The sequence below is a fragment of the Halobacillus sp. ABA4_118 genome (genome assembly GCF_056160205.1).
On the sequence record NZ_JBSWWS010000001.1, the window covers coordinates 3,756,613 to 3,812,438 of the forward strand.

Here is a 55,826-nt window from a genome sequence, read left to right on the forward strand (position 1 = left end):
CCTACTTGGACAGGCGGCTTTATTAAAACGAAAACGGCAAGGCTCACAATGCATTTGGATTCCCCTGGTTTTCTTCCCTTTTGTATAAGGTGCGTCCTTCCTTAATTGTTTCTTCAATCTGTATTTCTTTGATCTGCATGGGGTCTACTTGGAAGGGGCTCTGATCAAGAATGACCAAATCAGCTAGCTTCCCTGCATGAAGGCTTCCTTTTGTCTCTTCTTCTCCATATTGATAGGCGGCATGAATCGTAACGGCTTGAAGAGCTTCATACACGGTCGTACGCTGTTCTGCTCCAATCGTTACTCCTGTTCTCGTTTTTCTATTCACAGCACTCCAGATCGTTTGAAGCATATTCGGCTTGATAACAGGAGCGTCCTGATGGAAATTGACAGGAAGACCTTTTTTTATGGCTGATTTAGCCGGACTGATCCGGTTTCCCCGCTCTTCACCGAGGTTTTTCAAGTGGACATCTCCCCAGTAATACGTATGATCAACAAACATAGAAGGGATCATTCCAATCTTCTTCATTTCATCCAGCTGATCATCACGGACGGTCTGGCAGTGAATCATGACCGGTCTGAGCACATCTTTCTCCGGATCTTCCGTTTCTTCTACAGAAGCTTTATAGCTTCTCAGCAGCTGATCGGCTGCTGCATCTCCATTGCAGTGAGTTAACAATTGAACATTGTCTTGAACCGCCTGTTTTGTAAACTGCTTCACATGCTCATCGCTGTACCAGGCACTGCCTCTATACGTTTCCTCTCCTTCATAAGGTTCCGTAAGCCAGGCTGTTTTCCCCTGCGGAGAGCCATCTAAGAACATTTTGTATCCACCAAGCTTCAAGCGTTTATGGTATTGCTTCGCATAAAGAGGGTTGGATGCAAAGATCTCATTCGGATTGGTGTCCATAAGAGGGTAGGATACGACATCAATAAGCAGTCGGTCCTCTTCAGCTAAGGATTTACACAACTCGACGAACTGCTGAGAGGCGGCTCCATCCTGCACAGTTGTTATCCCATTCTGTATATAAACGTTCTGTCCTTCTTCCACCATCTTCAAAGCATCCATTTCCATCCCTTGTTGCAGATACGGTTGAATTAATGAAAGACTTGTTTCCTCAAAATATCCGTTTGGTTCCATACTTTCTGCCATCCGGCCAATGGTTCCACCTTCGACTTCCTCCGTTTCGGAATCAACGCCTGCCATTTGCAGAAGAGCGTCGTTAGCACAACCCATGTGAGCGGAAGCGTGAAAAACAAAGAGAGGTCGATCTGTGATCTCGTTCAGGATATCCTTGGCAGGGTGGTGTCCCTCATCCAATATCGTGTGATCATAGCCAAACCCAATAATCACTCCGTCTTGTTCGTCTTCCTGCTGCTCTATGTATTGACGAAGCGTGCGCTTGACGTCTTCAAAGTTTTCGCAGCCGCTCAGATCTGCCATCCGGGAAACCGGACCTACAAAAGAGATGTGCCCGTGGGGGTCAATAAACGAAGGCATTAACGTTTTCCCTTTCAAGTCCACTTTTTCCACCTCTGATGGATGTGCTTCCTTCTCGATTTCCTGAAGCGCGCCCTTACGTTTAATCCATCCATCTTCGATTAATATCGATTCGACAAGCGTATTTTCCTCTTCCATAGTAAGAATATTTCCTCCGTAGTAAATCGTCTGCATGGTCATGTCTCCTCTTGTAATCGTCTGGGTCATGGGGGAAAGGTTCTATTAGTTTGATGTCCACTTTTCCCCTTAAGTAATGAAGAGGATAGTATAACATGAGGAAAAAATGACCAAAAAGAGACTTTACACCGGGTTCCTTGCTCCTACTCTTTTGTGTCACCCTATTCATCCATCATGCACACATTTCTCCTTCCAAACCTCCCCTGTATGTTCATAATTCGTCTACTCTGCTCCGTTCTTCTTTTTAAACACCCGGGTCCTTTATACAGAAAAACGGCTGATCCAGTTACGGGTCAGCCGGTGCAGGTCTCGGCAATCATTACATCATCGTCCATGCAGACGCCGTTTTTTTAGAAAAGAAAGAACAGAATCTATCCAATCCTTGCAGATTCTGATAGCATTCCATATATCAAATCGGATGGAGGAAGTCACAATGAGTCAAAAGTCTGCTCTTTTTTCAATCGGTACAGGTGCCGCTTTATGGGGGATCATCGGTTTTTACGTCACTTACTTGTACAATATCGGATTCACCCCTGGACAAGTCGTGTCGCTGAGGGTTTTATCAGCCAGCCTGCTTCTGGGGGTTTACCTATTATCAAAAGACCGCCGTTTCTTTAAAATAAAAGCAGGTGACAGCCGATACTTTATCGGGACGGGGATCATCAGTATCGTCCTCTTTAACTGGTGCTTGTTCAGTGCGATTGAGGAAACGTCTATTTCTGTAGCATCCATCCTTCTCTACACAGCTCCGGCGTTTGTCACAATGCTTTCACGGCTGATTTTCAAAGAATCATTGACGTTGCGGAAAGTCTCTGCTCTTTTGATTACCTTTCTTGGCTGCTCACTTGTCGTCGGCATCGTTCCACATTCGGAACAATCCATTTCCATGTATGGACTGATTCTTGGACTTGGATCAGGATTCTTTTATGCGTTATACAGCATTTTCGGGAAGTTTGCCCTTGTGCACTATGATTCACTGACGGTTACCTTTTATACGTTTGTATTCGCATCGCTCGCTATCGTACCATTCAGCGGCCTTTGGAATGAGGCTTCTTTATTTTCAACCGTATCCACATGGCTCTATGTACTGGGACTGGGGCTCTTATCTACGATGCTTCCGTTTATTCTATACACGAAAGGTTTGAGTTTCGTAGAATCGAGCAAGGCCTCCATTATCGCTACCATTGAACCAGTGGTCGCCACACTCATGGGTTTTCTCGTCTTTCAGGAGCAGTTGACCTTTTGGCAGTACGCAGGGGTCGGCCTCGTCATTACGGCTGTCATCGTCGTACAGGAATCAAAGAAAAACAGCAGCGCCACCCACCGGGAAACGGGAAGATCAGCCGTAAACCAGCTTCGGGGCTGATGGACCCTTCATTTCACACCCGTCTATTTCTACATAAAAAGGAACCGTTCATTTTATTCAATGAACGGTTCCTTTTATATGTTATCAATCATTTTCGTTTACTTACTGAGCTGTATATCCACCATCAATAAGGACGGTTTGGCCTGTTACACTTTTCGCTTTGTCACTGGCAAGGAACATAGAGTAGTCTGCAATTTCTTCTACTTGAAGCAGGCGTTTTTGAGGAACTAGTGGATAAATAACTTCCTCCAACACCTTTTCCAGTTCCACGCCGCGGGATTTGGCAAGATCCTTCAATTGACCACGTACAAGTGGTGTATCTACATACCCAGGGGCTACAGCGTTAACTGTGATGCCATGTTCTGCACCTTCAAGGGCACTCACTTTCGTCAAGCCGATGACTCCGTGCTTGGCACTGTTGTATGCGGCTTTACCAGAGAAGCCGATGACACCGTTAATGGAAGCCATGTTCAGGATACGTCCCTGCCCCTGCTCCTTCATGATCGGGAAGACCGCTTTCGTTGCGATGAATGGTGCTGTCAGCATGATGTCCTGCATCAACTTGAATTTTTCTGTTGGGAATTCTTCAAGAGGAGATACGTGCTGAAGCCCTGCGTTATTGATAAGTACGTCAATGCGGCCATAGGTTTCAACCGTCTGGTTAATAGCGGCATTGATTTCATCTTCGCTCGTAACATCCGCTTTTACCCCCATAGCCGTTAAGTTCTGCTCGGTCAGCGACTTTGCGGCTTCTTGTACACCGTCTTCATTAATATCAGACAAGACGACTTTTGCACCATTTTCTGCAAAGACTTTTCCGATTTGGTACCCGATTCCCTGGGCTGCTCCTGTAATAAATACAACTTTGTTTTCAACCATGTCTATCAACCTCTCTCATGTATGTTCTTGATGAGCTGCTGCTTTTAACTCGTATTCGATTGTACCCAAAAACAATTTCCATTTCATGCATTACGAATTATGCGGAATATTCGTTTTTCCCCGAAAAATGCATGAATTCTCTATCTTTCTATTTCTATTGATTACTGTAAAGCGTGAGAGTAAGATATTTCTTGTTGCAAAATATTGTCGAGTTTTGTCAAACGCAATTTTACTTATAATAATTACCAAAAGGAGGTAATACCATGTTTGCTATTATCATAGGACTTGTCTCTTTAATGATCATGGCTTACTTAGGCTGGTCCATTCTATGGATTGCCCCAATTGCTGCTTCGATCGTAGCGATTCTATCAGGCATGAATATTCTGGATGCATTCACATCTGACTTCATGAGTGGGTTTGCTTCATTTGCGAGAGACTTCTTCCCAATCTTCCTGTTTGGGGCGGTCTTCGGAAAACTGATGGAAGTAACAGGGAGTGCCCGGAAAGTAGCCAGCTTTTTATCCAGAATTGTCGGAAAAGAGCGGGCGATTTTAGGGGTCCTTTTAGGTGCTGCCATCCTAACTTATGGCGGTGTGAGTCTATTTGTTGTCGTCTTTGTTATGTATCCTCTGGCTATTAACTTGTTCAGAGAAGCCGATATCAGTCGGAAAGTAATTCCAGGAACAATTGTGCTTGGTGCGTTCACCTTTACAATGACTGCTCTACCCGGTACAGCTCAGGTCCAGAACTATATTCCTACCGAATACTTTGATACAACGATGATGGCCGCGCCGATCATCGGTATTGTCACCGGATTGATTATGGCTGTCGGCGGATACTTTTATCTTTCCTACCGGGCGAATAAACTGACGAAAGCCGGAGAAGGCTTTACAGAGCCGCAGAATAAGGTTGGAACCGAGAGTTCCGGGAACGATCCCAGCGTCTTTTTATCCTTCCTGCCGCTTCTCTGTGTAGTCCTTTTGATTAACATCTTCAACGTAGAAATGCTGATTGCTTTATTCATCGGAATTATTCTAACGATTATCTTGAATTGGAAAGCATTCCACGAGTTCATCACAGCATTGAATGATGGAGCCAAAGGCGCTGTAACTGCCGTTGTGAATACAGGTGCAGCCGTTGGATTTGGAGCAGTCGTTCAGGCTTCCCCTGCTTTCCCAGCGATTAAAGAAGCGTTATTGAACATCAAAGGCGGCCTTGTCATTTCAGATGCGTTAGCTACTCAGGTGCTGGCGATGATCACCGGATCCGCATCAGGGGGAATGAACATTACCTTGAATGCTCTCGGATCTGACTATTACCAGCAGGCGATGGAGATGGGAATGAACCCGGAAATCCTTCACCGGATTACAGCCATTGCATCCGGAGCTTCGATTCTTCCGCATAACGGTGCCCTATTGACTGTATTTGCGATTACAGGCTTAACCCACAAAGATTCCTATAAAGATATCTTCATCGTTGCTCTGCTCATTCCGTTTGTGGCAACAGTAGTAGGAATTTTGATGTCCTATATTGGAATTGTATAAAACAGACCGAGGAGACTATATCCTTTGCCTGTGAAAGAATTCCTGAAAAATAAGCAGGATCCGTCGTATATTGTTTCGGCGGATCCTGCTTATTTTTATCCATACCGTTTTTTCCAAGCGGGCGGATTTTAACAGCAGAAGTCATAAGGGTGCAGTGGCGGTTCGGCTTGATAGCTCCAGGGAGATACCAATTTTGAGTCATTCCATCCCCATGCGGCAAGAGCAGATCCGCAGGCATCCAGCGTATGGACATGTTCGAGTGATTCTTCCGGAATATCGAGCATATTCATGTGATCCCTCAACCAATCCAGCACTTCTTTTCGGATAGAGCGGTCTTTTTTGTACGAAAGAAAATGGTCTGCGTCATCCACCCGTGTCAGAACAGCTGCACCGGGATGGACTTCAACGACTTGAATATCATACGGCGTATCCAAATGGGAAAGCTCTCTTGATAACCGAATCCCCCTCAGAGTCAGGTACACCATTCGTGTCATAGTCGGAGTCATAATGGAGGAGGATCGTCCTCCTTCTCCCATAAGGAACTGCCGTAAAGAACGGTCTCTCATGCGATCGCCCCCACCATCCTGATAAGACAGTGGCGCATCGATTCCGACCACAACCTTCCCCTCTGATGCCAGCCTGCTCAGTGTATCTATAATGTCCCCGTCACTGGCCGGAGTGACTTTTTCTTTGAAAATCAGTGCATCTTTCCTGTCCTCAAAAATCATCACGACCGTATCGGCATGATTGCTCGGACCTGATAAGTCAATGCCTGCGTAATACACAGTAAATCCTCCTTTTCCTTAGTTCTGTTATACCTTCCAAACCCTTCGCAAAAACAGGAAGCGCATACAAAAGATCTCTTCCTTTTGGCTCAGGAAGAGATCTTCAAGGGGATCAGACGCTTGATATTGCAGAAGCGGTATTATCTTTATAGACCGTTTTGTAAACATTCATGATGTTTTTTGCGGTTTCCTCAACAAGAGGACCAGCATGTTCACTTAAATAATCGAGAGTGGAGGGCGCGTGGGCAATACTGAAAAAGGCTTGAATGCCTTTTTCTTCAAGAAGCGCATAACCATCGCTCAAACTCCCAGCTATACAAAAGACAGGAACGTTAAACTGTTTTGCTCTCATTCCTACGCCCATAGGAGCCTTGCCGAATAACGTCTGGCGATCTGTTTTCCCTTCCCCGGTAAGTACGAAATCCGCACCTTCCAGTTCAGCGTTGAAATCAATACTATCCAGAACGATTTCAATGCCCGGCTTTAATTCAGCGTTTAAGAACGCCATCAAACCAGCTCCCAGGCCTCCGGCTGCCCCAGCCCCTTTTTCATGCCTGATATCCTTATTGAGATATTTGTGAATCTGCATTCCATAATGATGTAACGCCTGGTCCAGTACTTCTACCATCTCCGGCGTGGCTCCCTTTTGAGGGCCGAAAACAGCTGAAGCCCCTTCAGGTCCACACAGTGGATTTTCAACATCACAGGCGGTTATGAACAGAGTAGAAAAAATCCTTTTGTCCAATTGATCCGTCCTGATTTCATGGAGATCCAAAAGTGCTTTCCCTCCATTAGGCAGCAGGCGCCCTTCCCTATCCAGCAGCTCTGCTCCAAGTGCGGCAGCCATACCCGCGCCGCCGTCATTAGTGGCACTGCCGCCTATGCCGAGGATTACTTTCTTTGCTCCGTAATCCAGCGCTTTTTTAATCAGTTCACCCGTGCCGTATGTCGTTGTTTCATAGGGATTCAAATCTTCTTCGGCAAGGAGTGTAATACCGGAAGCTGCGGCCATTTCTATGACAGCCGTCTCCCCGTCTCCCAGAATGCCCCAAGCCGCTTGTACTTTTCCACCAAGGGGGCCGGTCACTTCGTTAGTTTGAAGCTTTCCACCCGTGCTCTTCACAAGGGACTCAACCGTACCCTCTCCTCCATCTGCAAGCGGAAATGAACGGACCTCACAGGAAGGAAACACCTGTTTAATGCCTTCTTCCATACTCCGGGCAACTTCAACAGCAGATAAACTGCCTTTATAAGAGTCAGGGGCTACTATACATTTCATAGACGTATCCTCTCCAAATGTCCTCCCGTACTTCGTTTACATAGAGTCTTGATCTTCTTCAAGCACCTCAAGGATTTCATTCCTTGCTCTTTTCCGGTGCGACTGCATCGAGGCCTGAGCCGCTTCTGCGTTACCCGCCTTCATACACGCAGCTATGGCCCTGTGCTCTACAATCGACTGCAACGGGAGCGGACGTTTATTTATCGTAAGCAGGCGGGCGCGGTACAATTGATCGGCATGAACATCAATCACATTAGCCAGTCGTTGATTCCCTGCATGTTCTATAATTGTAAAGTGAAACAAGTTATCCAGCCTTGCCCATTCATCAAGATCATTGTGTGACAACGCCTGTTCCTGCTGGGAAATAAGTTCTTCCAGATGGTCCAGATCATCACCGTCCATGACTGATACAGCAAGGCCGGCGGCTAATCCTTCCAACATTTCCACCACTTCATAGATTTCTTTCAAATCTTTAGCAGATATCGGTTCAACTTCAAACCCTTTTCTAGGGATCAGGTGGACGACTCCTTCGGTCTGCAGACGGATTAATGCTTCCCTAACAGGAGTGCGGCTCATATCTAAAACTTCTGCAATCTCCCGTTCCAGGATGGTCGGGCCCGGCAGAAGCTTCAGGTTTCTGATTGCCAGTCGTAAAATCTGATACGCTCTGGCCGGCAGTTTTCGTTCGGACACATGATGGATGATCGGCGCCAACCGTTCCTTCATTTCCTCTACTCTTGTATGCGGTTCTGTACTCACTGATGATTGTTCTCTCATAAATTCACCACTCTGACTTTTGTCTTCCTTCCATTATAACAAGAAGAGAGTAAAAAGAGAGCGCACTCCCTTTTTACCCTGTATGGAATTTAGACATTTGCGTATTTGGATGAAATGTGTGAGATAATCGCGTCTGTGACTTCTCTTGTCGAGCTGGTTCCCCCAATGTCTGCTGTTAAGATACCATCTTTCGTTGTAGCACGGATGGCCTCATTAATTAAGTCTGCTTCCTGCTTCAGTCCAAGGTGTTCCAGCATGAGGGCAGCACTGCCGATGGTTCCGATCGGGTTGGCGATTCCCTGTCCTGCAATATCAGGGGCAGAGCCGTGGACAGATTCAAACATACTTGGGAAACGGCCGTCCAGATGAATATTTGCACTCGGGGCGATTCCAAGACTTCCAGCAAGAGCACTGCCGAGATCGGATAAAATATCCGCATGAAGGTTGGAAGCCACCACTACTTCAAGCTCTTCCGGATGAAGTACGAAGCGTGCAGCCATCGCATCCACGAGCCATTGATCGGTTTCGACTTCAGGATAGTCCCGGCTTACGCGCTTGAAAACTTCATCCCACAATACCATGCCGTACTGCTGGGCATTACTTTTTGTGACACTGGTCACTTTTTTCCGGTCTCTCTTCATGGCCAGATCAAAGGCGTGGCGAATCACTCGTTCACAGCCTTCCTCTGTAAATACAGAAGACTGGACGGCCACTTCTTTTCCAGGTCCACGCCCGGCAAAATTACGACCGCCGATACCGGAGTATTCACCTTCTGTATTTTCCCTGACTAACACCCAGTTCAACTTTTCCTTTTCCGGATGATTCAATTTCCCTTCTACACCTGGCAGGAACTCAACCGGACGAATATTGGCCCACTGATCAAAACCTTGACAAATCGCCAGACGGAGTCCCCAGAGGCTTATATGATCGGGAACGGTCGGATATCCAACAGCTCCGAAGTAAATAGCATCATGATCTTTGATTCTTTCCAGTCCATCCTCATCCATCATCTTTCCATGTTCAAGGTAATATTCACATCCCCAAGGAAAGTAATCGCTTTCAAAAGTGAACTTATTAGAAGTCTTTGATAGATGATCGACGACACGAAGCCCTTCTTGAATGACTTCCTCTCCAATACCATCACCCGGAATTACAGCTAGTTTAAAATGTTGTTTGTTTTCCATCGATACATTCCTCCTGAAAGATTTTTTGTTTAACTATTCTAAATATTAATTAATGTATACGTTAATGTCAAATTAAATTTGATGTAAAAGATAAATATACCAATTTTTGAAAATAGTTTGACAATAATGTATACGTAAAGTATCATTCAGACATGAAAGCGTTATCAAAAAGGTGAAAGGAAGGGATAAACGGATGTACTTACATTCTGTCTGGGAGCAATTATGGAAATGGGATCGCAGCCTTCGAAAGGATATAAAGCATGTAACTTCTTTTGTATTTGCAAAATCTTCTTCGAATGCAGCTGTACAGGAAGAGATTGATCCATCAAAGGAACTCGTCGATGACAAACCTCCACGACCGGGGAATTATTCCACCCCTCAGAAAATCGGATTGTTTGTGGGACCCCTTTTATATGTGTTGATTACCTCACTGGTTCAGCCGGAAGGAATGAGCGCAGAAGCGGTCCAGATGCTTGGTCTGATCAGCTGGATTGCTACATGGTGGGTAACCGAAGCGCTGCCGATTCCGGTCACGTCCCTGCTTCCGCTGCTGCTTTTTCCGTTAACAGGAGTGATGGAGACCGGTGAAGTTTCCTCCTCTTATGGCGATCCTCTGATCTTTTTATTCGCTGGGAGTTTTATGATTGCTTTAACGATGGAAAAATGGAACCTTCATAAACGAATCGCTTTAGCTATCATTGCCTTTATAGGAAGCAGTCCGAATATGATTATACTTGGTTTCATGACAGCGACCGGTTTTTTATCGATGTGGATTTCCAATACAGCCAGTACAATGATGATGGTTCCAATCAGCCTGGCTGTTACGAAACACGTAGCCGAATCCTTGAAAAACAACACAGATGTAACTCCCGGAAACTTCCCTTTTGGTACCGCCATTATGCTCGGAACCGCGTATGCAGCAACCATCGGTGGATTCGGCACACTGATCGGTGCTCCGGCCAACACGATTTTGGCTGCAACGGTGAATAATTTATATGGCATTGACATTTCCTTTGCCCGATGGATGATGTTCGGTCTTCCCATGGTTGTTCTTCTTGTACCTCTCGTCTGGCTCTATCTTGTTAAAGTCGCCTATCCAATGAAAATCAAGAACATTCCAGGCGGAAGAAAAATTATAAAGAAGGAATTAAAAGAACTTGGAAAAATGAGTTACGAAGAGAAGATTGTACTGACTGTATTTTCCCTGACAGCGCTGGCTTGGATTACGCGGAGTCTTGTCCTTGAACGCTTTATTCCCGGTATTGATGACACGATTATCGCACTGCTTGGAGCAGTCCTGCTCTTCTTAATTCCTGCCAAAAATAAAGAAGGAAGCATTCTCGATTGGGATACAGTCCTGAAACTGCCCTGGGGAATCCTCTGGCTTTTCGGAGGAGGTCTCGCTCTTGCTGCGGGTATCGTCAGTTCCGGTCTGGATAAATGGATCGGCAGCCAGCTCGTCAATTACAGCAGCATCCCATTCTTCCTTATGATTGGTTTAATCATCGCCGTCATCACGATGTTAACCGAGTTCACATCAAACACAGCTACTTCTACAATGGTCTACCCTATTGTTGCTGCAGGCGCGGCTGCCTTAGGAACAGATCCTATTATTCTTATGGTAGCTGCTTGTATGGGTGCGACGTTTGCCTTTATGTTCCCTGTAGCGGCACCACCGAATGCGATTGTTTTCGCAACCGGTTACATCAAAATGAGCCGGATGGCTTCAACAGGAATCTGGCTGAACATCAGCTGCATCCTCTTCTCTATTGTTATCGTCTATTTCTACGTCCCTGTTATTTTTGGAGGTTTACTGAACTAACAACCTGACTCAGGGGGCTCTGCTTTGTGCAGGGCCTCTGTTTTATTCTTTTGGAAAGCGGATTACAAATCATGGATTAAGGGAATGGACGTACTGTATTTATTCATGACAAGGAGGGTATGGAATGACTGCAAAGAAAGTGTTGATCATTACTGGAGATGCTGTTGAAGCCCTGGAAGTGTACTACCCTTATTTCCGCTGCCTGGAAGAAGGTTTCGAAGTTGACATTGCCGCCCCTCATCAAAAGAAACTGAATACCGTCATCCATGATTTCGAGGATTGGGAAACGTATACGGAAAAGCCCGGATACTTAATTGAAGCCGGAATTGCATTTGCTGATGTGACACCGGAAAATTATGATGCCTTGATCATCCCTGGTGGACGTGCTCCGGAACACATCCGCATGAATGAAGAAATTCCGGGTATGGTCCGCCACTTTTTTGAAAACGATAAGCCGGTTGCCGTCATGTGCCATGGCAGCCTTGTCCTGACGACTGTCCCTGATGTGGCCCGCGGAAGGAAAATGACCGCATATTCGGCCTGCCAGCCGGAGGTGGAGAGTATTGGTGCCGAATATATGAATGAAATGAATTATGTTGATGGGAATCTCGTATCCGGACATGCCTGGCCGGATCTCCCGAACATTATGAAAGAGTTCGTGAAGCAGGTAAAAGAAACAACCGTCCATACGTAACTATAAAAAGGACACCTTGAGAAGGTGTCCTTTTTATCAGCTTGTGACCGTGAAAGAAACTCCGGTAAGACGCTCGGATTCTGTCCAAAGTTCTTCCGCATCCACTACATCAAGGGTTTCAGTTTTCGGCTTCACGACGACAGGAGCTCCTTTCATCTCCATAAATCCTGAAGGTCCAACATAACGGCCGCCTTCAAGCTCCGGATCAGTGGCTGCGCGTATCCCCGGAAGTGCTCCTTCATAGGCACTCTGGGTGACACGTTTCAACACACCACTCAGAGCTTTGTATAAGAAACGGTCTTCAATATGACGGGCGAGATCCGTCTGTGCTCCCCCGGGGTGGGCACCAAGTGATTTGATGGATAGTCCGGCCTGATCGATCCTGCGCTGCAGTTCAAAGGCAAATAGTAAATTAGCAAACTTTGAGCGGCTGTATGATTTCATAGGGGTGTATCCTTTCCCCTGTTCAAACATAAGGTTATCAAAGTTCACAGAGCCCGATTTGTGGGCATTGCTGCTGATTGTCACAACCCGGGAGCCTTCTGTAGCGGCTAACCGTTCAAATAAGCGGGCCGTTAAAGCAAAATGACCCAGGTGATTGGTTCCGAACTGAAGCTCGAAGCCATCCTTCGTTTTACCATAAGGCGTTGTCATCACTCCGGCGTTATTCATCAAGATATCAAGGCGGTCATATTTCTCTTTGAATTGTTCTGCAAAGGAAGCGACAGAATCCAAATCTGCTAAATCCAGCTCCATTACGTCTACTCGAATATCTGACTGTTGTCTCTTTAGCAGATCGGCGGCTTGTTCTCCACGTTTCTTAGAACGTGAAGCCATAATCACTGTGGCCCCTTTTTCACCGAGGACTTTGACTGCTTCCAGACCAAGGCCTCCATTCCCACCTGTCACAACTACGATTTTCCCTTCCATGGATGGTATCGATGGAACGGACCATTCTGTTACATTCATGCTTTCATCTCCTCCTGAGTGTCCATCATTCATTGGCTCCTGAGAAAGGTACCTGGTTTAAATCATAAGACAAAGTTCATATAGAAGAAAAGAAAACGACTCGGTTGTCAAAAAATTCTAAATACATCCATAAAAAAGAGTGGTGTCCAGATAAGACACCACTCTTTTTTAATACCTTTATGGAAAACAATGTCGGGATGAGAACACCCCGCATTGGAATCTGTTCTTTTTACGCTTGATCCTGCTTACGGCGGAAACCGATGAAGGCAGCAAGAACAGCCATACCCATGGAAGCGAAAGCGATCATCCAGGCATTCAGCCCGCCATCATCACTCGTACCGCCCAAGCCGGTTTTCGGCATTTCAGATGGCATGTCGCTGGCAAACATGTCAGGATTCTGCTCCACAATGGCTCCGGATAATCCTTTTCCTACGCCGTACATGTGGCCGTATGCTTCACGTACCTGCTCATAGGCCATTTCGTAGTCACCATTCACATAGTTATCAAAAGCTCCAGTCAACTGCTGCACGTGCATCTGCAGACCTTCTGCTGTATTTTCAGCCATCAATTTACCTTCTGTTGCTGTATCAAGGAATTTGGAAAATTCCTGTCTGTACCCATCAAGAGCTTTCAATGCTTCTTCTTTCGCCTGCTCATCATCATTTCCTGTTGCTTTTACATAATCAACAAAGTAGCCGATGTGTTCGGACCACATGTCTTCAAACTGTGCACCCGCTTCTTCCCCGTAGACAGAGGAAATAGCTGCTGATAAATCTTCTGTGTTATGACTCAAAGCTTCGGCAGCTTCTTCAAAGTCCTCCGCTCCGTCGCCACCTTTCTGCATAGCGAGAACGGCAAGAGCTGCGTGTTCAGAGAGAAGATGGTTCAAGTCAGCACGGAGATCAGCGGCTGGTGTGGCCGGCGTTGTATTTTCAAACTTCTCCGGGAACTGGTCTGTAATGGCTGTTGATAATCCTTTACCAACACCGTACATATGCTCGATGCTCATACGGAGATTTTCGTAAGCTTCATCAAAATCGCCTTCCTCGTAGCTGTCAAAAGCTCCAACTAGTTGATCTACGTGCATTTGAAGCCCTTCAGCCAAGGCAGAGGCTTCTAATCTCTCTCCTGTTGCTGATTCCATAAAGGATGAGAAATCCTGTCGGTAGTCGTCAAGATTATCAAGGGCGGCCTGACGTCCCTCTTCATCATCTTCCGCTGTTGCTTTTACGTAGTCAACGAAATAACCAATGTGTTCGGACCATAGGTCTTCAAACTGGCTGCCAGCCTCTTCCCCGTAGACAGATCCGACAGCACCGGATAGGTCCTTCGTATTCGCCTGCAGGGCAGCGGCTGCCTGTTCAAAGTCTTCACCGCCTTCCAATCCTTTCTGCATCGTTACGACAGCCAGGTAGGCATGTTCAGAAAGATAATGATCCAGAGTCGCACGAAGATCGGCGGCCGGGGTAGTTACCGTTACTTTGTCCATTTGTTCATGGTCGCCATGATGGTCGGCAAAGGCCGGGCTCGCTGTAGGTATTAATAGAGCTGCTGATAGCGGAAGCGCTGCAAAAGTCTTCTTCCAATTTACTCTGTGTGTCATTGATTCATCCACTCCTCTTTGAATTGGTTTCATACAGCTAACGAGAGGAGATGATATGTGGATCACTATTTCTATGATTTTTTTTGGAAACTAGTCACCCCCACCAGGAATAACGTCTATCAAGCGCTCTATGTCAGGGGACCTGGTATGTTTTCTATCTACTTATTTCATTTCATCTGGCCTGTCACCCTGCCGGAGCAGGGGCACGCGCATACACTATTCCTAAGACAAGATCATAACCTGGAGGTTACGATAACTATGGATAATATAAACAACCCTGTGCAGCCTGGGAAAATTAAATCGGGAAACTTGTGGGTGCTGGATAATTTTAATCCGGAGCTGATTTTGAATGATATCCTCCGCCTGAACTTAAACACTGTGAATGTACCGATCCGGGTGGACATTCCCAGCCGTACATCATTAACCATGACAATCAATGAAGCTCAAAAACAAAAAGCGGTCGAATTGATTGAGGTTTTGACCAGTAAAGGGATTCAAGTGATGCTGGAGCCGTTCCCATTCATCCAAGGAGGACAGTACGGGGAAACCGAATGGAACCCCGCAGATAAAAAACGATGGTTTATGTTGTGGCAGACGACGGTGCTCAATCCTTTAATTACCACCATCGCCATCCCCTATCAAGTCTGGGGATTGAATATTGCCTCCAACCTCGTCAACTTTGAATCCATGGAATCCGACTGGGAGGCGATGATCACAGAAACGAGGCGGCAGTTTGAAGGTATCGTCGTATTGCGTACGAACTGGTGGTATACTGCATCCTGGAGTCCTCAGACACAGCAGGATTTTACAGCAAAAATCAACCGCTCTTATTGGAAGCTTGTCGATTTCATATCTATTGATGCCTGGTTTGAACTGAACAATCAGGCAGTTCCAACTGTCGAACAAATCAAAGCTTCCATGACATCCACAGAGGTTTACAACAGGAAGCAGAACGTCCTGCAGGAAATCCAGCAATTCCATGAAGTCACCGGAAAAGAGATTTATTTTGGCGGATTTAACATTCCAGCTCTTGAATATGGACTGAAGTTTCCTTGGAACGAGGCTGTTTCTCCTGTTAAATCTCCGGCTGTTCAAGCGAATGGCTGGACTGCCTACAAGGAAACGCTGGAGGACCTTTCCTATTTTCTCGGATTTTCCGTATGGGTTATCGGAAATAACGACCCGGAATATTCGTACAGAGTTGAGCCTGAAACTGCTCTGGTCATTCATGACTGGTATTATGATGACACATGCTCGGAAAAGGAGTTAGAAGAGCTGCGTCAGGAATTGGAAACTCTTCAAGGAGAGATCACCCTTCTTCAGGAACAGATTCAGGAGCTTGAGCTTGAGCGGGGGCAGTGGCTTGTAAGAGAAGGGGAACTTGTGAATCGGATTGAAGATCAACAGCAGATCCTCAATGAAATCAGAAGACTGGTCGACAGCGAAACATAACGAAAACAAAAAAGAGCTTTCCGCTTATCCACGGAAAGCTCTTTTCTATTAAAGTCCGGCTTGAAGAATAATATCTCCCTGCGGCGTTTGGTTGCCCGTCTGTGGTTCCTTCGTAATGGCAACAGCATCCCACGATTTTTCTTCATTTATCGTAAATGCTACTCCACCACTGCCGGTATCATTCGTTGTGAAAGCACCAGCCGGTTCGGGTGTCTCTCCTTCAATCAGCCATACTTGATACACTTCGCCTGGTTCCAGGTTTTCCAGATTCTGCGTTTGTACGAGAAGCTCCTGTTTAGTTTCCCGGTTTAATAACGTAGCTGTTCCAGCAGCATTGGTCCCTTCAGCAGAAGCCAGTTCTGTCTGCTGCAGCGGTGAAGCTGTACCGGATTCGCTGTCCTCCAGTTCGGAAAGAACTGTTTGGATTTCCGTAAGGCTCGATTCCAACTGTTCATTTTCTGAGGCCAGATCGGATACTTCCAGTCCAGTATACACGTTCATACCAATGGAAAGAAGCAGTCCTGCAGCCAGTACACCTGACCAGGCTTTCCACTTCACAGGTCTCTTCGTACGGACAGGTGTGTTGTCTTCCTCCTCATTTGAGAAGACTTCGTCCAATACCCTCTGCTTCATACCTGAAGGTGGTTCCGTCTGCTCCATATACGACGGCAGATCCCCCATCAAGTCTTCCAATTCCTTCAGTTCTTCCTGGCACCGGGGGCATTCGGATAAGTGTTTTTCAAACTGTTTTCGCTCGATATCTGATAATTGATCATTTATATAATCCAGGATGTGGTCACATGGTTTATCGTTCATAAACGATCCCCCCTTCTTTCTCAAGGTGCTCTCTCAATTTCTTCAGCGCCAGCCGGACACGTCCTTTGACGGTACCGAGGGGGATATCACATTTTTCCGCAATCTCTCTTTGAGACATCCCTTGAAAATAAAAGAGACAAATCATTCTCTGTTGTTCGTCCGGGAGCGTATGAACAGCTCTTCGAAGCTGATCCCGCTCCTCTTTATCTTCAATTTCCTGCTCAACGCCCGGCAGGTCTTCATGAACAGAATCACGCTGATCCCATTCTACTTCCTGAACTTTTTTCTTTCTTATTAAATCAATGGAAGCATTCCTGGTAATCGTCAAAAGCCAGCTGGAGAACTTTCCCCGCCCGCTGACATACTGACCGGCCCCTTTCCCTCTCCACAACTTCATAAATACATCCTGCATGACTTCCTCTGCTGCCTGCGAATCCTTCATCATTCGAAAGGCAAAGGAGTACAGCAATTTTTCATATCGGTCGTAAAGAACTTCAAGGGCCTCTTTATCTTTCTGCCTGATTCGTTCATACAAATCCAAGTCTGTCGGTTGGGCCATTCAGAAATCTCCTTTAAATCCATAATGATACTAGTATATCTGTTTTTATCAAATCCTTCACGTTTTATATAGAATACGGATAAAAACAAGTTTTGGATGTGTCTGAAGCAAAAAAATCATCCGCCCCGCAAAACGTGGAATTCACCGTAATGCATGATGGATGCCTTTCCCAAACAAAAACCCCCGCATAAACTAATTATGAACAGGGGGTGAGATCATGAGCTACGGATACGGAGCAGGCTTTGCGCTGATTGTTGTTTTGTTTATTCTCCTTATTATTGTTGGAGCTGCTTATGTTAAATACTAAAATGAAACGCCGGTCAGAGTGCTCCACTCTGACTCTTTTCTACTTTTGCGGAAATGCATGGAGCAACCTGTCCGAAAGACGGCTGACTCTTGCCCGGTTGTAGCGCTGAATCATGATGAAGGGCAGATTAAACAACAATGCATACATAATCATGATCCACCCCGCCCATGCTGGATTAAATAGAAAAAACAAGGGCGCAGGGAAAATCTGCATCCAGTGTGAGAGTTCCGATCTGGTAAGCTGCTCTTCCAGCTCACTATATGCATACACGTTTCTAATCGATGCCGCTGTCTTTCCTCTACCTTTGTTCACCCATTTCCTCGCTTCCGGAAGCATTGTTTTCCATCTATGAATTCCGAAAGACCGGTAAATACGCCCACGACCTTCCCAGCTCTTCGTCCTTAATAATGGATGCAGGAACCGGATAAAGGAAGCAGGTGCCATAGCTGTGATGCCGCTGACAGCTAAATGGATGAACAGCCATATAACTGCATTGAAGACCATCGATTCACCTTCTTTTCTCCTTTTCCATATACATAATAATCAAATCCTTATCAGCTGGTGCTTCTCGGGCTTCGTTTTCCCCTTTTTCCAAAGGTGTATTCACCTCAGCCGGTTTGATTAATGTAGGATATCTAAGGGAACACTACCCTAAAAAAAGAGAGGTCTTTTATGTTTATCCAGTGGATTGCTCGTCTCCTGCGTATGCTTCCTAATAAAGCAGCACGCACGTCTACCATTCAAAAACAGAAAGTAAAGAAGCGGGTCGATGTTTTAGTCGACACTTCGATTGCTCCAGTAGCGGTCACCTATTACGAACCGCTTCACTCTACCTATAATAAACCACCGGTTTATATAAACCTCCACGGCGGGGCCTTCATTATGTATAACAAAGAAATGGATGACCCGTACTGCCGGTACCTGGCTAACAGGACAGGTTGTGTGGTCATCAATGTAGAATACGGCAAAGCGCCGGAACATCCCTTCCCTGCTCCAATCATCCAGCTCTATGAAGTATTGGCCTGGGTGAAAAGCAATCCCGAAGGTCTGAACATCGACCCTGACAAGTGGATGGTCGGAGGGCAGAGCTCAGGTGCCAACATCGCTGCTGCTTTGTGTTTATACTTGAAGGATCAAGAGGAGCCTCAGCCCCTCCTCCAGGTTTTATCGTGTGCCATGCTTGATTTTGCTACCCCGTTTTCTGAAAAACCAGAACCAGATAAATGGCGTTCCAAATACCCTCAGTTCGCCCATTTTCTGAACCTCTGCTATGTCCCTGAACAAGGACAGGACGTCCATCCCTACGCATCGCCTGTTTACGCAGAGAATGTCAGCGGTGCAGCCGAAACTGTCATGATCACAGCGGAATATGATGCCTTCAAGCCTGAAGCGGAGAGATACGCGAAAAAGCTGAAAAAAGCAGGTGTCCCTGTCCATCACCGCCTATTTGAAGACTGTTACCACCTGTTCACGCATCTTGGTCCCACAGAAGCAGCCACAGAGGCATGGGATACGATCGCCGCTCACATCAGGAAGGCCGCTGCTGAATCAGGCGCACCAATCAAGCAGATATCCTCATAAATAGAAATCCCCCTCCTTAATGAGGGGGATTTCACCTTGTAGAGAAACCCCTGTTTCTTTACAAGCTTTTTTTCTTACCGCCAGGAGCGAAAGCCCCTTGCTGGATGGAGGACAGTCTTTGCTATATTCCGGCAGGCAGCCGTCATCAGCGCAGCCCATAGCGTTCTTTTGAATCTGCGAACCTGTTTACTCTCCTATTTATTCTAACCCGGCACGAGGAGCGTTCGGTGGTGATGCCTGCGGGAACAGAACCGAACGCTCCACTTGGGCAGGCGGCCTTCCTGACCAAGTCAGCGGAGGGCGTGCCCGCGGCATTCATTCACCAATAAGCGGAAAGTGACCCTTCCCACGACAAATGGACAACTCTAACTGGTTAGCACAGGCTTTTTTTACAGCCAAAAAACCCCCTCCATAAAGAGGGATTATTTTCCACTGATCATAATCTGCATGGCGATGAAACTGAAGATGAGGCCCTGGGCTTTTTGGAGCTTTCCTGTCGAAATCCGGTGAAGCACGTGCTGTTGAATTTTTTCTGCTAACACGGAGACCAGGAAGAATACAAGAAAAGCCTGGGTGATAAAAATCAATCCGAGTAAAAGCATCTGTAGAGAAACACTCCCGCGGGACGGATCGGCGAAAGGTGGAAGAAGGGCAAGGAAGAATAACGATACCTTCAGATTGAGAAGGTTCATAAGGATCCCTTTCCTGTAAAGCTTTTGGTATTTTTCCGAATTCCCCTGCGCTGCTCCATTCGCTGGTGCTCCACCCCGGAAGGATTGAAAAGCGAGAAAAAGCAGGTAAGCGGCCCCTGCATATTTCACGATTTCAAACGCCGCCGCTGATTGATAGATGACCGCTGATACTCCAAGGGCAGCTGCTGACACGTGGATCACCAGCCCAGTGCACAGCCCAAGGGCCGTAACAATCCCCGCCTTGGCCTGCTGGACAATACTTTGAGCCAGCACAAAAAGGATGTCCGGTCCCGGACTCAGTGTCAACAAAAGGGAAATCCCGATAAATGATAAAACAACAGAGGTTTCCAAAGCGTTACCTCTCCGCTCCTTCTTCGCCTGTTTCATACAGTTCCAGGGGCAGCTGATCAGGGTCCTTGAAAAAAGTAAATCTTCTTCCGGTATACGGATCAATCCTCACCTCTTCTACAACCACCCCTTTTTCCTCCAGCTCTTGTTTGGAGCGTTCCACGTCCTCTACGGCAAAAGCGAGATGTCTGAGACCTCTTGCTTCCGGATCATCCGGCCGTTCTGGTGGTGATGGAAAAGAAAACAATTCGATTTGATTTTCACCTGCTTGAAGATCGAGTTTATAAGATGCCCTTTCCTCCCGATAGTTTTCAGCTATTACCGGTAAACCGAGAATATGTACATAGAAATGTTTCGAAATTTCATAATCTGAACAAATTATTGCAGCATGATGAATTTGTTTTACAAGCATCCCATTCCTCCTCTGAGTAATCTCTTCTACTATAACGGGACAAACGATTTCCTGTCACCATTCTCTTCGAATTTTATTGACTTTTCCATGAAAGCGTTCTTATAATAGAGCAAACAAATGTTTGACTATTCAAACATTTGTTTATGAAGGGGGAATTATGATTAATGGAAAAGTTGACCACACGTGAGCGTCAGGTGTACCAGCAGATTGTCAAAAACCCTTATATATCCCAGCAGACCCTCTCAGAAGCTCTTCAACTCTCCCGTTCCACAGTAGCTAATATTATTTCCGGTCTCGTTCAGAAAAATGTCCTTCTCGGTCGTGCCTATGTGTTGAACAAATCCAGACAGATCCTCTGCATCGGAGGCGCCAATGTCGACCGGAAACTCCACACCCATGAACCGCTTCAAATGTACACATCCAACCCTGTCTATTCCCGTTCCAGTGCTGGAGGTGTGGCGAGAAACATCGCCGAAAACCTTGGAAGGCTGGGCTTTCACCCTTCGCTTATTACAGCAGCCGGCATGGACGCTGACTGGGACATGATCGAAAAAGCCTCCCGCCCCTTTATGAATCTGGAAGGTACTCTTCATCTCCCTCACGCCACCACAGGTACATACACAGCATTGATGAATCCTCAGGGGGAATTGCTTACTGCGCTCGCGGATATGGAGGTTTTCGAGGCGATTGTTCCTCCCCTTGTTATGAAAAGTGAAATAAAGATGAGGCAGTCGGAATGTATGGTTGCTGACCTCAACTGTCCAAAAGAGACGTTGGAACTCCTGCTTAGGATGAGCCGCAGTTTCTCGGTCCCCCTTGCGTTCGTTACCGTCTCTGCCCCTAAGATGAAGCGCCTGCCCAAAGATCTGCACGGACTTACGTGGCTGATGACCAATATTGAAGAAACCGAAGCTCAATTCGATATGTCCATTGACTCCAAAGAAAAATGGTACCTTGCCGCAGGTTTATGGCTGGAGATGGGCATCGACAAAGTGACCATTACCTCCGGAAAGGACGGCGTCGTCGTTGGGGAGAAGGAAGGAGGTATCCATCACTTCCCCTCTTTTTCAACAGGGGATGTCAGCGATGTGACTGGTGCGGGAGATGCTTTCTGTGCCGGTGTTTTATACGGATGGATGGAAGGCATGGAACTTCAGGAAATTATAAAAACGGGGATGATGAATGCAGTAAAATGCATTCAGTCCCCCTACACGGTCCGGCAGGATTTGACCCCGTCCCTGCTGACCCAGGATGTGGAGGAATTTGTATGAACCCTTATGTAGACATCTCCGAAGAAGTGGCTTACGCTCTGGCAGAAAACCTCCCCGTAGTCGCTCTTGAATCGACCATCATCTCACACGGCATGCCGTTTCCTCATAATTTACAAACGGCGGAGGACGTGGCTTCCATCATACGGGAGCATGGCGCTGTACCGGCCACAACCGCCATTATGGATGGAAAAATCAAAGTGGGACTCACAAAAGAAGAATTAAAGAGACTTGCCTCTGAAAAAGAAGTGATCAAAGCGTCCCGCAAAGATATTGCGTACCTTGCTGCTTTAGGAAAAACAGGTGCAACGACCGTGGCAGGGACGATGTTCTGCGCCGGTCTTGCTGGTATCTCGGTGTTTGTAACAGGCGGCATCGGCGGTGTCCATCGCGGCGCCGAGTCCACGATGGATATTTCAGCGGACCTTGAGGAACTGGCTCAAACAAACGTCGCTGTCATATGTGCCGGCGCGAAATCCATTCTCGATCTCGGCCTGACACTGGAATACCTGGAGACAAAAGGAGTTCCTGTACTCAGCTATCAAACAAATCTGCTTCCTGCCTTTTTCACAAGATCGAGCGCCTTTTCCTCCAACTATCAAGTCAATCATCCGGATGAAATCGCAGCTGTCATCGACACCAAATGGTCGCTCGGCCTTGACGGTGGCCTGGTCATTGCCAATCCTATTCCTGAACACAGCGCACTGGAAGAATCCTACATGAACCAAATGGTCGAGGAAGCTTTACATGAAGCCGGTAAGCGAAATATTACGCAGAAGGACGTTACCCCCTTCCTGCTTGATTATATCCACAAGGCGACACAAGGAAAAAGTGTACAGGCGAACATCGCGTTAATCAAATCCAATGCGGCCTTAGGAGCAGAAATAGCGGCTGCCTACCAAAAGCAAAGACATTCCGTCCAATAGATATAGCTCCTATATCAAAATGATGACATTCCCCTGCGTTTTTTTACAAATAATGGGCCGGATGCCCTGTTTCCTGTCAGACAGCACTAGGCCATCTAAAAACCGGGAATAGGAGAATATAAGTCATAAAACCCGAGGAGGATGATTATGCTGTGGCTGCTGCTCGGTATTCTGGCTGTCGTTATTGGTGTGTCGATCTATTTCGATCGAAAAAGAAGGAAACGCATGAAGCGGGAAACTCAGTCTGAGGACGCCCACCGGTTAAAGGAAACCTACTATATCGATGGAGCGGGAAGGAAATCATCAGATCCAAAGTACAATAAACAATTGTAAAAACAGCAAAAGGACAGGGATTCCCCTGTCCTTTCACTGTTTCATTAAAAATCGAATTCATCCGGATGTGGGCCGCTGCGGGCATTCTCATTGAGTGCGTCCAGTTCTTTCATCTCTTCATCCGTTAATTCAAAATTGTAGATGTTGATATTATCTTTTATTCGGGAAGGCGTCATGGATTTCGGTATGGTTACGACATCATGCTGGATATCCCAGCGCAGAATAATCTGAGCCGGTGATTGATCATGACGCTGCGCCAACTGCTGGATAACCGGGTGATCCAATAGATCCGCATTCATTAATGGAGACCATGCCTCGACTTGAATGTCGTGTTTTTCCCCGTATTCACGAACCTCCTGCTGGGTCAGTTTAGGATGAAACTCCACCTGGTTGATAACAGGCTTGACCTCAGCATAGGACAACAGATCATCCAAATGGTGGACTTGGAAGTTACTAACGCCAATCGATTTTACGCGCCCTTCTTTATAAAGGGATTCCATAGCTTTCCACGGCTGTTCATATTTCTTATTCCCCGGCCAGTGAATCAAGTAAAGGTCCAGATAGTCCAGACCCAGTTTCTCTAAACTTTCTTCGTAGGCATTGATGGTCCCTTCATAATCGAGGCCGTCATTCCACACTTTGGAAGTCACGAAAAGATCCCCGCGTTTTACAAGCCCCTCGTCTACGGCTTTCTTAATTCCATTTCCTACACTGCGTTCATTCCCATAAATGGCAGCAGTATCGATGCTTCGGTAGCCTTCCTTAATGGCTGTAATAACACCTTCCTCAAGAGCTTCCCCTTCGTCGACGCGGAAGACTCCATAGCCGATTTCCGGCATTTCCAAACCGTTATTCAATGTTTTCATATTGGTTTTCATGATATTTTCCTCCTCTTCATTGTTTGCTGTTTTCATCTGCTCGAAACTCATTACCGAAAGAAAGAGAACCCAAACATTGTTACTGTTCTACTTTTCTCAATAAACCTGTTAACAATACAGCCCCGACAACCATGATGGCACCAATCCAAGGGGTATGAATAAGACCGATACCGTCTACGATGATTCCGCCGACAAAAGAACCGATGGCAATTCCGACATTAAAGGCGGCAATGTTCAAAGCAGATGCGACATTGACTGCGGATGGGACGTATTTTTCAGCCAGGTTAACGACGAGCACTTGAAGACCGGGAACGTTCATAAAGGCAAACAGCCCCATTAGGAAGATAGCGATAAGCCCCGCAACCTTGAAAGGAGCAGCAAACGTCAACCCAAACAGGATGACGGCTTGAAACACAAACATCCAGAATAACGCCCGGAGCGGGTTTTTGTTAGAAGCTTTCCCACCTACAACGTTACCGATTGCTACAGCCACCCCATACACCAGCAGGATGATGCTGACCCACTTGGAACTGAATCCTGTTACATCTTCAAGTAAAGGAGTCAGATAAGTGAAGGCGACAAAGGTCCCTCCATATCCAAGGGCTGTAATCAGGAAAGCCAGCATGAGTTTTCCATTTTTCAGGATTTTCAATTGTTCACTGAATTTAGCAGGCGCCGCTTCTTTCAAGTTACTTGGAACTAAAATGGAACTGGCGATCATACCGACCACACCAAGCAGAGCAACTCCCCAGAAGGTGGCTCTCCAGCCGAAAGCCTGTCCAATGAACGTCCCCAGCGGAACGCCCGTGACCGTAGCAACCGTCAATCCTGTAAACATAAAGGCGATGGCACTGGCCCGTTTATGTTCAGGTACAAGATCTGCGGCTATCGTGGAACCGATGGAAAAAAAGATGCCATGAGAGAAAGCGGTAATGAAGCGCGCGACGAGAAGCAGGCCGAAACTTGTCGACAGGCCAGCTACCGAGTTCCCGATAATAAACAACACCATCAACGACAATAAAAGCGATTTACGGCTCATTTTACTCGTAAGAGCCGTTAATACAGGCGCACCGACAGCTACCCCGAGGGCATAGCCGGAAATCAAAAGCCCCGCCAGCGTAATGGATATCGATAAATCACCGGCGATGGATGATAATAAACCTACAGGCACAAATTCCGTCGTTCCAATTCCGAAGGCACTAATGGCTAAAGCAATCAGGGCAGGAGTGCCTCCTTTTGATTTAGGTTGATCAATCGTTTCTGCGTATGAACTCATGAAGAAGTCCTCCTCTTTCTTTTTGTGAGTCCGGAAAAGCAAAGGCGCCTTTGACCATTTCCGGATTTCTCTATTGAATGTCATGCACGCCCGGGGAACATAAATGGCATATCCATCGGGCAGCTAAACGGGCCCGGGCCTCTTTAACGCGGGCCCATCCCACGGGGACAAAAATGATTATGCTACGAATGAAACTTTTTAGAAAGTACGTACTTTAAAGTCACGTAGGTACTTTTTAGTAACATTTGTGCCGCCAGAGGGTTAAACCGAGACCATATCGTTCCACTTTTATGGACACCGACAAAGGAAGTCATAACGATGGAATATTCCATAGAGATATGATAAATTTTTAAAGCGTTGAAAAGAATCAAAGACGTGTCTTCCATTCATAAGGAACGTGAACCATGAAGGAGTGGACCATAATGAAAAAATACAACATCCCCGTTGAGGCAGCCCTTGAAGTCATCGGTGGGAAGTGGAAAGTCGTTATTTTATGTCATTTAATAAAGAGCGAATTACGAACGAGTGAATTGAAGCGTCTCATGCCGGGGATTACCCAGAAAATGCTTACCCAGCAGCTAAGGGAGCTCGAGCAGGACGGGGTGCTGGACCGGATGGTTTTCAACCAGGTTCCACCGAAAGTTGTTTACAAACTAACGGACTACGGCTGGTCCTTAAAGCCCGCTCTGGATATGCTCTGTGCATGGGGGGAACAGCACATCGAGAACTGCTACCCGGATAAATCCGAAGTTCTTACCGATGACCATGAATTAGAAAAAGTATAAAAAAAGGTCAATGCCGCAGCCGGCATTGACCTTTTTTATTTAATCGGAACCCACACTTCCTCTTCAGCATTTAGATCATCCACCCTGTAATCCGGCCCCAACCTCTCGAAGTGGGGGCGCACATCCACTTCATACGGAGAGTTCGGAAGCCACTCATTAAAAATAGTACCAAGGGTGCCTGCAAAGGTGTGCGCCGGTCCTTTATGAATAAAAACAGCGTACAGCCCTCCATGTATAGTAAAGCTCTCCATACCTTCCGGAAGTTCTTCATTAGATTGGGCGTGAACTGCCGCCCACCGGGTGAAGCGGGCATCATAGGTGAACGTGTTCAGGTCAAATCCTTCCGGATAAATGGATAGGTTATAAAAGCACTCGTCCTTCCGCTCTTGAATCATTTTCACCTTAGGTTTGAAGCTTTTCCACAACTCTACAGTCTTATCTTCAGTCAAGGTCATGCTCCTGCTTTCTCCTATAAGATGCATATTTCCAAGCTGAACGATTTGCGGCTCCATACGGCTTCCTCCTCTACATATTTCTACATCTTGTAACAAATTTAACAAAAACAGGATTTAAATGTAGACTTTAAGGGTAAGAAGAAGAATCAACCCCTGCTTTTTATTATTACATATGAGGTGAAGAAATGAAGAATGTAACTCCTGTTTTTTGGTATGGGTTAACCATCTGTGCCTTGTTCGTGGTCTGGGGATCGATCAGCCCTGATCAGCTTCAGACCGTCACTTCCGAAATTACGGCTGATATTTCAAACACGTTTGGATGGTACTACCTGATTATCGTTTTAGCGATGCTGATTTTCTGTATTTACTTAGTATTCTCCAGGTTCAAAAACCTGAAGCTTGGTAAAAAGGACGAGAAACCTGAATTCTCCCTGCCTACATGGTTTGCCATGCTTTTCAGCGCCGGTATGGGGATGGGCGTCGTCTTTTGGACGACAGCAGAACCTGCTTCCCACGCGTTCAAAAGCAGTCCTATAGCTCCTGAGGGAAGCGAGCAGGCGATTAAGGATGCCATGCAGTACTCCTTTTTCCACTGGGGCATCCACGCCTGGGCGATTTATGCACTCGTCGCTCTTGTACTTGCCTACTTTAAATTCCACAAAGGCTACCCCGGGTTGATCAGCGCCACTTTAATCCCGTTGTTCGGCAAAAAGGCGATGAGCGGCCTGCCGGGCAGGCTGATTGATGTGCTTGCCGTCGTCGCCACCGTCGTTGGTGTAGCCGCGACACTTGGGTTTGGTTCCGCTCAGATCAACGAAGGACTGGGATACTTATTCAACGTTTCCACTAACTTTACCACCCAGTTTATTATACTCGTCGTTTCCATGGTGCTCTTTATCGCCTCTGCGTGGTCGGGCATCAGCAAGGGAATCAAATATTTAAGCAATACGAACCTTTTTCTCGGATTTGGTTTAATGATTCTTTTGTTTATCGTAGGACCTTCCATACTGACATTGAATATGTTTACACAGTCTCTTGGAAACTACGTAACCAACTTTTTTGATATGAGTCTCCGCATTGCTCCTCTTAATGAGGAAAGCCGATCGTGGATCAACTCGTGGACCATTTTTTACTGGGCGTGGTGGATTTCCTGGTCACCTTTCGTCGGGATTTTCATTGCAAGGATTTCCCGCGGAAGAACAATCAAGGAGTTCATGACCGGTGTGCTGGTGGTTCCATCTCTCGTCTGCTTCGTCTTCTTTGCTGTCTTTGGAACGGCCGCTATTGATCTGCAGCAGCGGGGCATTGAAGCCATTTCAGAGTTCCCGATTGAAACCGCAACGTTTGCGACACTGGATTACTATCCGCTTGGCACACTCATGTCCTTCATTACGATTTTCGTAATTGCGATTTTCTTTATCACCTCTGCGGACTCCGCTACGTTCGTATTAGGAATGCTTTCCACCAAAGGGTCATTGAATCCAGATGGTACAGTCAAAATTTTGTGGGGACTGGCTCTGACAGGTATGGCCGCCACCATCGTTTATTTTGGTGGAACACAGGGATTGCAGAACGTCCTGATCATAGCTGCTCTCCCATTCTCTGTCGTCATTTTACTTATGGGAGGGTCCTTCTTCAAAGAGGCCAACCGAGAAATCAAAGAACTGAAAAAAGCAGAATCCAAGCCGTCCCGAATGAAGAAGCGGGCGCAGTAGCCTGATGATTTCTTTTTAAAATTCCATATCTTCTTCGCTTATCTGTCAACAGGCTCTTGATATCGAACCTTTATATGTTACAATACCAATAACATTCGGATATTTTCATATAATAGCAGGGATAAGGCCTGCAAGTTTCTACCGGTTTGCCGTAAATGAACCGACTATGAAAAGCCTGACAGATGAAGAATCCTTTCTGGATTCTTCTCCTTACGATGCCAGCTGTGCGTATCGTCCGGCTTCTCATAACTTTGAGAGGTGGACGATACGCATTTTTTTATGAAACATCCAATGTAATTCATCATCAAGGTGGGAATCCTATGGAATTGTTGGAAAGAAAAATCAGAGAAGAAGGACGTGTACTCTCCGCATCTGTTTTAAAAGTGGATGCCTTCATCAATCATCAAATCGATCCTTTATTAATGGACAGCATTGGACGTGAATTCGCCGACCGATTCTCAGAAGCAGGCATTACAAAAATATTGACGCTTGAATCGTCCGGAATCGCTCCTGCTCAAATGACAGGCCTTCACTTACAGGTTCCTGTTGTTTTTGCCAGAAAGCGCAGATCATTGACGCTGAACGATCAGTTGTACACCTCTGAAGTCTACTCCTTTACAAAAGAACAGGCGAGTGAAATTGCCGTCTCTCACGAATTCATAAACAGAGACGATCACGTCTTGATCCTTGATGATTTCCTGGCAAATGGACAAGCGGCCCTCGGTCTCCTGCATATTGTTGAACAAGCAGGAGCTACTCTGGAAGGAATCGGTATTCTTATCGAAAAATCCTTTCAGGATGGCGGCGGAATATTAAAGAACAGAGGGGTCCGAGTGGAAGCCTTAGCCCGCGTTGCTTCATTGGAAAACGGACGTGTCCAATTTGTTGAAAAGGTGGGAGCACAGTGAAACAAATCACTTTAGCCATCCAGCATCTTCTTGCGATGTACGCTGGAGCCATTCTCGTTCCATTAATTGTCGGCAGTGCCCTCGGGTTAAGTTCTACACAACTGACGTATTTAGTTGCCGTAGATATTTTCATGTGTGGAGCGGCAACCATTCTGCAGGTTGTGAAGAACAAATATTTCGGTATAGGACTGCCTGTTGTGCTCGGCTGTACCTTTACAGCCGTCGGTCCGATGATTGCTATCGGAAGCGAATACGGAGTGACAGCCATTTACGGCGCAATTCTTGTATCCGGCCTGTTCGTCCTGGTGATCAGCCGCTTTTTCAGTAAGCTTGTCCGTTTTTTCCCTCCGGTTGTAACAGGGTCTGTCGTTACCATCATAGGAATTACTTTGATCCCGGTTGCCGTACAGAATATGGGCGGCGGACAAGGGGCAGAAGACTTCGGCTCGCTATTCAACTTGTCTCTGGCTTTCGGTACACTGGGTGGCATTATCCTTTTATACCGGTTTACTCGTGGATTTTTCCAGTCCATCTCCATTCTTATGGGAATTACTGCCGGTACACTGACCGCCTTCTTCTTCGGCCGGGTAGATACAGCAGCTGTTACGGAGGCTTCCTTCTTTCACATGATCGAACCCCTATATTTCGGCATCCCTACGTTTCACTGGTCAGCCATTTTGACGATGATCCTTGTCGCTATGGTATCCCTTGTTGAATCGACGGGCGTTTATTTTGCTGTCGGTGACCTGACTGATCAGGAAGTGAAGGAAAAAGACTTGAGAAATGGGTATCGGGCAGAAGGTATCGCCATTCTGCTCGGCGGCTTTTTCAATGCTTTTCCTTACACCGCCTTTTCTCAAAATGTCGGTCTTATGAACATGACTGGTGTGAAATCAAAAAAAGTCATCTTCATTATGGGTGGCATGCTGCTTGGACTCGGCCTGCTTCCTAAGGCCGCAGCCTTAACAACAATCATCCCCACTCCTGTTCTAGGTGGAGCGATGCTTGCTATGTTTGGCATGGTGATTGCCCAGGGGATCAAAATGTTAAGCAGGGAAGCCGCCGCTTCTCCTGAGAATTCTATGATTGTTGCCTGTTCCATCGGCATGGGGCTTGGTGTAACTGTAGCACCGGAACTATTCGCCCAGCTGCCTAACAGTATTCAAATTTTAACAAGCAACGGCATAGTAGCTGGAAGCCTTACAGCTATAGGTCTTCATATCATTTTCCATATGACCCGCAGACCGGCTGAGAAAAAAACAGACGCTGTGTGGCAGGAAGGGGCCTGAAACGAACAACCGCCGGCAGATAATGTTCTGCCGGCGGTTGTTCATTTATTCATAGGGCTGGTTGGGAATTTCAAGGTTCCACCGCTTCTCAAAATCCACATACTCGGTAAAATTATGCTGCTCCCCAATCATGTCCTCATCTAAATAAGGCGAATATGTCCGGTGGGTCAGCGTATTTTTATTCAAGTCGAATTCAATGATTCTCAGGAACCCCTCCCCTCCATTCGGATACCCTTGGTAATCAGCAGCATATTGATGGACAGGCAGTCCCGCCTCATTTTTACGAATCTTGCGGTAGGTTCCACTGTAATGACCGTTGACAGTCATGAAAATTTGACTATTCTTCGCAATCCACTCGTTATAAATGAATGACGGAGAATTCCCTTTGGATTTTCTTACATAAGGTTTTTCTGAAAGCCGGCCTTTCGTATCCATAAGCAGATGGGTGACAACGATGACCGGCATGTCTGGGTGTTCATCAAGAACACGCTGGGCCCAGGCAAGATCTTCACCGGGCAGATCGATATTTAAAAAAAGGAGAAGAAAATCTTTTCCCTCTGCTGAAAACGTATAATAGGAGTTCAATTCATTTCGAGAGTGTCCTCCATAACCCGGGCGCCCCTTCATCCGTCTGCTGCCAAAGTACTGTTTATAGTGAGCCGCTTTCCCCCCCATATCGTGATTTCCCATCGCTATTCCATATGGCACACCGGCTTGATCCATCCGGTCAACGGCTTGATCCGCATTTTCCCATTGATGTTTTTGATTTTTATCCACCACATCCCCTAAATGGGCGGCAAAGCGAATATCCTCTTTTTCAAAGTTATCTGCCAGCCACTGAGTCTGGGCATGGAACCTTTCTGGAAACTCATCTGAATACAACTGGGTGTCCGGAAGCAGAACGAGCTTAAATCTGCCGTCCCCTTCCAGATCCGTGGCCTCACTATTTACGGTATAAGCAACGGCAAGACTGAGAAATAGTATAAGAAGGCTTTCATTAATCCAGAATACAGCCGTTCTCACCGATACCCTTCCTTTCTTCTATAAAGAACCAACCAGATTCCTTTGTTGTTCCTTAGTGTGTCCATTCCAATACGGGATATGAAGGAACAGGACTGGGGCTCTTTGGAAGAAAGCATGGATTCAGGCTCAGACAAATTATTTTGAGTCTCGAAACAAAATTGATAAGATAACCATAGGATTCTACAAAGAAATGAGGACAGGATATGACTGAAAAAACACTCTCTCACACAAAATACAGCGTTCTAGACCTTGCCCCCGTTACAGAAGGCGGCACACCGGCTGACTCCTTTAAAAATACAGTGGATCTGGCTCAGCATGCTGAGCGCTGGGGATTTAACAGATACTGGTTAGCGGAACATCACAATATGCCGTTTATCGCAAGCTCGGCTACTTCCATAGCCATCAGCCACGTACTGCACCATACAGATTCCATTCGAGTCGGATCCGGCGGGGTAATGCTGCCCAACCATGCTCCACTTGTGGTCGCTGAGCAGTTTGGTACACTGGAGACTTTATTTCCTGGACGGGTTGATTTAGGCCTCGGACGGGCACCGGGAACAGATCAGCTGACAGCTGGTGCGTTAAGGAGAAACCTGGATAGTGATCCAAACGAGTTTCCTGAGCAGGTGGAAGAATTAAGAGGTTACTTTGCCGGCGAAAACCGCATTCATGCTGTACCAGGAGAAGGACTGAATGTGCCGATCTGGCTCCTTGGTTCCAGCGGATTCAGTGCGCAGCTGGCTGGACAGCTGGGACTGCCGTTCTCATTCGCCAGCCACTTTTCCCCGAACAATACGGAAGGAGCGCTGCGTTTATACAGACAACAGTTCCGTCCATCCGATGTGTTGGACCAGCCCTATGTGATGGTTGGTGTGAATGTGATTGCCGCCGATACGGATGAAGAAGCGGAATATCTGGCCACATCCCTTCAGCAGCAGTTCCTGAACCTCGTCCGGAACACGAACATGCTGCTTCAGCCTCCAGTTGAAAACATGGAGGATGTATGGACGCCAAGGGAAAAGCTGGCACTCATGCAGCAGCTCGGCTCTTCCATTATCGGAAGTAAAGAAACGGTCAAAGCCAAACTGGAAAGCTTCCTTCAAGAGACAGAGGCAGACGAAATGATGATCATTTCTCAAATTTACGATCACCATAAACGGCTGCGCTCTTATGAAATCATTTCAGAAATCATGAACCCATAAAAAAAGAGCGTCCTCCGGGGCGCTCTTTTTCTGCCATATTTTACTCGATTAACATCCTTCCTCCGACCGAACACTAAGGAAAATACAAGGAGGGATCTTATATGGGAAAACGCACATCTCAAATGAACGCCGCTAAAACCAACAATAAAACACCGAAGGAAAGCCTGCCTGTTGAAGAAGAACCAGGACACCGCACGAATAAAAACCGACCTGAAGAAGGACCGGGCGCACATCAATAGTAAGCAGGCGAAGGTGGGAGGTCTCCTCCTCTCACCTGTTATTCAAGTGCAGATCCCCGGACTGTGTAGCAATCTGTATGATGTTCTCTTCACTCCCCTTCCCAAGCACAGCTCGAAAGGAGTGCTCCTCTTTCTTTTCATACAACAAATCCTCCCAGTTTACAACCGCTTCTCCTGACCGGCTCGTAAATAAAACCGTTCCATCTTGAGGTGCTGCCGATTCATAACTCACATGCACATCCCCACTGGTCGTTTCCACATCCAAACCCGTCAGTGTCTGCATTCCGGTCAAGGAAAGATCTCCGGAAGCCGTGTTGACCCTTGTCTTCTCTCCCTCAGCATCCTCTTCCGTAATGGATCCGCTCTTCGTCTGATAAGTTCGCGCGCCCGCTGTAACAGCTTCCCCTGCGATATCTCCACTGGAAGTTTCGATGGCCAGAGTCTTTTCAATCTCATTATTCACCATGTCCACAGATCCCGACGAAGTTTTGATATTTAAAGACGCTGTTGTCATTTCCTCGATACGGATGTCTCCGGATGATGCCTGCATAGTCAGCGCCTCATATTTTTTCTCAGGAAGCACAATGTGTAAGGAAGCATCTTTGAAGGGAGAAAAAGGAAGCAGACGGACCCCTTTTCGTTCCACTTCTTCAATATGTAGTTTCCCTTGAGAGTAATGGTACGTAAAAAGGGGTTGGTTTGTCTTTCCTTCTGCACTCATTTCAACGTGGGAGACAGATGCGGTCTGAATGTCGACATCCATGGATGCCACCTCGATTTCAATCCTCTCGACTTCTTGTTTTTCATACTCAGTCACTGCATTCACCTCCTGGCTGCCCCATAAAGAATACAAAGTGACTCCTGAAAGCAGAACAAAAAGAAATAAACAGATGCCTATCCATATTTTTTTCATAAGCCTCCTCTTTCGTCATTAAAAATATAAGATGCCACGCTGACATATGTATATGAGGGGCGTATCCACCTTTTCTTCAGCCGTATACGCACGTGCTTTTCCTAACCTCCTCCGTTGTTTCTATGGTTTACGGAAAAGAATGGAAAAAGGTTTCACCTATGGCAGAATTTTTATAGACCTGTTTGTTTTATACCTTCTACCCACGCATCGTGAGGTGCAGCATCCTCCTCTTGTTTTTCTGTCGGTCTCTTCGACCAGAAGGTTGCCAATATAGGTCCCGAGATATTGTGCCATACGGCAGCAAGAACGTTTGGCAGCGCAGCAAGGGGACCAAAATGGGCTGTAGCAAGCGCTACACCAAGACCGGAGTTCTGCATCCCTACTTCAATGGAAATCGCCCGGCGCTTGCTTTCATCCAGCTTCATCATTTTTGCCGTTCCATAACCAAGGGACAAACCGAAAAGATTATGCAGCATAACTGCAGCAAAAACCATCACACCGGAACTGATGATGCTGTCTACATTCGCTGCCACTACTGCCATAACAATAATGATGATGGCCAGAACAGAGATGAGCGGGATGATGGACGTCCCTTTGTCAACCACTACCGGGGCAAGCTTACGTACACCGACTCCGAGAGCAATCGGAATAATGATAACCTGCACGATTGAAACAAACATGGATACCGGGTCCACAGGCAGCCACTGACCAGCCAGAATCAGGAGAATCAATGGTGTGAAAATGGGGGCAAGAAGCGTTGACAATGAGGTCATCGCCACAGACAAAGCCAGATTCCCTCTAGCAAGAAACACCATGACATTGGAAGAGGTCCCTCCAGGAACTGAACCGAGAAGCACAAGTCCTGCTGCAAGCTCGGCAGGAAGCTTCAACAAATACGCAATAACAAAAGCAGCCAGGGGCATAATCAAAAATTGAGACAGCACCCCTATGATGACTGGAACCGGTTTTTGCACGACCATCTTAAAATCCACAGGTTTTAGTGTAAGTCCCATTCCGAACATGACAACTCCAAGCAGAATGGTAATGTAGGCTCCCAGACCGAGAAAAGTGGAAGGGAGGAAAAAGGCGGTCAGCGCAGCCCCCACCACCCAGAAAGCAAAATACTTTCCAGCTATATGACTAATAGATTCAAGCATCTTCATTGATTTGTCCTCCTTGTTGGAACGAGTTTATCCGGGTTCATGATTCCTTTTGGATCAAGGGCCTGCTTAATTTTCTCCATAACAGCCAGTGCGGCCCCATGTTCCTGTTTCTGATACTTCATCTTTCCTCGTCCAACCCCATGTTCGCCCGTCGATGTTCCACCACATGCAAGAGCATATTCTACAATGGCTTCATTCAACTGCTCCGCCTTAGCGGCTTCCTCGGGGTGATCCGGGTCCAGCATAAGAAGCGCATGATAATTTCCGTCCCCTACATGACCAAGAATTCCGGCATGGAGCCCCAGTTCTTCAATGACACCACGTGCGTGATTCACGGCTCCAGCCAGTTTGGAAATCGGAACACACACATCCGTCACCATCAGCTTCCTCCCGGGAAAGCTGTGGATATAGGCATAGGCCAGCTGATGCCGCGCCTCCCACAGCTTCACCCGCGCAGCATTGTCTTTTTCGAATTGGATCCCCATACAATGATGTTCCTGGACGATGGCTTTCACAAAGTCAATATCCTCTAAAAGCCCGGACTCATTTCCATGAAACTCTAAGAATAAAGTCGGCTTTTCATCAAAGGTTGTGTGGTTGAAATGGTTCACCTGCTGCATCGACCGCTCGTCCACGAGTTCCATTCTTGCAATAGGAACACCCGCCTGCAGGATAGACACCACGGCTTCCACAGCATCATTGACGGTTGGAAAAGACGCCCTTCCCGCTGTAATGTGCTCAGGAATACCATATACTCTAAGAGTTAGTTCTGTCATGCATCCAAGAGTTCCCTCTGAACCGACATAAAGACTGTTCAAATGGTAACCGGAAGATGACTTCCTTGCCATACTGCCTGTATGTATACAGCTTCCATCAGGCGTGACCACTTCAAGGTCATGCACCTGATCTTTCATGACTCCATATTTAACAGATGTGGTCCCACTTGCATTCGTGGCTGCCATCCCTCCAATCGTGGTATCTGCGCCGGGATCTACCGGGAAGAATAAGCCGTATTTCTTCAACTCCTTGTTCAGCTGAGATCTGGTTACCCCAGGCTGGACTTTCACTAGAAAATCTTTATCCCTCACTTCAAGGACTTTGTTCATTTGTGAAAAATCAATCGTGACCCCTCGGACATATGGGATCACGTGACCCTCAAGGCTGGTTCCCAGCCCGAATGGAATAATGGGTATCCCGAAAGCGTCTGCAGCTTTTACAACCGCCTGCACCTCTTCTGTCGTCTCCGGAAAGACAACCAGTTCCGGTCTTTCCGGTTTATGATAGGACTCGTCCCTGCTGTGATGATCAAGGACAGTTGTGTTCGTTGAAAGTTGATGGTCCTGAAGCACCAGCTTCAATTCTTGTATGAAATCAGCCATATCTACTGCCACTGCTATTCCTCCCGCCTGTATTGTGTCTCACATTATACATAATAGTCTGAATTTTACAACAGGAGGTTGTTTTTTTCATTTTTTTCTAAAGGATTTTTAACCTATAGCTTTTTTCCACATAAAAAAAACACCCCTTTTTTACAATCAGGAGTGCTTCAGCTAAAAGAAGCGAGTTTTGTATAGACTTCCCCGAGCGTCCGGTACCCGTTCTCCCGTGCTTCCTCGACCGCCCGAATCCATAAGGCTGCTGCAGCCTTGGCATCAGATAAAGCATGGTGCCGATGATCAACCAGTATTTCATACGCCGCACAGCATTCATCAAGGGAATTCAGATCCTGGTTCGGACGATTCACTTTGGTGAGAAAGGTTGTATCAAGGATCCGGTGCCGAAACTTCCGCTTCATTTCCGTCCATGCCGCATGATTCATAAACTTTCGCTCATGGCCGGCGTGATGGGCGACTAAGACATCACTTTGGATATACCTGTAAAAATCGTGCAGGACCTCCTCAAGCGGTGGGGCTTTCTGCGTCATCTCCTTTGTAATGCCCGTGAGACATGTGATTTCATCAGATATGGAGCCCCTGCACTGGACGAGCGAATAGAAGGACTCCTTTTCAATCTGCAAGCCTCTGATTTTTACAGCCCCTATCGAGAGGATGCGGTCTCCTTGATAGGGGTGAAAACCGGTCGTTTCTAAATCAAAGACGACGACAGGAAGATCTGCAAGCGGCAGATCCAGCACATTTTTTTCCTTAATTTCGCGCTCCAGATTTCTAATGTAGGCCTGGTTGGAAGCACTGCTTTGATTCAGGGATGAAAAGCCGCTTCCGATCCGGCCGGAGAGATCTTTTACAAATTGAGTAAATGGATTCATAGCACTCCCTCTTTAGATAAAACCGCTTTAGCATGCTCAATGGCTTCATGGCCGTATTTCATCCAGGATTTCAACCGCTTTTTATCTTCCGCTTTCAGAGAATGTACTGGAACATAATGCACCCCGCCATACCCATCCGATTCCTCCACCTTATGGAGCCGGAACTGAAGAAATTCTTGAAACTGCTGATTATAAAAATGAAGTTCCGGAAAGTCCTCCTCCAAATAGTCATACCTCGACAGGGTGGAAGGGACATGCAGCTGTTTATAGAAAGCCAGAAGTCTCGCTGCATTGACAAACGGAAAGTAAATGGTTTGTTTAAGATCGACGCTGCCCCGCCGGCTTCCCTTCTGTTCCGGAAGCAGCTGCCCGAACACGCCCTTTCCTTTTTTTATAAGCTTCACGTTCTCCACAACTCTTTGATACAGGTGAGGGTGCTCTTGGAATGCTGTGAAAATTTCATTTTTCACCGGTGCCAGCCTGTCTTTTTCACCCACGAGAACTCTTGAATCGAAGAAGATCTGCATATGACGGAGAGCCTGCCAGTCCCCCCGCTGCAGCCACCCTGATACCTGCTGCTTCATTTCCTCTTTCGGCTGACACCAAACTGGATTGGAGGACATGACATCTCCCTCACATTCTTCATAGCCGACAGCGGCAAGACCGCGTTTGATTTCAGCACCCAGCGCGAGAAAGTAATCCTGATCAGACCTTCCTCCTTCAAAAATAAGACCGTGGTCCTGATCACTCCAAATGGACTGCTCGCCCCGCCCCGCGCTCCCCATGAGATAAAAAGAAAAAGGAGCAGGCGGCATTCCCTGCTCATTTCTCACCCTTTCCTCTGCAAGTTTCACCGTCCGGGAGATGAGCTGATCATGAAACACATTCAATTCCTCAGAATCGGTCAACAGACCAGGGATCATCGTTTCCCGCCATGTACGCAGCTCTTGATAGCTTTCGCGCATGCCAACTCCACCCTTTATCTCTATTTAGGCTCCTGAATTCGACTTCGGTGGTGTCAGGTTCTCAGGATACCCATACCCGCCATGTTCACTTATATCAAGTCCCATAATCTCTTCTTCCTCGGAAACACGGAGGCCGCCCATTGCCTTATCCATAACCTTCAAAATGATGAAGGAAACAACAAACGCATAGAGACCAGAACTGACGACTCCCAGAATCTGTACACCCAGCTGTTCAAATCCCCCGCCGTAGAAAAGTCCGGGACGACCTACAGCGGCAAGTTCCGGCGTTGCAAATAAACCGTTGGACAATGTCCCCCAGATCCCTACTGTACCGTGAACAGAAAGGGCGAATATCGGGTCGTCGATTCTCCGTTTATCGAAGAACCTCATACTGAAGAAGACGAACGCTCCTCCAATCAAGCCGATCAAGACAGCCGCCCATGGAGCAACGAAGGCACAGGAGGCGGTAATGGCAACCAGACCAGCCAAAGCTCCGTTCAGTGTTGTCGGTACATCCGCCTTCCCAGTCACGGCCCATACCATAAGCATTGCCCCAACAGCCCCCGCACCGGCTGCCAGCTGAGTATTCAAGGCGACATAACCGAAAAAGGCATCCCCCACACCAAAAGTACTTCCCGCATTAAAACCAAACCAGCCAACCCAGAGAATGAGCACACCGAGAGCTGTGAATACCTGGTTATGACCGGCAATCTCATTCGATGTACCGTCTTTATTGTATTTACCGATCCGCGGTTTCAAGATCATGGTTGCTGCCAGAGCCGCCATGGCTCCGGTCAGGTGAACAACAGTGGAACCGGCAAAGTCCTGTTTCCCGTGCTCCGCGAGCCAGCCGCCGCCCCAGATCCAGTGAGCGATAACCGGGTAGATAAGTATTGAAAATAAGACCGCAAAAATAACGTACCCCATCAGTTTCGCCCGCTCAGCAAAGCCACCGAAAGCAATGGTCATGGCAATAGCTGCGAAAGCTAATTGGAACATAAAATCAACGGAACCAGCCAGTCCCTCTCCCATGGTTTCTGCATCCCCGTAAAAGAACTGGGATAAGCCTACAAAAGCATTCCCCTCACCATAGATCAACCCATACCCGACAGCCCAGAAAACCAAAGAAACAATTCCCACTGTAAAGACGGTTTTCCCTGCAATATGGCCGGCATTTTTCATACGTGTCGATCCCGCCTCCAAAAGGATAAACCCTCCCTGCATCAACAAAACAAGAATCGTACAGACAACAATCCAGAGATTGTTCATTAAAAACGTGGCTTCCATGACTTACCCCTCCATGTTAGATTTCTTAACATAATATGATATATACTACTGTACCAAAGTCAAAATGTTAACACAATTGTTTATGTAAGGATTCTTCACATTTTTCAAAATTTACAAGCGGGCTCTACACGCTGTACCTTTACACAGAATGATTCGCCCTTTCCATTTATACATCAGTCCAACTCTTTAAGAAAAAACCTTTACCCACTGGTATTTTAAACATGAAAAAAGGCTGTGGAGATCACGTTCTCTACAGCCAGGCACCCTTTATCCTGCTATACTAACCGGAAAAGTCATCAACGATTTTATACTTTGGATGTTTTTCAATCAATTCGGATACCGTTACAAATTGGAAGCCATCTTCTTTTAATGCAGGGAGAATACGGTTCAATGCCTGGACCGTCTGAGATCTGTTGCCTCCGAAATCATGAAAGAGAATGATATCCCCATTCTTTGAATGGTCTAGAACTGTATCCACAATCCGATTTACCCCGGGGCTCTGCCAGTCTTTTGTATCCTGATGCCAGGACCACATGACTACCATATACCCTTCCTCGCTGGCGGTATTTACAATAATGTCATTGTAAACACCGCCGGGTGGGCGGAACAATTGAGGAGGCTTCCCCGTAATCTCCTTGATTACATCTGCCGTAAAGTCAATTTCCTTCACAATATCTTGTTTTGATATTCCGGTGAAACTCGGATGATGGTACGTATGGTTGGCTATTTCATGTCCTTCCTGCGCCATCTCCCTGATCAAGTCCGGATGCTTCTGAGCTCGTGACCCTACTACAAAAAATGTACCCTTTGCCCCGTATTTTTTTAGTACTTCCATAATTTCGGGTGTGTACGTATCACTCGGTCCATCATCGAATGTGACGGCAACCCATTTGGACTCTGTCGGTACTTCCCAGATCGCGGTCCCTTTCTCTTCATAAAAGTGCCGCGGATGAGCGTCCGTCGAGAGTAGAGGAAAACTTCCAAAAAACAGAAAAATAGCAGCAATGCCAGATGTCAGTTTCATCTCTGACCCCATTTCTTTTTTTATTAGTGTGCAGAGCGGCGGTCATCTTATTCCATAGAAAAAAGCTCTCTTTGTTGGAGAGAGCTTTTCTGCTTATTGATCGGGTTTTAAGATGGTCCGCTGAAGGGGGACGCCTCTCATGGAAACATTTCGTTCAATGAAGACATAACGGTTTCCATTGATCCTAAACACCCCGTCCCCTTCATAAGATGCTTTGTAACCCTGGTTCTTCAATTCAGCCAGAACAGCCTGCGTATATTCGCCGAAACCTACATACCGGCCATCCAAATCCAATTGGATATGCCCCTTCCGGTACCCCATAAGCCAGTTGAATAACATGTACAAACCGACACCTGCGGTTAGTGTGACAATGACTTGAATCATTAGACAGCCCTCCTGATCATCTTCTTCTATTCCATACGAAAAAGAGGAGGAAGGCGTTTCAATCTGCGGTTCATTTCCTGTTAATCCTGCTGTTTCGTCGGTGCCAGGTCGATTTCGCGAATCGTTACAGACGATGGCTGCTGATATGCATAATAGATGGCCTCGGCTACAACTTCCGGCCGAAGTCCTCCTTCAATGGATGCTTTCCAATCCCTGTACCCTTGTTTGATGCCATCATCAGACGTATGACTGATCAGTTCTGTTTCCACAACGCCCGGAGCAATAGTCGTTAAGCGGATATTGTCACCAGCTACTTCCTCCCTGACATTTTCCGTCATGGCGTGAACGGCAAATTTCGTTCCCACGTAAGCGGGATGATCCGGGAAGGTTTTTCTGCCGGCAATCGACCCAATATTAATGATGGTACCCTGCTGATGCTTTTTCATAGACGGAAGAACAGCCTGCATCCCGTTTAGAACTCCGAGTACATTCACATCATACATTTCCTTCCATTCAGCTTTGTTTTGATTAGTAATATCACCTAAAAGCATCCGTCCAGCGTTGTTCACCATCAGGTCAACAGGCCCGAACGTCTGCTCCGCTTTCTCTATTGCAGCCTTTAAAGCCTTGTCATTCGTAACGTCCACATCTGCTTTCATGACGTGGTCTCCAGAAAACCCATCCAAAAGATGCTGTCTTCTGGCGATAAGCAGAACATTGAAGCCTTTCTCTATCAATAATGAAGCCGTTGCTTTCCCTATCCCGCTGGAAGCTCCTGTGACTGCGATAAACCCTGTTTTCATCATTATTCCCCTTTCTTTTCTTTCACTCATGGGTAGTGTACAGGAGGAATCATGAAGAAAAAAGTACGCACTTTCATGTCAGATGGTGACATCAAGGTAACGTATAGAAAGGACGACGTATAGAAAGGACGACGTATGGAAAAGATGCTTTACTTAAATGAATTTGACGCCACGCTGCAGATGATTCAGGGAAAATGGAAAGTTCTGATCCTCTATGAAATCTATGAATGTCAATACCGGCGTTTCGGGGATTAGAAGCAGTATATACAAGATGTTTCCCATAAAACATTGACGAGACAATTAAGAGAACTGGAAGAAGACGGCCTCCTGTTCAGGAAGGTTTATCCAGAAGTTCCACCAAAGGTTGAATATTCATTGACGGAACGGGGGCGTTCCTTGATTCCTGTTCTAGACTTAATTTGTGACTGGGGGCTGCAGCATGTTCCTAAGACGCAGCTGGAGCGGGTGCAGTGTGAGGAGGAATAGACGGAGGCTTCTGAACAGGCATCGAATGTCTGACGCTTGTTGTATATAAAAAAGACGCTTCTTCCCCAGCCGAAGTGGCTGAAGAAGAAAGCGTCTTTTTCAATTCCATAAAGGTCTCAGATCCTTCAATCCTTCATCTAAACAAGAAGCACACGGTCAAGAGCCGGCCATACAAGGAACTTTCGGACACTCCTCGCATTCGCCTGCAATCGCGTATCCTTCAACCGTAAATCCTTTTTTTCTAAGAACTCTTGCTGCCATATTTTTCTCAACCTCGTTGGTGGAGATCAGCAGCAGCGGCTGATCCGGCAGCTCTCCTGCGTGCCGTTTCAAATAGGCCAGAGGCAGGCAGTACGCCTGTGGATACGGATCCTTATAGGAAATCTGATAATCCCGGGTATCAACAACGGCTCTGCCTGTAAAAGAGCGGCTGGGTGTTATAGAGACTTTATGGACTGACCGGGCCGGCCAGATCCGATAGAGGATGTGGTATAAGGCAAACATGATCAAAGCACTCATTCCCGCCGTCATAGCCCATCCCTCCTTTTTCATTTCATTTTCTAGTTGTATTTTATACCCCCGTTGGTATAAATGTCAACAAAGAGAACCTCCCCGTCGATAAGGGGAGGTTCTTTTTAATGAACCATCCGACTGTGACCTTTCCAGAATTCTTTCCTGATCACCACTTTTTGTATTTTTCCGGATGCGGTCTTTGGTAATTCTTCAATAAAGGAAATGCTCTTCGGTACTTTAAAATGAGCGAGTTTTTCCCTACAGAAGCGGACCACTTCTTCTTCCGTCAAACTTTCTCCTTCTCTGAGTACAATGCTTGCGTGCGGAACCTCCCCCCATTTTTCATGAGGAACTGCCACGACAGCCGCTTCCAATATGGATGGATGATCGTACAGCGTTCCTTCCACTTCGATGGAAGAGATGTTTTCGCCACCGCTGATGATGACGTCTTTCTTCCGATCGACGATTTCAATATAGCCGTTCTCGTCCACGACTGCCATGTCTCCGGTATACAGCCAGCCATTACGGATGGCAGCTGTTGTTGCTTCTTCATTTTTGTAATAACCGTCCATAACATTATTTGACCGTGTAACGATTTCCCCTATGGTCTTTCCATCATGCTCAACCTGGCTGCCCTGCTCATCAACGACCATTACCCGGCTGCCTATCATACTATACCCTGCTTTCGCCTTCAAACGATAACGTTCTTCCGACTCTTTCTCCAAATCCATGGACTTGAGCTCAGATGTCGTAATGAGCGGCGAGATTTCAGTCATGCCGTACACTTGAATGAATTTCCAGCCCAGGTCCTCTTCCACTTTCCTTACAAAAGCCGGAGGTGGAGCCGATCCCGCAATCACGACGCGCACATCCTGTTTAATTTGCGGATCGGCCGCTTCATAAGCCTCAATCACCATGTTCAACACCGTGGGAGCCATATGTAACACGCTCACCTTATACTTCTCCACCTTATCAATGATGGCGGATGGATCGTTTTTTCGCAGCATCACCTGTGTCGCTCCATTTGCTGTGTAGTAAAATGGAGACCCCCATCCGTTCACATGGAACATCGGGAGTACATGCAGCAGTGTATCCTGATCCGAAACACGTAAATGATGCATCGAAGATAAGGCATGCAGATAGTTCGACCGGTGACTCAACACAACACCTTTGGGATTCCCTGTCGTCCCGCTCGTATATAACAAGGAAGCCGGATCTGTTTCCTCCACCTCAGCTCTCGGATATGAGTCGCAGGAAAAGGAGTGAAGCCAGTTTTCATACCCCTGTCCAGATGTGTCTCCATGGACAATGACGTGCTCCAGGCATGGGAGGTCATCGACAATGTTCTCCACCAGAGGATACAGCGAAGCATCAACAAGCAGAACTTTACTTTCACTATGTCTCAAAATGAACTGATAATCCGCCGGCTGCAACCGGGTATTCAAGGGCGTCATGACAGCTCCAAGCTGAAAGACTCCATAAAACCCTTCCAGCATTTCTGTTGAATTGGGAGCTAGGTAAGCCACTTTGTCCCCTTTTCCTACACCAAGTGCATCCAGGCCGCGTGAAAGCCGGTTGACCCTCTCATTCAACTGACTGTAGGTCAATGAAAACGTGTCATCTATGACCGCTGTTTTTTCTGCATATAGTTCTACTGCCCGATCAAGGAAATCGGTTAAAACTAAAGGTACATGCATGCCAACACCCTCCTAATTAAAGCGCTTACAATAAGTGTAAAGAAATTTCTGTTATCCAGCAACTTCTCCTTCCACTGTTTTTGCCGGCGAGGGTTTCATCAGGTCGGAAGCCTCCCTCCTGAATTTCCTTCCGAAGCCAGAAATACCGGTGCCCCATTGAAAACTCCTGTATTATCTGACACCCCCTGCCGGTAAAAAAAGCCTGGATATTCGACAACCCAGCCATTTTGGTCAACGACCAGTGCTGTTTCATAATTTCGGCACCTGTACTGGAAAATCCGGCAGTCATCAGAGTCCCCTAAATACGTATATGTCTGCAGGATTGGCATCACTTCCCGGCTTAACGGCTTCACGGAGACCATTTTGAATGTTCTTTTCTCCCCTATCACCCATGAAACCCGGTTGATTGGAAGCGAGTTGGTTAAAGGTGTGATGGACAAGTCAATATTGGACGCCCCGTCCAAAGCCTCCATGTAACTGCCCTCCACCCACCATTTGTCCTCTTTAACGGTCTCAATGACAAAAGGGTCTTCTTCTTCATTTGTAAAAATTTTAAGCTTTTTTGTTTTCCAATCATGACCGAGTCTAAGGAGATAAGAAACGCGGTGGGGGCGTCTGTCATTGATCAGCAGAACGGTCCCATTCACTTCCATACCGTCAGGCCGTTTGTTAATGGTTACATATTCCGAACCGGCGGCGTCAAGATGATCCCACATGATACGCTGCAGCAATAGGGTTTCCTCCTTTTTGATATCATCGGCTATCTGCCGGACTTCTCCCTCTTTCATTCCCTTATTTTAGAAGAATTCGTTGAGATACAACGATATTCCTTCCTTGTTTTACATACGGTTTTATTTCCTGCATACACTAGAAAAATCATGAAAACCCGAAAATAGATCTGCATATGGGAGGGGGGGTACGGTGAAATTCCGGTCTGATGCAGGGGTATTAAAAAAGCAGTTAAAAAACGCCTTAAAACCAGGTGACACACCGCCGATCCATAAAGAAGAGGAAAGAATGCTGGAGGACATTAAAAATAAGACCAAAAAAGCCAACCGGAACAATGTTACCCGTACGAAAGCCTATATGGATTTCTTTCTCATCCACCCCGAAATCCACTGGGCTCTGCTTGCCCATTTAGTTTCAAGAAATGCCGGATGGAACATGACCGATTTGAAGGGGTCTTATCTTCCTAAACTGCTGACAGCAAAAGAAGCGGTTGATTTCTATGTATTTTTGGAACGCGGAAACTGGCTCATCTTTCAGGATGCCTATCCTCAACTGCTTCTCTATGAATACAGCAGGAAACAAGGGGCACCTCTTTGGCATCTGTTACCCTTTCTGAATGTGTCTGCCTTCATGCGCCCTTTTTGGGAGCGTTTTTGGGAAAGCGGCCGCAGTGAAGAAATCACCAAAGCGCTGATTGTTAATGAACAGCATTATATTGAAAACCGCGTTCTTAACAACTCCCTTTACATGCAGACAGTAATGGATAAAGTCATGTTCAAACTTCAGGAACTGCTGTCCATGAACCATATCCTTTTCCCTTACCTGACGCCTGTGCAAAAACGAATAAAACTGACAGGTGGAACGGTCCACCATTTCACTTCCGTAAATAAACGCGTCTCCCTGGGGCGTTCTCTCTACGACCTGCTCTATTCCATAGAATCCCGGCTTGAATCCATTATTCTGTGGGCGGAATCCCGTCCTCATACCGGCTCAAGAGCTGATTACTGGCCCGAGTTATTCTTTATGGAAGGGGATGGTTCAACACCTGTACCTTCTCCAAGCCCCTGCAGAGGACTTGGGAGAAACAAACTTTTCAGTCCGACCTTGTCAATGGCCTGGGATGACTGGGTCCATCCTAGTGCGGAAGAAGGAGACTGGTTTACCGATTGTCATGTGCTTCGTCTGCTGAAAAAAAAGCCGGAAAAATTTTCAGGAGACATCGAAGGTCCCTGCTGCCGGTCTCTTGAGGAAATCCAGGCAGCTATTCAAGCGAAACAAACGTTTTTTTCATAGAGCGCTGCACAAAAAACCGTCCAGCTTCCATAAATGGAGCAGGACGGTTTTTATGTGAACACAACCCCCACACCTTTCAGCCTTTCACCGCCCTTGTCGCAACCATTGTCTTTATGTACTTGTCGATTGTCCGCCCGTTTCCAAAATCATCTTCGTAAAAACCGGTAATCATCAGGCCGGCTTCGATCTGTCCTTGAATCTGATCTTCAAGCGTGTGTCCGAACTCTACAGCCTCGTTCTCTTCAAAAGCATCTTCCAGTCCCGAATATGGAATCGCATGAGCCACTTCAAGCTTTCCTTCCTCTTCTTTCTGGTCATCAAACAGGTAAAGAACCGGATTCATAAATCCAGCAATCAACGTACCTTTTCTTTTCAATACCCGGGAAGCTTCTTTCCATACCGGCCGGACATTTTCCACAAATACGTTGGAGACGGGGTGAACAATGATATCAAAGGTTTCATCTTCAAAAACGGACAAGTCAGTCATGTCCCCTTGAACGGTTCTAAGGGAAAGCCCTTCCCTTTCACTTACCTTTCTATCCTGTTCCAATTGGGCCGCCGATAAATCGAAAACTGTGACGTCAGCTCCTGCGGCTGCGAGTACTGGTCCCTGCTGTCCGCCACCAGAAGCCAGACACAGCACTTTCAATGCGCTGACAGACTTCGGAAACCAATGACCAGGCACTTTCCTTCCTGCAGTTACCCCGACTGCCCAATCACCAGCAGAAGCCTTCTGAATGACTTCTGCATCGACCGCTCTCGTATAGCGGACCTGATCCTCGACTTTTCGATCCCAGGCCTTTTCGTTGTGCTTTTGAATATTCGTCATTCGTTTTCCCCCTTTTCTATTGGGTGGGCCTGTCCCCAGTGCTTTTCAATTTCCGAGAGCAGAGACCCTTGGTCTTCCGCCGATAAGTAACCCATATAAAGTTCTTTTGAGTGGTCCGATTTCCTTTTTATGATCAAGACGTCCTTTACTTTTGTTATTCTAATGATGTCATCAAATGGAAGGTCGAGATAGCCGCCTCCCAGTCCTCTATGGATCGTTAATCCATCCTTACGCACGACTGTATAGATACGTGTTTTCATAGTCAGCACATACCAGACCGCTCCCCCACTGATGAGGACGCCTGCAGGGAGCGTATAAAGAAGAGAACGGTCTCCCGTGAGGAGGACGGTTACCACTGACACAACGCTGCAGACAATGAGGACAAAAGCGGTCCGAGCCGCTTTTGTCTTTCTTAAGGTGCTGCTGTACGTGTAGGCTGCGACCATGTTTTCTCCTCCCCTTTCACTTCCTCCCTATTCTACGTATCTCCTTCTGCATAAGTTTCGTTCTTTGGAACATTTTTCCCCTTCCACTTTCTCTTGACGGTAAACCGACCGGTATGGTTATATATAATAAGAATATACCGATCGGTTTACTTTAAGGAGGGTGATGCTTCATGAATAAAAAATTGAACGTACTGGCCGCAACAGGATTTATAATTATGTGGAGCTCAGGATTTATCGGAGCGAGACTCGGGACCGATGAGGCAGCTTCTATGACGGTGTTGATGTGGCGTTTTATAACGGCTGCTGCTATTTTAGGGATCTGGTGGTTATGGAAGCGGCGCACCCGTTTGAGTCCTAAAAGTGTGATGACTCAGGTGTTGATCGGTCTGCTGGCTCAGGGAGGATACTTATACTGTGTATTCCTTTCCGTTGAACAGGGGGTTTCAGCGGGGACTTCTAATTTAATAACGACGCTGCAGCCTATAGCAGCAGCTCTGCTCGCGGGGCCTGTTCTAAAGGAAGGGACATCCCGTAAACAGTGGATCGGATTATTCACCGGCATCACAGGCGTATTGTTCGTCGTTTACGGTGATCTTGGAAAAGCTTTAGACGTACCGATCTGGGCTTATGGACTGTCATTTGCAGCCATGATTTCCCTTGTCATCGCCACACTATTTGAAAAGACAATCAAACGTCCCTTATCTTTAATGGATGCGCTGCCGATTCAAACAGCCGTAACTGCTGTTTTCTTTACAGTCATTGGGATAGCAACGGACAATGCGGCGCCCCCGGCTACCTTTGATTTCTGGTTCGCAATCGCCTGGGTCGCCGGTTTGTCCACCATTGGAGGATACGGTTTTTACTGGTTGAACTTAAAAATCGGCAGTGTTACAAGAGTCAGCAGTCTCCTTTATTTAACACCACCTGTCACAATGATCTGGGCTTATGTTATGTTTGGAGATACAATTGGTTTCTTAACCATCTCAGGAATGATAATATGTTTTCTAGGTGTATGGGTCATTCAAAAAGCAGAAGCCGGTCCTTGTGAGACCGATCCATACAAACAATAGATGGAGGTGGCTTGCATGGGTGAAACGACAAAAATGACACCGGCGGCCCGGCGGATTCTGGATACCGCTTCAGAGCTGTTTTATTCCAAAGGCATCCATGCTGTAGGTGTGGAAACCATCGCAAGTGAAGCTGGTGTAACCAAAAAGACCCTGTATGACCGATTCGGTTCTAAGGATCAGCTTATTGTGGCGTACTTGGAAGAGCGGGATCAAAAATGGAGGGAGCACCTGTTCTCCTGCATGGATGAAGTGCCGGACGATCAGCCGCTGGATAAAATCCTGCGTATTTTCGATGCCCTTGAAAACTGGATGAGCACACGGAACAAAAGAGGGTGCGCCTTCGTAAATGCCCTGGCTGAGCTTTCTGAAGAAACCCATCCAGGCCGGAAGGTTATTATGGAAGAGAAAAAGTGGTTGAAGGAATTGTTCGCCTCCCTTTTGGAACAACTGCAGCTGGAAAATCCTGCTCCTATAGCAGAACAATTATTTATTCTTCACGAAGGGTTAATGGTGACCTATTCCCTTGATATTTATGAACGAGGGACCACAGGAGCAAAAGAAACGGCACACATGCTCATTCAATCCGCAGACTATAAAAAAGAGGAAGCCTGAATATCAGGCTTCCTCTTTTTTTGCTCATACAGCCTCTGTTTCCTTCTCCTCACCTGTTCCTGAACGCTTTCCCTTCACATGCTTCAAGAGAGCAACAATAAGAAAACTGACAATCACAAGCAGCAGCCAGGAGCTGATCTTCCCCACATGAACAAGCGTCCAGGCGTCTTGCTGGCCGGGATACTGCCACGCACCGAAAAACGTGGCAATGTTTTCAGCAATCCAGATAAAAAAACCGATCAGGACAAAGGACAGAACGAGCGGCATTGAATATTCCCGCCCCTGAACAATATAAGTTACCCGTGTCCGAATAAACAGGAGAACGACAAGGGATGCGAGCCACCAACGGATATCAATCCAGAAGTGATGAAAGAAGAAATTGAGGTAAACCGCCCCTGCCAAACCTCCGGCCAAAAGGGAGGAAGGCCAGTGAACCAACTGTACGTCCAGTCTCCTCCAAGCCTGACACAGATAACTGGCTACACTGGCATACATAAATCCGCTGTACAACGGGACTCCCCAGACCTTACTGTAACCGGGCTCCGGATATGACCACGAACCCATGTGTACTTTAAAGATTTCCAATGCCAGACCGATGACGTGAAAAAGCGTGATCACCTTCAGTTCATCTTTTGTTTCAAGACCGGACCGAAGCATCAGCCACTGCGTCAGTAAAAAGAAGAGCAGCAGCCAGTCATAACGAGGAAGAACAGGCATTGGAAGTACCTGCGTAACTGCAAGCGCCGCAAAAATGATAACTGGAAAGATACACGATAGTGCCTGCTGCCAACCAAAGTGAAAAAGCTGGTGTACAGCGTCTGACACCTTATGAAAACACCTATGTTTCATCACGTTCATCCTCTACATACTCCAATAGATCACCAGGCTGGCAGTCCAAGGCCTTACAAATGGCTTCCAGGGTGGAAAAACGGACGGCCTTCGCTTTTCCATTTTTTAAAATGGAAAGGTTGGCCATCGTTATCCCTACTTTATCCGCCAGTTCTGTCACACTCATCTTCCTTTTCGCCAACATGACATCAACATGAACCTTCACGGCCATCTCATCACCTCACACCGTCAAATCATTTTCTCTTTTTATTTCAAGCGCCTGCTTCAGCAGAGCCTGAAGGACCGCAGCGAAAACCCCTGTGACGAAGGACGCTGCCATGAAGGCAAGGCCGGCGGCCATCAATCCAGGAGCATCACCTACATCCCCTGCTCTGTAAAAGAACGGAAACACCAGCACATAGATCGCACTGACCGCAAAAGCACTCCGCTTGATTTTGGATAATGAGTACACCGATGCATCAGAAAATGCCGCTTCTTTTCCAATCAGCCGCAGCAGACAGAGCGCCTCGTATAAAGCGGTGAAAAAAGGAACAGCCGCCGCATACATCCCAATCAACACAGGATAATGAGAACCCCACAGCCCCCTTGCTCCCCCTTCTCTCCAAGGAAGCAGAAACGCGCATAAAACCAGCACTCCCAGTCCCAGCGCATAAATAACAACGGTTAAAAATATCGTCGATCCTTTTTTCACTTTTCTCCCCCCATCCTTGTTTTCTATTTTATCGATATATTTATTGATAAACAATAAATTTTTATTCATATTCGATACTTTATTCTATACAGGCTAAGTTCTCCGTTGACCCCTTCACTTTTTTCTGCGTATAATAACAAAAAAGGGACACTGTCCCAAAAATGGAGGTTTTTCGATGAATAAAGTGTTGTTGATTGGAACTGGTGAAGTTGGCAGTCATATTTTGGAATTTCTCGTTCGTGATCCTAAATGCCCGGAGCTGGTTGTTTGTGATATTAATGAGGAAGACGGCAGGAAGAAAGTGCATAACGCCTTAAGCGGAGCGGCCGTCAGCCGCCTGTACCCTGAAATTACGTTCAAAAGGCTGGACGTAACCAATGTCCAAGAAACAGCTGATCTCATTGACAGGGAGCAGCCAGACGTCATCATCAACTGCGCGGTTCTCCAGACGTGGCATACCATCCGTAAGCTTCCTAAGGAAGTCTATGAAAGGTTGAGCGCAGCCAGTCTCGGTGCATGGCTTCCATGCCAGCTCGCCCTTGCCTACCACCTTATGCTGGCCGTACGGCAATCCTCTGTTTCCCCGCATGTGATTAATACAGCTTTATCCGACCTGGTCAATCCTGCCCTTGGGAAACTCGGACTTGCCCCTACTATCGGCATCGGGAATGTAGATGTAATTGAACCTTCTGTAAAACTTTCAGTTGCTGAAAACCTTCATGTACCGGCAGATGCCGTAACGATCTACCTGGTCATCCATCATCAATGGTGGGTCTATCCAAGAGAAGCCGGCTATCAGAAAGCCCCGCATTATATGAAAATTATGGTGCATGACAAAGATGTTACGAACCAGTTTGATACTGAACAGCTGCTGTGGGACGCCATCAAACAGTATCCGGAGGGCACAGCATTCACAACCGTTTCCGCAAGCTCCACCATTAAAAATATGTTTGCCCTCCTCCAGCCAGCTAAGTTGTTTACACACTCCCCCTCTCCACAAGGGCTGCCCGGCGGGTATCCTGTCTATTTGAGCCGGGAAGGGGCTGAACCCGTCCTCCCGGAAGGATTGACGCTGGAAGAAGCCGTTCAGATCAATGAAGCTTCTGCCAAGCTGGATGGGATTGATCACATCAGCGAAGATGGAACCATTTATTATTCGGACTATACCCATCAGATTTTGAAGGAGATGCTTCATTTCGATCATGCCAGCTTCAGACCGGAAGACAGCCTCCAGCTCGCAAAAGAAATGATGAGCAGCTACCAAACGCTCGCTGCCCGTTACCAGTCTTAAAAGCCCCACCCACCAAAAAGACGTGGTATGATAGAGGGAAAATGCGTTTGTTACGTAAAGGAGGTCATGCGATGCCTTCGCGTATTGCAGCCATTGATAATGCGATTGACATATTAATGGTTCTCAGCCAGAACAAAGAAAAGAGCATCCGGGAGCTCGGGGTCCAGCTTGATATCTCTAAAAGCACGCTGCACCGGACGCTTCAGACATTGGAATCCCGGGGATTTGTTAAACAGGACAGTGTTACACAAAAATACTCTCTTGGTTATCAAATCCTCGAACTCAGTGTTCAATTAAAGGCTCATCACGAATTAAGAAATGCAGCCGTTCCCCATATGGTGGATCTGCGTGACCGGCTGGGGGAAACGGTGCAGCTGGCTGTTATGGAAAATGATCAGCTTCTGATCATCGAGGCGGTCGAAGGAACGAAGGAACTAAGGTTTTTCTCCAAAGCAGGTCAAACCCTCCCTGTCACCTATGGTAATTTCGGAAAAGTATTCCTGGCTTTTATGGATATCAAAAAACGGGAGCATTATTTAGCCGGCCAGCCACTGGAGAAATATGGATCCCGTTCCATTATCGATCAAGGGGAATATATAAAGCAGCTGCAACACGTAAAGGAAGAACGGCTATCCAAAAGCGTGGATGACCCGATTGATGGATCGATCAGCATGGCCGTACCGATTTTCAGCAAAACTGAAACCGCCGCAGCCCTCTCCATCGTCGGTGCAAAAACCGATCAGCTCCTGGCTGATCAGGAAAAATGGGAGAAACTCCTTAAAAAAGCAGGAGAAGCTGTATCAAACGAACTCTCCAAAACATAACAAAAAGACCGCTGCCCTGCAGCGGTCTTTTTGTAGATGAACCTCATATTCCCCTATCTTCTCCAGGAACTTAAAAACTCTCCCAGACCCTTTCGTTTCATTTTTTCACACCGTCACTTGGGAAGGTCGTGAGAAGCGTTCGTTGGGGACGCCGGCGGGAACAGCACGGGCCGAGGATCCACTTCGGCAGGTGTTCTTCCTCTCCAAGTCAGCGGAGGCCGTGCCCGCCGCAAGCATCCACTGATAAGCGGAACACGACCATACACATGTCTTGCGAAAAGTAGTATTTTCCGGACACAATGAATCCGGCCTTTGTCTGTTAAACGTCGGTTTCCACCTTTCACACACGGGCTTTCACGTCAGCGACAATGGAGGTAATGATGTGAAAGGAATCCCATTCTCCATCAGAATAAGAAATAATCGGATACTCCTTCGGGAACAGCTTCTTTTGAATGTCATGATTGGACAGTCCGAATTCGTGAAGGTGCTTGATTTCTGCATAGAGGTGCTGGAGATGGTCCAGTTTCTCTTCCAGGCGGCTGCGCCCATCTTCTATATAACCGCCATGACCACAAAACATCGGTCCAAAATCGTAAGTGAGCACCTTTTGTATGGAGTTCATGATCTGCGGGATGGACTCCTCCCGCATGATTACCTTTGTCTTCGGCCGTACGTACAAATCTCCTGAAAATAACAGGCCACGATCTTTGTTGAACAGGGAAACGTGATCTACCGCATGGCCCGGCGTTTCAATCACTTCCCAGTCCAATTGACGGGAGGAAAGCCGAGACGGGTACGGGACAGGATGAAAGGCTTCCCGAAGCCCCCACGTCTTCCTTCGGTATTCCGGGTAAGGAGCAAATTCCTTACACGTATCGATGCCGGATGGGTGAACATAGATCGGAGAACGGTGGTGCTGTTCCAGCCACGCCGCAGTCCCTGTATGATCTTCGTGGTTATGCGTCAGAGCCGTCACATCTATCGGCATGCGTTCATAAAACGAAATGAGTTCATCTTCAAAATGACGGGTGCCCGTATCTACAATCATACCGTCCACGTAATACGCATAAACACTGCCCATATGAGGGACGACCATTTCCACACATGTGACCTGCTCTTTTTCAAAGACTTGAAACATAGGATTCACTCCTTTTTAGATTCTTTCCCTATTGTAACATGAATGAATAATCATTCACTATATAATAAAGTCATCAAAGAATAAATGGTCCGTGTCGTAGAAGTGGTTATGTCTAAAGTGGTTGCACTGCCTCCTTTTTCGCAGGAATCACCGGGTCCCTGATCCGTTTGGAAAAACATGCGTTTTCTAGTGATTCCAAAGGAGCGATCACCAATACTTGATCATGGATAGGATTTTCCCCACGCAAGCGGCCGTGACGCATCTTGTACTGTTTTTTTGAAACGGCGAAGGAGCTATGCCAACCTTTCTCTATCATCATAGCGTAAAGCTCCACAGGCACCGAGGAGCGTTCGGTGGTGACGCCTGCGGGAACAGCACGAGCCGAAGATTCACTTGGTCCAATGGTTTTCTTGACCAAGTGGATCTTCGGCTCGTGCCCTATCAACATGACATACGGACGACTCTAACTGGATAAGACGAACTTTTTCTACAGACTGAAAAAATAAACACCCCTTAGTGGAGTGCTTATTTTTTGAAAGTTTTCCAATCGAGTTCACTCTCATTAAGAAGCTCTTCAAAACTCTTATTGGCTTCTCTGCGCTTTCTTTCTTCCATCCGGCGCTGCTTTTCCTGTTCTTCCCGTTCTGCTGCCTGCTGTTTCCATTCATTCTGCTTCGACTTGAGTTTGGATAAAACATCGGCGTTCAGCTGGGAGCCCAGCGAGCCTTCTTCCAGTTTCTTTTTACTCATATCGTCGCTCCTTCTTTCACGTCTTTGATCGGGATGATCGGATTCAAGATACCATCAGGGCTGGAAAGGCGGAAAGTGCCGCGGACAAAATCAAGCTTCATCTCCTTTTTGAAGAAAATGGCCTGCTGGTTGTCAATAATGACCGGATAATCCTCATTTTCCACTTTCTCATCCGTCGTCCGCTCTTCATGCTCCAGACGAAGGGTCGGGAGTCCGTTCACTCCACAGCCGCACCCTTCAGTATCATAAAAAAGGCGGAGAAGCGGCCGGCCGGCTTCCTGTATCTGCTCGAGCTGTTGTTTAGCTTCATCTGTGATGCGTAGTTTCATCTTTCATCCCTCCTGTCCTTCTATTGTAAAAAATCCTTTAACAAAGAACAATCGTTTTGATTTTATTCGGCATAATGTCCGCCAACTAGACGGCTGCGGTGTCGAGCTGTGCCGGCGTCCGTCCAGGAAACCGCCCGGAGCAGCATATCCTGGCCGAACCGTTCACGAATCTCATCCATGACATATCCGAGGTCACGTTTTTTATCCTTTCCTTGATCAAACAAGTCCAGCTGAACACTGGCATCCTCCGTAATACTGCCAAGCGAAATGGATAGGCGGCGGACGACTCCCCCGTTGTAAAAGCGGTGAAACAAAGTGAGGCAGGCATGATAAATATCCATCGTAATGCTTGTCGGCTGATTGATGGATACAGACCGGTGAAAGCCGCTGCCATCTTCCCTTTTACTGTAGCCGATACCGAGCGAAATCG

The 55,826-nt window shown here is 46.9% G+C and carries 60 protein-coding genes and 1 riboswitch (1 of these 61 running past the window's edge); of the genes, 22 read left to right on the forward strand and 38 right to left on the reverse strand.

All coding sequences use genetic code 11. From position 1 onward, the window contains the following. Positions 1-43 precede the first annotated feature (43 nt). Entirely contained in the window at positions 44-1,675 is a 1,632-nt protein-coding gene (locus tag ACXAGL_RS19310; RefSeq protein ID WP_474992235.1) for an amidohydrolase, read from the reverse strand. A gap of 436 nt (positions 1,676-2,111) precedes the next feature. Between ACXAGL_RS19310 and ACXAGL_RS19315 the strand changes: the two genes are divergently transcribed. Next, positions 2,112-3,044 carry a DMT family transporter gene (locus tag ACXAGL_RS19315; protein WP_474992237.1) on the forward strand — a complete coding sequence of 311 codons (933 nt, stop codon included), beginning with the start codon at positions 2,112-2,114 and terminating at the stop codon, positions 3,042-3,044. A gap of 102 nt (positions 3,045-3,146) precedes the next feature. On the opposite strand, the gene ACXAGL_RS19320 is transcribed toward ACXAGL_RS19315, so the two are convergent. Continuing rightward, positions 3,147-3,923 (reverse strand): 3-hydroxybutyrate dehydrogenase, encoded by a 777-nt coding sequence (locus ACXAGL_RS19320; protein WP_474968868.1) that lies wholly within the window; start codon positions 3,921-3,923, stop codon positions 3,147-3,149. A 263-nt stretch (positions 3,924-4,186) separates the two neighbouring features. On the opposite strand from ACXAGL_RS19320, the gene ACXAGL_RS19325 reads away from it, so the two are divergent. After that, on the forward strand, positions 4,187-5,467 hold the full coding sequence (locus tag ACXAGL_RS19325; protein ID WP_474968869.1) for a GntP family permease: 1,281 nt from the start codon (positions 4,187-4,189) through the stop codon (positions 5,465-5,467). Between the two features lie 128 nt (positions 5,468-5,595). Here ACXAGL_RS19325 and ACXAGL_RS19330 read toward each other — a convergent pair whose 3' ends face one another. From ACXAGL_RS19330 to ACXAGL_RS19345, 4 genes are all read right to left on the reverse strand, one after another. Beyond that, the gene (locus tag ACXAGL_RS19330; protein WP_474968870.1) at positions 5,596-6,252 is read right to left on the reverse strand and encodes a DUF429 domain-containing protein; all 657 of its coding nucleotides are present in this window, start codon (positions 6,250-6,252) and stop codon (positions 5,596-5,598) included. 112 nt (positions 6,253-6,364) lie between these two features. Then, a complete protein-coding gene (locus ACXAGL_RS19335) occupies positions 6,365-7,531 on the reverse strand; it encodes a glycerate kinase family protein (protein ID WP_474992239.1) in 1,167 nt (388 codons plus the stop codon). A gap of 36 nt (positions 7,532-7,567) precedes the next feature. Then, complete coding sequence (locus tag ACXAGL_RS19340; RefSeq protein WP_237417222.1) at positions 7,568-8,257, reverse strand: GntR family transcriptional regulator; 690 nt, start codon at positions 8,255-8,257, stop codon at positions 7,568-7,570. 140 nt (positions 8,258-8,397) lie between these two features. Continuing rightward, a complete protein-coding gene (locus ACXAGL_RS19345; protein WP_474992240.1) occupies positions 8,398-9,492 on the reverse strand; it encodes a tartrate dehydrogenase in 1,095 nt (364 codons plus the stop codon). Positions 9,493-9,685: 193 nt separating this feature from the next. Here ACXAGL_RS19345 and ACXAGL_RS19350 point away from each other — a divergent pair, with 193 nt between their 5' ends. Together ACXAGL_RS19350 and ACXAGL_RS19355 are read left to right on the forward strand one after the other, a co-directional pair. Further along, complete coding sequence (locus ACXAGL_RS19350; protein ID WP_474992242.1) at positions 9,686-11,314, forward strand: SLC13 family permease; 1,629 nt, start codon at positions 9,686-9,688, stop codon at positions 11,312-11,314. Positions 11,315-11,438: 124 nt separating this feature from the next. Further along, a complete protein-coding gene (locus tag ACXAGL_RS19355; protein ID WP_474968874.1) occupies positions 11,439-12,008 on the forward strand; it encodes a DJ-1/PfpI family protein in 570 nt (189 codons plus the stop codon). 36 nt (positions 12,009-12,044) lie between these two features. On the opposite strand, the gene ACXAGL_RS19360 is transcribed toward ACXAGL_RS19355, so the two are convergent. Together ACXAGL_RS19360 and ACXAGL_RS19365 are read right to left on the reverse strand one after the other, a co-directional pair. Then, positions 12,045-12,977 (reverse strand): oxidoreductase, encoded by a 933-nt coding sequence (locus tag ACXAGL_RS19360; protein WP_474992243.1) that lies wholly within the window; start codon positions 12,975-12,977, stop codon positions 12,045-12,047. Positions 12,978-13,206: 229 nt separating this feature from the next. Next, entirely contained in the window at positions 13,207-14,580 is a 1,374-nt protein-coding gene (locus tag ACXAGL_RS19365; protein WP_474992244.1) for a copper amine oxidase, read from the reverse strand. Positions 14,581-14,727: 147 nt separating this feature from the next. On the opposite strand from ACXAGL_RS19365, the gene ACXAGL_RS19370 reads away from it, so the two are divergent. Beyond that, positions 14,728-16,032 carry a glycoside hydrolase family 113 gene (locus tag ACXAGL_RS19370; protein ID WP_474992245.1) on the forward strand — a complete coding sequence of 435 codons (1,305 nt, stop codon included), beginning with the start codon at positions 14,728-14,730 and terminating at the stop codon, positions 16,030-16,032. 48 nt (positions 16,033-16,080) lie between these two features. Here ACXAGL_RS19370 and ACXAGL_RS19375 read toward each other — a convergent pair whose 3' ends face one another. Together ACXAGL_RS19375 and ACXAGL_RS19380 are read right to left on the reverse strand one after the other, a co-directional pair. After that, positions 16,081-16,848, reverse strand: a complete 768-nt coding sequence (locus ACXAGL_RS19375; protein WP_474992248.1) for an anti-sigma factor — start codon at positions 16,846-16,848, stop codon at positions 16,081-16,083. Further along, on the reverse strand, positions 16,838-17,407 hold the full coding sequence (locus tag ACXAGL_RS19380; protein ID WP_160836010.1) for an RNA polymerase sigma factor: 570 nt from the start codon (positions 17,405-17,407) through the stop codon (positions 16,838-16,840). Before ACXAGL_RS19380 ends, ACXAGL_RS19375 begins: the two co-directional genes overlap by 11 nt. Before the next feature lie 217 nt (positions 17,408-17,624). Between ACXAGL_RS19380 and ACXAGL_RS19385 the strand changes: the two genes are divergently transcribed. Further along, entirely contained in the window at positions 17,625-17,714 is a 90-nt protein-coding gene (locus ACXAGL_RS19385) for a YjcZ family sporulation protein (RefSeq protein WP_035531392.1), read from the forward strand. Positions 17,715-17,753: 39 nt separating this feature from the next. Here ACXAGL_RS19385 and ACXAGL_RS19390 read toward each other — a convergent pair whose 3' ends face one another. After that, positions 17,754-18,218, reverse strand: coding sequence for a glycosyl-4,4'-diaponeurosporenoate acyltransferase CrtO family protein (locus ACXAGL_RS19390; RefSeq protein WP_160836011.1), 465 nt, complete (start codon positions 18,216-18,218; stop codon positions 17,754-17,756). A 168-nt stretch (positions 18,219-18,386) separates the two neighbouring features. On the opposite strand from ACXAGL_RS19390, the gene ACXAGL_RS19395 reads away from it, so the two are divergent. Continuing rightward, positions 18,387-19,295: an alpha/beta hydrolase gene (locus ACXAGL_RS19395; RefSeq protein WP_474968879.1), complete on the forward strand. Its 909-nt coding sequence runs from the start codon at positions 18,387-18,389 to the stop codon at positions 19,293-19,295. Between the two features lie 422 nt (positions 19,296-19,717). Here the strand turns inward: ACXAGL_RS19395 and ACXAGL_RS19400 are convergent, their stop codons facing one another. Together ACXAGL_RS19400 and gloA2 are read right to left on the reverse strand one after the other, a co-directional pair. After that, a complete protein-coding gene (locus ACXAGL_RS19400; RefSeq protein ID WP_474992249.1) occupies positions 19,718-20,338 on the reverse strand; it encodes a LysE family translocator in 621 nt (206 codons plus the stop codon). A 4-nt stretch (positions 20,339-20,342) separates the two neighbouring features. Continuing rightward, entirely contained in the window at positions 20,343-20,747 is a 405-nt protein-coding gene (gloA2, locus tag ACXAGL_RS19405; RefSeq protein ID WP_474992251.1) for an SMU1112c/YaeR family gloxylase I-like metalloprotein, read from the reverse strand. Positions 20,748-20,911: 164 nt separating this feature from the next. Between gloA2 and ACXAGL_RS19410 the strand changes: the two genes are divergently transcribed. The 3 genes from ACXAGL_RS19410 to ACXAGL_RS19420 all read left to right on the forward strand — a co-directional run bounded on the left by ACXAGL_RS19410 (position 20,912) and on the right by ACXAGL_RS19420 (position 23,274). Beyond that, positions 20,912-22,018: a carbohydrate kinase gene (locus tag ACXAGL_RS19410; RefSeq protein ID WP_474968881.1), complete on the forward strand. Its 1,107-nt coding sequence runs from the start codon at positions 20,912-20,914 to the stop codon at positions 22,016-22,018. Further along, positions 22,015-22,941 carry a pseudouridine-5'-phosphate glycosidase gene (locus ACXAGL_RS19415; protein ID WP_474992253.1) on the forward strand — a complete coding sequence of 309 codons (927 nt, stop codon included), beginning with the start codon at positions 22,015-22,017 and terminating at the stop codon, positions 22,939-22,941. Before ACXAGL_RS19410 ends, ACXAGL_RS19415 begins: the two co-directional genes overlap by 4 nt. A gap of 147 nt (positions 22,942-23,088) precedes the next feature. Next, a complete protein-coding gene (locus ACXAGL_RS19420; RefSeq protein ID WP_474992254.1) occupies positions 23,089-23,274 on the forward strand; it encodes a hypothetical protein in 186 nt (61 codons plus the stop codon). 44 nt (positions 23,275-23,318) lie between these two features. On the opposite strand, the gene ACXAGL_RS19425 is transcribed toward ACXAGL_RS19420, so the two are convergent. Together ACXAGL_RS19425 and ACXAGL_RS19430 are read right to left on the reverse strand one after the other, a co-directional pair. Continuing rightward, the gene (locus tag ACXAGL_RS19425; protein ID WP_474992256.1) at positions 23,319-24,152 is read right to left on the reverse strand and encodes an aldo/keto reductase; all 834 of its coding nucleotides are present in this window, start codon (positions 24,150-24,152) and stop codon (positions 23,319-23,321) included. A gap of 79 nt (positions 24,153-24,231) precedes the next feature. Further along, positions 24,232-25,428 (reverse strand): MFS transporter, encoded by a 1,197-nt coding sequence (locus ACXAGL_RS19430; RefSeq protein ID WP_474968885.1) that lies wholly within the window; start codon positions 25,426-25,428, stop codon positions 24,232-24,234. 422 nt (positions 25,429-25,850) lie between these two features. Here ACXAGL_RS19430 and ACXAGL_RS19435 point away from each other — a divergent pair, with 422 nt between their 5' ends. Further along, positions 25,851-26,213 (forward strand): winged helix-turn-helix transcriptional regulator, encoded by a 363-nt coding sequence (locus tag ACXAGL_RS19435; protein WP_474992258.1) that lies wholly within the window; start codon positions 25,851-25,853, stop codon positions 26,211-26,213. 35 nt (positions 26,214-26,248) lie between these two features. Here the strand turns inward: ACXAGL_RS19435 and ACXAGL_RS19440 are convergent, their stop codons facing one another. Continuing rightward, positions 26,249-26,725, reverse strand: a complete 477-nt coding sequence (locus ACXAGL_RS19440) for a GyrI-like domain-containing protein (RefSeq protein WP_474992260.1) — start codon at positions 26,723-26,725, stop codon at positions 26,249-26,251. A gap of 128 nt (positions 26,726-26,853) precedes the next feature. Here ACXAGL_RS19440 and ACXAGL_RS19445 point away from each other — a divergent pair, with 128 nt between their 5' ends. From ACXAGL_RS19445 to ACXAGL_RS19455, 3 genes are all read left to right on the forward strand, one after another. Next, complete coding sequence (locus ACXAGL_RS19445; RefSeq protein WP_474992261.1) at positions 26,854-28,383, forward strand: BCCT family transporter; 1,530 nt, start codon at positions 26,854-26,856, stop codon at positions 28,381-28,383. Positions 28,384-28,468: 85 nt separating this feature from the next. Then, positions 28,469-28,570: riboswitch (purine riboswitch) on the forward strand. Between the two features lie 133 nt (positions 28,571-28,703). Next, a complete protein-coding gene (locus tag ACXAGL_RS19450) occupies positions 28,704-29,291 on the forward strand; it encodes a xanthine phosphoribosyltransferase (RefSeq protein ID WP_474992263.1) in 588 nt (195 codons plus the stop codon). Beyond that, positions 29,288-30,580: a nucleobase:cation symporter-2 family protein gene (locus ACXAGL_RS19455; protein ID WP_474968890.1), complete on the forward strand. Its 1,293-nt coding sequence runs from the start codon at positions 29,288-29,290 to the stop codon at positions 30,578-30,580. The genes ACXAGL_RS19450 and ACXAGL_RS19455 overlap by 4 nt, the downstream gene beginning before the upstream one ends. A 45-nt stretch (positions 30,581-30,625) precedes the next feature. Here ACXAGL_RS19455 and ACXAGL_RS19460 read toward each other — a convergent pair whose 3' ends face one another. Then, on the reverse strand, positions 30,626-31,603 hold the full coding sequence (locus ACXAGL_RS19460) for a metallophosphoesterase (protein WP_474992265.1): 978 nt from the start codon (positions 31,601-31,603) through the stop codon (positions 30,626-30,628). Positions 31,604-31,806: 203 nt separating this feature from the next. On the opposite strand from ACXAGL_RS19460, the gene ACXAGL_RS19465 reads away from it, so the two are divergent. Both ACXAGL_RS19465 and ACXAGL_RS19470 read left to right on the forward strand, forming a co-directional pair. Then, positions 31,807-32,805 carry an LLM class flavin-dependent oxidoreductase gene (locus ACXAGL_RS19465; RefSeq protein ID WP_474992267.1) on the forward strand — a complete coding sequence of 333 codons (999 nt, stop codon included), beginning with the start codon at positions 31,807-31,809 and terminating at the stop codon, positions 32,803-32,805. Positions 32,806-32,906: 101 nt separating this feature from the next. Beyond that, positions 32,907-33,044 carry a hypothetical protein gene (locus tag ACXAGL_RS19470; RefSeq protein WP_474968893.1) on the forward strand — a complete coding sequence of 46 codons (138 nt, stop codon included), beginning with the start codon at positions 32,907-32,909 and terminating at the stop codon, positions 33,042-33,044. 31 nt (positions 33,045-33,075) lie between these two features. Here the strand turns inward: ACXAGL_RS19470 and ACXAGL_RS19475 are convergent, their stop codons facing one another. The 9 genes from ACXAGL_RS19475 to ACXAGL_RS19515 form a co-directional block, all read right to left on the reverse strand. After that, positions 33,076-33,861 (reverse strand): DUF4097 family beta strand repeat-containing protein, encoded by a 786-nt coding sequence (locus tag ACXAGL_RS19475; protein WP_474992269.1) that lies wholly within the window; start codon positions 33,859-33,861, stop codon positions 33,076-33,078. A 266-nt stretch (positions 33,862-34,127) separates the two neighbouring features. Next, entirely contained in the window at positions 34,128-35,120 is a 993-nt protein-coding gene (locus ACXAGL_RS19480) for a bile acid:sodium symporter family protein (RefSeq protein ID WP_474992271.1), read from the reverse strand. Beyond that, complete coding sequence (locus ACXAGL_RS19485; RefSeq protein WP_474992272.1) at positions 35,117-36,511, reverse strand: FAD-binding oxidoreductase; 1,395 nt, start codon at positions 36,509-36,511, stop codon at positions 35,117-35,119. The genes ACXAGL_RS19480 and ACXAGL_RS19485 overlap by 4 nt, the downstream gene beginning before the upstream one ends. A gap of 155 nt (positions 36,512-36,666) precedes the next feature. Then, positions 36,667-37,386: an exonuclease domain-containing protein gene (locus ACXAGL_RS19490; RefSeq protein ID WP_474992273.1), complete on the reverse strand. Its 720-nt coding sequence runs from the start codon at positions 37,384-37,386 to the stop codon at positions 36,667-36,669. Beyond that, entirely contained in the window at positions 37,383-38,351 is a 969-nt protein-coding gene (locus ACXAGL_RS19495; RefSeq protein WP_474992274.1) for a DUF294 nucleotidyltransferase-like domain-containing protein, read from the reverse strand. The genes ACXAGL_RS19490 and ACXAGL_RS19495 overlap by 4 nt, the downstream gene beginning before the upstream one ends. Before the next feature lie 24 nt (positions 38,352-38,375). Beyond that, positions 38,376-39,638 carry an ammonium transporter gene (locus tag ACXAGL_RS19500; RefSeq protein ID WP_474968899.1) on the reverse strand — a complete coding sequence of 421 codons (1,263 nt, stop codon included), beginning with the start codon at positions 39,636-39,638 and terminating at the stop codon, positions 38,376-38,378. Positions 39,639-39,918: 280 nt separating this feature from the next. Continuing rightward, positions 39,919-40,662, reverse strand: a complete 744-nt coding sequence (locus tag ACXAGL_RS19505; RefSeq protein WP_474992275.1) for a polysaccharide deacetylase family protein — start codon at positions 40,660-40,662, stop codon at positions 39,919-39,921. A 93-nt stretch (positions 40,663-40,755) separates the two neighbouring features. Further along, positions 40,756-41,046, reverse strand: coding sequence for a hypothetical protein (locus tag ACXAGL_RS19510; protein ID WP_474992276.1), 291 nt, complete (start codon positions 41,044-41,046; stop codon positions 40,756-40,758). An 80-nt stretch (positions 41,047-41,126) separates the two neighbouring features. Beyond that, a complete protein-coding gene (locus ACXAGL_RS19515; protein ID WP_474992278.1) occupies positions 41,127-41,849 on the reverse strand; it encodes an SDR family oxidoreductase in 723 nt (240 codons plus the stop codon). A 264-nt stretch (positions 41,850-42,113) separates the two neighbouring features. On the opposite strand from ACXAGL_RS19515, the gene ACXAGL_RS19520 reads away from it, so the two are divergent. Beyond that, a complete protein-coding gene (locus ACXAGL_RS19520; protein ID WP_474992422.1) occupies positions 42,114-42,335 on the forward strand; it encodes a winged helix-turn-helix transcriptional regulator in 222 nt (73 codons plus the stop codon). 156 nt (positions 42,336-42,491) lie between these two features. Here the strand turns inward: ACXAGL_RS19520 and ACXAGL_RS19525 are convergent, their stop codons facing one another. From ACXAGL_RS19525 to ACXAGL_RS19535, 3 genes are all read right to left on the reverse strand, one after another. Then, positions 42,492-42,866, reverse strand: a complete 375-nt coding sequence (locus ACXAGL_RS19525; protein WP_474992280.1) for a hypothetical protein — start codon at positions 42,864-42,866, stop codon at positions 42,492-42,494. Between the two features lie 104 nt (positions 42,867-42,970). After that, positions 42,971-44,545: a long-chain-fatty-acid--CoA ligase gene (locus ACXAGL_RS19530; protein WP_474992282.1), complete on the reverse strand. Its 1,575-nt coding sequence runs from the start codon at positions 44,543-44,545 to the stop codon at positions 42,971-42,973. A 98-nt stretch (positions 44,546-44,643) separates the two neighbouring features. Further along, positions 44,644-45,276, reverse strand: a complete 633-nt coding sequence (locus ACXAGL_RS19535) for a putative glycolipid-binding domain-containing protein (RefSeq protein ID WP_474992284.1) — start codon at positions 45,274-45,276, stop codon at positions 44,644-44,646. Between the two features lie 190 nt (positions 45,277-45,466). On the opposite strand from ACXAGL_RS19535, the gene ACXAGL_RS19540 reads away from it, so the two are divergent. After that, positions 45,467-46,567: a DUF2515 family protein gene (locus tag ACXAGL_RS19540; RefSeq protein ID WP_474992286.1), complete on the forward strand. Its 1,101-nt coding sequence runs from the start codon at positions 45,467-45,469 to the stop codon at positions 46,565-46,567. Positions 46,568-46,643: 76 nt separating this feature from the next. Here ACXAGL_RS19540 and ACXAGL_RS19545 read toward each other — a convergent pair whose 3' ends face one another. After that, entirely contained in the window at positions 46,644-47,396 is a 753-nt protein-coding gene (locus tag ACXAGL_RS19545; protein WP_474968906.1) for a class I SAM-dependent methyltransferase, read from the reverse strand. Next, complete coding sequence (locus ACXAGL_RS19550) at positions 47,393-47,842, reverse strand: hypothetical protein (RefSeq protein ID WP_474992287.1); 450 nt, start codon at positions 47,840-47,842, stop codon at positions 47,393-47,395. The genes ACXAGL_RS19545 and ACXAGL_RS19550 overlap by 4 nt, the downstream gene beginning before the upstream one ends. A gap of 170 nt (positions 47,843-48,012) precedes the next feature. Between ACXAGL_RS19550 and ACXAGL_RS19555 the strand changes: the two genes are divergently transcribed. Together ACXAGL_RS19555 and ACXAGL_RS19560 are read left to right on the forward strand one after the other, a co-directional pair. Beyond that, positions 48,013-48,912 (forward strand): DMT family transporter, encoded by a 900-nt coding sequence (locus tag ACXAGL_RS19555; protein ID WP_474992289.1) that lies wholly within the window; start codon positions 48,013-48,015, stop codon positions 48,910-48,912. Positions 48,913-48,927: 15 nt separating this feature from the next. Then, on the forward strand, positions 48,928-49,524 hold the full coding sequence (locus tag ACXAGL_RS19560; protein ID WP_474992290.1) for a TetR/AcrR family transcriptional regulator: 597 nt from the start codon (positions 48,928-48,930) through the stop codon (positions 49,522-49,524). Positions 49,525-49,548: 24 nt separating this feature from the next. Here the strand turns inward: ACXAGL_RS19560 and ACXAGL_RS19565 are convergent, their stop codons facing one another. Genes ACXAGL_RS19565 through ACXAGL_RS19575 form a run of 3 tightly spaced genes read right to left on the reverse strand, consistent with a single transcriptional unit; the run spans position 49,549 to position 51,133 of the window. Beyond that, entirely contained in the window at positions 49,549-50,349 is an 801-nt protein-coding gene (locus tag ACXAGL_RS19565) for a DUF817 domain-containing protein (RefSeq protein ID WP_474992292.1), read from the reverse strand. Between the two features lie 13 nt (positions 50,350-50,362). After that, positions 50,363-50,584: a helix-turn-helix domain-containing protein gene (locus ACXAGL_RS19570; RefSeq protein ID WP_474992294.1), complete on the reverse strand. Its 222-nt coding sequence runs from the start codon at positions 50,582-50,584 to the stop codon at positions 50,363-50,365. A 9-nt stretch (positions 50,585-50,593) separates the two neighbouring features. Beyond that, entirely contained in the window at positions 50,594-51,133 is a 540-nt protein-coding gene (locus ACXAGL_RS19575; RefSeq protein WP_474992295.1) for a DUF2975 domain-containing protein, read from the reverse strand. 106 nt (positions 51,134-51,239) lie between these two features. On the opposite strand from ACXAGL_RS19575, the gene ACXAGL_RS19580 reads away from it, so the two are divergent. Further along, entirely contained in the window at positions 51,240-52,355 is a 1,116-nt protein-coding gene (locus tag ACXAGL_RS19580; protein ID WP_474992297.1) for a saccharopine dehydrogenase NADP-binding domain-containing protein, read from the forward strand. Positions 52,356-52,426: 71 nt separating this feature from the next. Beyond that, complete coding sequence (locus tag ACXAGL_RS19585; RefSeq protein WP_474992298.1) at positions 52,427-53,179, forward strand: IclR family transcriptional regulator; 753 nt, start codon at positions 52,427-52,429, stop codon at positions 53,177-53,179. A 340-nt stretch (positions 53,180-53,519) separates the two neighbouring features. Here ACXAGL_RS19585 and ACXAGL_RS19590 read toward each other — a convergent pair whose 3' ends face one another. From ACXAGL_RS19590 to ACXAGL_RS19605, 4 genes are all read right to left on the reverse strand, one after another. Next, positions 53,520-54,317: an MBL fold metallo-hydrolase gene (locus ACXAGL_RS19590; protein WP_474992299.1), complete on the reverse strand. Its 798-nt coding sequence runs from the start codon at positions 54,315-54,317 to the stop codon at positions 53,520-53,522. Positions 54,318-54,842: 525 nt separating this feature from the next. Next, positions 54,843-55,067, reverse strand: coding sequence for a YqkE family protein (locus ACXAGL_RS19595; protein ID WP_474968913.1), 225 nt, complete (start codon positions 55,065-55,067; stop codon positions 54,843-54,845). Next, positions 55,064-55,396, reverse strand: coding sequence for an iron-sulfur cluster biosynthesis family protein (locus ACXAGL_RS19600; protein WP_027955490.1), 333 nt, complete (start codon positions 55,394-55,396; stop codon positions 55,064-55,066). Before ACXAGL_RS19600 ends, ACXAGL_RS19595 begins: the two co-directional genes overlap by 4 nt. A 62-nt stretch (positions 55,397-55,458) precedes the next feature. Beyond that, positions 55,459-55,826: the 3' end of a Y-family DNA polymerase gene (locus tag ACXAGL_RS19605; RefSeq protein ID WP_474992301.1), read on the reverse strand. It continues 907 nt past the right edge of the window; the window shows 368 of its 1,275 coding nt (coding positions 908-1,275); its start codon lies off the right edge, out of view; its stop codon occupies positions 55,459-55,461.

What these genes read in the sequence shown, in the direction of transcription:
- ACXAGL_RS19310 (WP_474992235.1), bottom strand. Translation starts at nt 1,675, where the DNA reads ATGCAGACGATTTACTACGGAGGAAATATTCTTACTATGGAAGAGGAA.
- ACXAGL_RS19315 (WP_474992237.1), top strand. Translation starts at nt 2,112, where the DNA reads ATGAGTCAAAAGTCTGCTCTTTTTTCAATCGGTACAGGTGCCGCTTTA.
- ACXAGL_RS19320 (WP_474968868.1), bottom strand. Translation starts at nt 3,923, where the DNA reads ATGGTTGAAAACAAAGTTGTATTTATTACAGGAGCAGCCCAGGGAATC.
- ACXAGL_RS19325 (WP_474968869.1), top strand. Translation starts at nt 4,187, where the DNA reads ATGTTTGCTATTATCATAGGACTTGTCTCTTTAATGATCATGGCTTAC.
- ACXAGL_RS19335 (WP_474992239.1), bottom strand. Translation starts at nt 7,531, where the DNA reads ATGAAATGTATAGTAGCCCCTGACTCTTATAAAGGCAGTTTATCTGCT.
- ACXAGL_RS19340 (WP_237417222.1), bottom strand. Translation starts at nt 8,257, where the DNA reads ATGAAGGAACGGTTGGCGCCGATCATCCATCATGTGTCCGAACGAAAA.
- ACXAGL_RS19345 (WP_474992240.1), bottom strand. Translation starts at nt 9,492, where the DNA reads ATGGAAAACAAACAACATTTTAAACTAGCTGTAATTCCGGGTGATGGT.
- ACXAGL_RS19350 (WP_474992242.1), top strand. Translation starts at nt 9,686, where the DNA reads ATGTACTTACATTCTGTCTGGGAGCAATTATGGAAATGGGATCGCAGC.
- ACXAGL_RS19355 (WP_474968874.1), top strand. Translation starts at nt 11,439, where the DNA reads ATGACTGCAAAGAAAGTGTTGATCATTACTGGAGATGCTGTTGAAGCC.
- ACXAGL_RS19360 (WP_474992243.1), bottom strand. Translation starts at nt 12,977, where the DNA reads ATGAATGTAACAGAATGGTCCGTTCCATCGATACCATCCATGGAAGGG.
- ACXAGL_RS19365 (WP_474992244.1), bottom strand. Translation starts at nt 14,580, where the DNA reads ATGACACACAGAGTAAATTGGAAGAAGACTTTTGCAGCGCTTCCGCTA.
- ACXAGL_RS19370 (WP_474992245.1), top strand. Translation starts at nt 14,728, where the DNA reads ATGTTTTCTATCTACTTATTTCATTTCATCTGGCCTGTCACCCTGCCG.
- ACXAGL_RS19375 (WP_474992248.1), bottom strand. Translation starts at nt 16,848, where the DNA reads ATGAACGATAAACCATGTGACCACATCCTGGATTATATAAATGATCAA.
- ACXAGL_RS19380 (WP_160836010.1), bottom strand. Translation starts at nt 17,407, where the DNA reads ATGGCCCAACCGACAGACTTGGATTTGTATGAACGAATCAGGCAGAAA.
- ACXAGL_RS19385 (WP_035531392.1), top strand. Translation starts at nt 17,625, where the DNA reads ATGAGCTACGGATACGGAGCAGGCTTTGCGCTGATTGTTGTTTTGTTT.
- ACXAGL_RS19390 (WP_160836011.1), bottom strand. Translation starts at nt 18,218, where the DNA reads ATGGTCTTCAATGCAGTTATATGGCTGTTCATCCATTTAGCTGTCAGC.
- ACXAGL_RS19395 (WP_474968879.1), top strand. Translation starts at nt 18,387, where the DNA reads ATGTTTATCCAGTGGATTGCTCGTCTCCTGCGTATGCTTCCTAATAAA.
- gloA2 (WP_474992251.1), bottom strand. Translation starts at nt 20,747, where the DNA reads ATGCTTGTAAAACAAATTCATCATGCTGCAATAATTTGTTCAGATTAT.
- ACXAGL_RS19410 (WP_474968881.1), top strand. Translation starts at nt 20,912, where the DNA reads ATGGAAAAGTTGACCACACGTGAGCGTCAGGTGTACCAGCAGATTGTC.
- ACXAGL_RS19415 (WP_474992253.1), top strand. Translation starts at nt 22,015, where the DNA reads ATGAACCCTTATGTAGACATCTCCGAAGAAGTGGCTTACGCTCTGGCA.
- ACXAGL_RS19420 (WP_474992254.1), top strand. Translation starts at nt 23,089, where the DNA reads ATGCTGTGGCTGCTGCTCGGTATTCTGGCTGTCGTTATTGGTGTGTCG.
- ACXAGL_RS19425 (WP_474992256.1), bottom strand. Translation starts at nt 24,152, where the DNA reads ATGAAAACCAATATGAAAACATTGAATAACGGTTTGGAAATGCCGGAA.
- ACXAGL_RS19430 (WP_474968885.1), bottom strand. Translation starts at nt 25,428, where the DNA reads ATGAGTTCATACGCAGAAACGATTGATCAACCTAAATCAAAAGGAGGC.
- ACXAGL_RS19435 (WP_474992258.1), top strand. Translation starts at nt 25,851, where the DNA reads ATGAAAAAATACAACATCCCCGTTGAGGCAGCCCTTGAAGTCATCGGT.
- ACXAGL_RS19440 (WP_474992260.1), bottom strand. Translation starts at nt 26,725, where the DNA reads ATGGAGCCGCAAATCGTTCAGCTTGGAAATATGCATCTTATAGGAGAA.
- ACXAGL_RS19445 (WP_474992261.1), top strand. Translation starts at nt 26,854, where the DNA reads ATGAAGAATGTAACTCCTGTTTTTTGGTATGGGTTAACCATCTGTGCC.
- ACXAGL_RS19450 (WP_474992263.1), top strand. Translation starts at nt 28,704, where the DNA reads ATGGAATTGTTGGAAAGAAAAATCAGAGAAGAAGGACGTGTACTCTCC.
- ACXAGL_RS19465 (WP_474992267.1), top strand. Translation starts at nt 31,807, where the DNA reads ATGACTGAAAAAACACTCTCTCACACAAAATACAGCGTTCTAGACCTT.
- ACXAGL_RS19470 (WP_474968893.1), top strand. Translation starts at nt 32,907, where the DNA reads ATGGGAAAACGCACATCTCAAATGAACGCCGCTAAAACCAACAATAAA.
- ACXAGL_RS19480 (WP_474992271.1), bottom strand. Translation starts at nt 35,120, where the DNA reads ATGAAGATGCTTGAATCTATTAGTCATATAGCTGGAAAGTATTTTGCT.
- ACXAGL_RS19490 (WP_474992273.1), bottom strand. Translation starts at nt 37,386, where the DNA reads ATGAATCCATTTACTCAATTTGTAAAAGATCTCTCCGGCCGGATCGGA.
- ACXAGL_RS19495 (WP_474992274.1), bottom strand. Translation starts at nt 38,351, where the DNA reads ATGCGCGAAAGCTATCAAGAGCTGCGTACATGGCGGGAAACGATGATC.
- ACXAGL_RS19500 (WP_474968899.1), bottom strand. Translation starts at nt 39,638, where the DNA reads ATGGAAGCCACGTTTTTAATGAACAATCTCTGGATTGTTGTCTGTACG.
- ACXAGL_RS19505 (WP_474992275.1), bottom strand. Translation starts at nt 40,662, where the DNA reads ATGAAACTGACATCTGGCATTGCTGCTATTTTTCTGTTTTTTGGAAGT.
- ACXAGL_RS19510 (WP_474992276.1), bottom strand. Translation starts at nt 41,046, where the DNA reads ATGATTCAAGTCATTGTCACACTAACCGCAGGTGTCGGTTTGTACATG.
- ACXAGL_RS19515 (WP_474992278.1), bottom strand. Translation starts at nt 41,849, where the DNA reads ATGAAAACAGGGTTTATCGCAGTCACAGGAGCTTCCAGCGGGATAGGG.
- ACXAGL_RS19525 (WP_474992280.1), bottom strand. Translation starts at nt 42,866, where the DNA reads ATGACGGCGGGAATGAGTGCTTTGATCATGTTTGCCTTATACCACATC.
- ACXAGL_RS19530 (WP_474992282.1), bottom strand. Translation starts at nt 44,545, where the DNA reads ATGCATGTACCTTTAGTTTTAACCGATTTCCTTGATCGGGCAGTAGAA.
- ACXAGL_RS19545 (WP_474968906.1), bottom strand. Translation starts at nt 47,396, where the DNA reads ATGACGAATATTCAAAAGCACAACGAAAAGGCCTGGGATCGAAAAGTC.
- ACXAGL_RS19550 (WP_474992287.1), bottom strand. Translation starts at nt 47,842, where the DNA reads ATGGTCGCAGCCTACACGTACAGCAGCACCTTAAGAAAGACAAAAGCG.
- ACXAGL_RS19555 (WP_474992289.1), top strand. Translation starts at nt 48,013, where the DNA reads ATGAATAAAAAATTGAACGTACTGGCCGCAACAGGATTTATAATTATG.
- ACXAGL_RS19560 (WP_474992290.1), top strand. Translation starts at nt 48,928, where the DNA reads ATGGGTGAAACGACAAAAATGACACCGGCGGCCCGGCGGATTCTGGAT.
- ACXAGL_RS19570 (WP_474992294.1), bottom strand. Translation starts at nt 50,584, where the DNA reads ATGGCCGTGAAGGTTCATGTTGATGTCATGTTGGCGAAAAGGAAGATG.
- ACXAGL_RS19575 (WP_474992295.1), bottom strand. Translation starts at nt 51,133, where the DNA reads ATGAATAAAAATTTATTGTTTATCAATAAATATATCGATAAAATAGAA.
- ACXAGL_RS19580 (WP_474992297.1), top strand. Translation starts at nt 51,240, where the DNA reads ATGAATAAAGTGTTGTTGATTGGAACTGGTGAAGTTGGCAGTCATATT.
- ACXAGL_RS19585 (WP_474992298.1), top strand. Translation starts at nt 52,427, where the DNA reads ATGCCTTCGCGTATTGCAGCCATTGATAATGCGATTGACATATTAATG.
- ACXAGL_RS19590 (WP_474992299.1), bottom strand. Translation starts at nt 54,317, where the DNA reads ATGTTTCAAGTCTTTGAAAAAGAGCAGGTCACATGTGTGGAAATGGTC.
- ACXAGL_RS19595 (WP_474968913.1), bottom strand. Translation starts at nt 55,067, where the DNA reads ATGAGTAAAAAGAAACTGGAAGAAGGCTCGCTGGGCTCCCAGCTGAAC.
- ACXAGL_RS19600 (WP_027955490.1), bottom strand. Translation starts at nt 55,396, where the DNA reads ATGAAACTACGCATCACAGATGAAGCTAAACAACAGCTCGAGCAGATA.